The organism is Buttiauxella sp. AC038, from assembly GCF_979253565.1.
Genome location: NZ_CEEDCQ010000001.1, coordinates 1,211,104 through 1,266,322 on the forward strand (window position 1 = coordinate 1,211,104; position 55,219 = coordinate 1,266,322).

62 protein-coding genes and 5 pseudogenes (2 of these 67 running past the window's edge) are annotated in these 55,219 nt (G+C 50.2%); 59 read left to right on the forward strand and 8 right to left on the reverse strand.

The window, feature by feature from the left end:
• The 5 genes in view from AC0IXI_RS05740 to AC0IXI_RS05760 are tightly spaced (each overlapping or abutting the next) and all read left to right on the forward strand, a layout consistent with a single transcriptional unit that may run on beyond the window.
• On the forward strand, positions 1–19 hold the end of the coding sequence (locus AC0IXI_RS05740) for a DUF977 family protein (RefSeq protein ID WP_471682051.1). Its footprint begins 401 nt before the window's first position; only the last 19 of its 420 coding nucleotides appear in the window; its start codon lies beyond the left edge, outside the window; the stop codon is at positions 17–19.
• The gene (locus tag AC0IXI_RS05745; RefSeq protein WP_471682052.1) at positions 16–576 is read left to right on the forward strand and encodes a hypothetical protein; all 561 of its coding nucleotides are present in this window, start codon (positions 16–18) and stop codon (positions 574–576) included. Before AC0IXI_RS05740 ends, AC0IXI_RS05745 begins: the two co-directional genes overlap by 4 nt.
• Positions 569–1,201 (forward strand): hypothetical protein, encoded by a 633-nt coding sequence (locus AC0IXI_RS05750; RefSeq protein ID WP_424222446.1) that lies wholly within the window; start codon positions 569–571, stop codon positions 1,199–1,201. The genes AC0IXI_RS05745 and AC0IXI_RS05750 overlap by 8 nt, the downstream gene beginning before the upstream one ends.
• Positions 1,191–1,412, forward strand: coding sequence for a hypothetical protein (locus tag AC0IXI_RS05755; RefSeq protein ID WP_471682053.1), 222 nt, complete (start codon positions 1,191–1,193; stop codon positions 1,410–1,412). The genes AC0IXI_RS05750 and AC0IXI_RS05755 overlap by 11 nt, the downstream gene beginning before the upstream one ends.
• On the forward strand, positions 1,405–1,902 hold the full coding sequence (locus AC0IXI_RS05760) for a class I SAM-dependent methyltransferase (protein WP_471682054.1): 498 nt from the start codon (positions 1,405–1,407) through the stop codon (positions 1,900–1,902). Before AC0IXI_RS05755 ends, AC0IXI_RS05760 begins: the two co-directional genes overlap by 8 nt.
• Positions 1,903–1,963: 61 nt before the next feature.
• Here AC0IXI_RS05760 and AC0IXI_RS05765 read toward each other — a convergent pair whose 3' ends face one another.
• Entirely contained in the window at positions 1,964–2,485 is a 522-nt protein-coding gene (locus tag AC0IXI_RS05765) for a hypothetical protein (protein WP_471682055.1), read from the reverse strand.
• Between the two features lie 132 nt (positions 2,486–2,617).
• On the opposite strand from AC0IXI_RS05765, the gene AC0IXI_RS05770 reads away from it, so the two are divergent.
• The 37 genes and pseudogenes from AC0IXI_RS05770 to AC0IXI_RS05950 form a co-directional block, all read left to right on the forward strand.
• A complete protein-coding gene (locus AC0IXI_RS05770; protein ID WP_471682056.1) occupies positions 2,618–2,866 on the forward strand; it encodes a DNA polymerase III subunit theta in 249 nt (82 codons plus the stop codon).
• Positions 2,863–3,219: a hypothetical protein gene (locus tag AC0IXI_RS05775; RefSeq protein ID WP_471682057.1), complete on the forward strand. Its 357-nt coding sequence runs from the start codon at positions 2,863–2,865 to the stop codon at positions 3,217–3,219. Before AC0IXI_RS05770 ends, AC0IXI_RS05775 begins: the two co-directional genes overlap by 4 nt.
• Before the next feature lie 605 nt (positions 3,220–3,824).
• Complete coding sequence (locus AC0IXI_RS05780) at positions 3,825–4,019, forward strand: hypothetical protein (RefSeq protein WP_232905076.1); 195 nt, start codon at positions 3,825–3,827, stop codon at positions 4,017–4,019.
• Between the two features lie 152 nt (positions 4,020–4,171).
• A complete protein-coding gene (locus tag AC0IXI_RS05785; protein ID WP_471682058.1) occupies positions 4,172–4,627 on the forward strand; it encodes a YbcN family protein in 456 nt (151 codons plus the stop codon).
• A 7-nt stretch (positions 4,628–4,634) separates the two neighbouring features.
• Positions 4,635–5,191 (forward strand): annotated as a pseudogene (locus AC0IXI_RS05790) (recombination protein NinG).
• Entirely contained in the window at positions 5,188–5,766 is a 579-nt protein-coding gene (locus tag AC0IXI_RS05795; RefSeq protein WP_471682059.1) for a DUF1133 family protein, read from the forward strand. Before AC0IXI_RS05790 ends, AC0IXI_RS05795 begins: the two are co-directional and overlap by 4 nt.
• Positions 5,767–6,292: 526 nt before the next feature.
• A complete protein-coding gene (locus AC0IXI_RS05800) occupies positions 6,293–6,670 on the forward strand; it encodes a hypothetical protein (protein ID WP_471682060.1) in 378 nt (125 codons plus the stop codon).
• Positions 6,671–6,754: 84 nt separating this feature from the next.
• Positions 6,755–7,150 carry a putative holin gene (locus tag AC0IXI_RS05805; RefSeq protein ID WP_471682061.1) on the forward strand — a complete coding sequence of 132 codons (396 nt, stop codon included), beginning with the start codon at positions 6,755–6,757 and terminating at the stop codon, positions 7,148–7,150.
• Positions 7,147–7,422, forward strand: a complete 276-nt coding sequence (locus AC0IXI_RS05810) for a phage holin family protein (RefSeq protein WP_151994660.1) — start codon at positions 7,147–7,149, stop codon at positions 7,420–7,422. The genes AC0IXI_RS05805 and AC0IXI_RS05810 overlap by 4 nt, the downstream gene beginning before the upstream one ends.
• Before the next feature lie 2 nt (positions 7,423–7,424).
• Complete coding sequence (locus AC0IXI_RS05815; RefSeq protein WP_471682062.1) at positions 7,425–7,904, forward strand: TIGR02594 family protein; 480 nt, start codon at positions 7,425–7,427, stop codon at positions 7,902–7,904.
• A gap of 210 nt (positions 7,905–8,114) precedes the next feature.
• The gene (lysC, locus tag AC0IXI_RS05820; RefSeq protein ID WP_471682063.1) at positions 8,115–8,438 is read left to right on the forward strand and encodes an Rz1-like lysis system protein LysC; all 324 of its coding nucleotides are present in this window, start codon (positions 8,115–8,117) and stop codon (positions 8,436–8,438) included.
• 142 nt (positions 8,439–8,580) lie between these two features.
• Positions 8,581–8,901: a GrlR family regulatory protein gene (locus AC0IXI_RS05825; protein WP_471682064.1), complete on the forward strand. Its 321-nt coding sequence runs from the start codon at positions 8,581–8,583 to the stop codon at positions 8,899–8,901.
• Positions 8,902–9,000: 99 nt separating this feature from the next.
• Positions 9,001–9,600, forward strand: a complete 600-nt coding sequence (locus AC0IXI_RS05830; RefSeq protein WP_232905066.1) for a hypothetical protein — start codon at positions 9,001–9,003, stop codon at positions 9,598–9,600.
• Positions 9,601–9,602: 2 nt separating this feature from the next.
• The gene (locus AC0IXI_RS05835; protein WP_471682065.1) at positions 9,603–9,818 is read left to right on the forward strand and encodes a hypothetical protein; all 216 of its coding nucleotides are present in this window, start codon (positions 9,603–9,605) and stop codon (positions 9,816–9,818) included.
• Positions 9,766–11,226: a phage terminase large subunit gene (locus AC0IXI_RS05840; protein ID WP_232905064.1), complete on the forward strand. Its 1,461-nt coding sequence runs from the start codon at positions 9,766–9,768 to the stop codon at positions 11,224–11,226. Before AC0IXI_RS05835 ends, AC0IXI_RS05840 begins: the two co-directional genes overlap by 53 nt.
• Positions 11,226–12,665, forward strand: coding sequence for a DUF4055 domain-containing protein (locus tag AC0IXI_RS05845; protein WP_471682066.1), 1,440 nt, complete (start codon positions 11,226–11,228; stop codon positions 12,663–12,665). The genes AC0IXI_RS05840 and AC0IXI_RS05845 overlap by 1 nt, the downstream gene beginning before the upstream one ends.
• Positions 12,662–13,678, forward strand: coding sequence for a minor capsid protein (locus tag AC0IXI_RS05850; protein ID WP_471682067.1), 1,017 nt, complete (start codon positions 12,662–12,664; stop codon positions 13,676–13,678). The genes AC0IXI_RS05845 and AC0IXI_RS05850 overlap by 4 nt, the downstream gene beginning before the upstream one ends.
• A 12-nt stretch (positions 13,679–13,690) precedes the next feature.
• Positions 13,691–14,392, forward strand: a complete 702-nt coding sequence (locus AC0IXI_RS05855) for a hypothetical protein (protein WP_471682068.1) — start codon at positions 13,691–13,693, stop codon at positions 14,390–14,392.
• A gap of 3 nt (positions 14,393–14,395) precedes the next feature.
• Positions 14,396–15,388, forward strand: coding sequence for a major capsid protein (locus tag AC0IXI_RS05860; protein WP_471682069.1), 993 nt, complete (start codon positions 14,396–14,398; stop codon positions 15,386–15,388).
• A 53-nt stretch (positions 15,389–15,441) separates the two neighbouring features.
• A complete protein-coding gene (locus AC0IXI_RS05865; protein WP_471682070.1) occupies positions 15,442–15,804 on the forward strand; it encodes a hypothetical protein in 363 nt (120 codons plus the stop codon).
• An 18-nt stretch (positions 15,805–15,822) separates the two neighbouring features.
• On the forward strand, positions 15,823–16,314 hold the full coding sequence (locus AC0IXI_RS05870; protein WP_471682071.1) for a DnaT-like ssDNA-binding protein: 492 nt from the start codon (positions 15,823–15,825) through the stop codon (positions 16,312–16,314).
• Positions 16,311–16,697, forward strand: coding sequence for a hypothetical protein (locus AC0IXI_RS05875; protein ID WP_232905057.1), 387 nt, complete (start codon positions 16,311–16,313; stop codon positions 16,695–16,697). The genes AC0IXI_RS05870 and AC0IXI_RS05875 overlap by 4 nt, the downstream gene beginning before the upstream one ends.
• Positions 16,697–17,104 carry a hypothetical protein gene (locus AC0IXI_RS05880; RefSeq protein WP_471682072.1) on the forward strand — a complete coding sequence of 136 codons (408 nt, stop codon included), beginning with the start codon at positions 16,697–16,699 and terminating at the stop codon, positions 17,102–17,104. Before AC0IXI_RS05875 ends, AC0IXI_RS05880 begins: the two co-directional genes overlap by 1 nt.
• Positions 17,105–17,109: 5 nt before the next feature.
• Complete coding sequence (locus AC0IXI_RS05885) at positions 17,110–17,529, forward strand: phage tail terminator-like protein (RefSeq protein ID WP_471682073.1); 420 nt, start codon at positions 17,110–17,112, stop codon at positions 17,527–17,529.
• Between the two features lie 2 nt (positions 17,530–17,531).
• Positions 17,532–18,764 (forward strand): phage tail tube protein, encoded by a 1,233-nt coding sequence (locus AC0IXI_RS05890; RefSeq protein ID WP_471682074.1) that lies wholly within the window; start codon positions 17,532–17,534, stop codon positions 18,762–18,764.
• A gap of 44 nt (positions 18,765–18,808) precedes the next feature.
• Positions 18,809–19,192 (forward strand): hypothetical protein, encoded by a 384-nt coding sequence (locus tag AC0IXI_RS05895; RefSeq protein WP_232905053.1) that lies wholly within the window; start codon positions 18,809–18,811, stop codon positions 19,190–19,192.
• An 80-nt stretch (positions 19,193–19,272) separates the two neighbouring features.
• Entirely contained in the window at positions 19,273–19,500 is a 228-nt protein-coding gene (locus AC0IXI_RS05900) for a phage tail assembly chaperone (protein WP_471683204.1), read from the forward strand.
• Positions 19,490–22,039 carry a tape measure protein gene (locus tag AC0IXI_RS05905; RefSeq protein WP_471682075.1) on the forward strand — a complete coding sequence of 850 codons (2,550 nt, stop codon included), beginning with the start codon at positions 19,490–19,492 and terminating at the stop codon, positions 22,037–22,039. The genes AC0IXI_RS05900 and AC0IXI_RS05905 overlap by 11 nt, the downstream gene beginning before the upstream one ends.
• Before the next feature lie 66 nt (positions 22,040–22,105).
• Positions 22,106–22,702, forward strand: a complete 597-nt coding sequence (locus AC0IXI_RS05910) for a hypothetical protein (RefSeq protein ID WP_471682076.1) — start codon at positions 22,106–22,108, stop codon at positions 22,700–22,702.
• A gap of 114 nt (positions 22,703–22,816) precedes the next feature.
• Positions 22,817–23,410 (forward strand): hypothetical protein, encoded by a 594-nt coding sequence (locus AC0IXI_RS05915; RefSeq protein WP_471682077.1) that lies wholly within the window; start codon positions 22,817–22,819, stop codon positions 23,408–23,410.
• Positions 23,410–23,994: a hypothetical protein gene (locus AC0IXI_RS05920; protein WP_471682078.1), complete on the forward strand. Its 585-nt coding sequence runs from the start codon at positions 23,410–23,412 to the stop codon at positions 23,992–23,994. Before AC0IXI_RS05915 ends, AC0IXI_RS05920 begins: the two co-directional genes overlap by 1 nt.
• 5 nt (positions 23,995–23,999) lie before the next feature.
• Positions 24,000–24,410, forward strand: coding sequence for a DUF6950 family protein (locus AC0IXI_RS05925; protein ID WP_471682079.1), 411 nt, complete (start codon positions 24,000–24,002; stop codon positions 24,408–24,410).
• Complete coding sequence (locus tag AC0IXI_RS05930) at positions 24,395–27,103, forward strand: phage tail tip fiber protein (RefSeq protein ID WP_471682080.1); 2,709 nt, start codon at positions 24,395–24,397, stop codon at positions 27,101–27,103. Before AC0IXI_RS05925 ends, AC0IXI_RS05930 begins: the two co-directional genes overlap by 16 nt.
• Complete coding sequence (locus AC0IXI_RS05935; RefSeq protein ID WP_471682081.1) at positions 27,103–27,405, forward strand: hypothetical protein; 303 nt, start codon at positions 27,103–27,105, stop codon at positions 27,403–27,405. The genes AC0IXI_RS05930 and AC0IXI_RS05935 overlap by 1 nt, the downstream gene beginning before the upstream one ends.
• Positions 27,405–28,085 (forward strand): hypothetical protein, encoded by a 681-nt coding sequence (locus AC0IXI_RS05940; protein WP_471682082.1) that lies wholly within the window; start codon positions 27,405–27,407, stop codon positions 28,083–28,085. The genes AC0IXI_RS05935 and AC0IXI_RS05940 overlap by 1 nt, the downstream gene beginning before the upstream one ends.
• A gap of 95 nt (positions 28,086–28,180) precedes the next feature.
• The gene (locus AC0IXI_RS05945; RefSeq protein ID WP_471682083.1) at positions 28,181–29,437 is read left to right on the forward strand and encodes a phage tail fiber protein; all 1,257 of its coding nucleotides are present in this window, start codon (positions 28,181–28,183) and stop codon (positions 29,435–29,437) included.
• A gap of 128 nt (positions 29,438–29,565) precedes the next feature.
• Positions 29,566–29,643 (forward strand): annotated as a pseudogene (locus AC0IXI_RS05950) (DNA polymerase V subunit UmuD); the annotation flags it as partial.
• Here the strand turns inward: AC0IXI_RS05950 and AC0IXI_RS05955 are convergent.
• Together AC0IXI_RS05955 and AC0IXI_RS05960 are read right to left on the reverse strand one after the other, a co-directional pair.
• Positions 29,629–29,769, reverse strand: a pseudogene (locus AC0IXI_RS05955) (IS3 family transposase); the annotation flags it as partial. The pseudogenes AC0IXI_RS05950 and AC0IXI_RS05955 sit on opposite strands and share 15 nt — an antisense overlap.
• A gap of 169 nt (positions 29,770–29,938) precedes the next feature.
• Complete coding sequence (locus AC0IXI_RS05960; protein ID WP_471682084.1) at positions 29,939–30,406, reverse strand: hypothetical protein; 468 nt, start codon at positions 30,404–30,406, stop codon at positions 29,939–29,941.
• Between the two features lie 377 nt (positions 30,407–30,783).
• On the opposite strand from AC0IXI_RS05960, the gene lepA reads away from it, so the two are divergent.
• The 7 genes from lepA (at position 30,784) to acpS (ending at position 37,261) form a co-directional block, all read left to right on the forward strand.
• Positions 30,784–32,583, forward strand: coding sequence for a translation elongation factor 4 (gene lepA, locus AC0IXI_RS05965; protein WP_064513124.1), 1,800 nt, complete (start codon positions 30,784–30,786; stop codon positions 32,581–32,583).
• 14 nt (positions 32,584–32,597) lie between these two features.
• Entirely contained in the window at positions 32,598–33,572 is a 975-nt protein-coding gene (gene lepB, locus AC0IXI_RS05970) for a signal peptidase I (RefSeq protein ID WP_424221414.1), read from the forward strand.
• Between the two features lie 170 nt (positions 33,573–33,742).
• Positions 33,743–34,423: a ribonuclease III gene (rnc, locus tag AC0IXI_RS05975; RefSeq protein ID WP_064513123.1), complete on the forward strand. Its 681-nt coding sequence runs from the start codon at positions 33,743–33,745 to the stop codon at positions 34,421–34,423.
• Positions 34,423–35,331 carry a GTPase Era gene (gene era / locus AC0IXI_RS05980; protein WP_064513120.1) on the forward strand — a complete coding sequence of 303 codons (909 nt, stop codon included), beginning with the start codon at positions 34,423–34,425 and terminating at the stop codon, positions 35,329–35,331. The genes rnc and era overlap by 1 nt, the downstream gene beginning before the upstream one ends.
• Before the next feature lie 4 nt (positions 35,332–35,335).
• Positions 35,336–36,073, forward strand: a complete 738-nt coding sequence (recO, locus tag AC0IXI_RS05985) for a DNA repair protein RecO (RefSeq protein ID WP_413498764.1) — start codon at positions 35,336–35,338, stop codon at positions 36,071–36,073.
• 76 nt (positions 36,074–36,149) lie between these two features.
• Positions 36,150–36,881: a pyridoxine 5'-phosphate synthase gene (pdxJ, locus tag AC0IXI_RS05990; RefSeq protein ID WP_134184895.1), complete on the forward strand. Its 732-nt coding sequence runs from the start codon at positions 36,150–36,152 to the stop codon at positions 36,879–36,881.
• On the forward strand, positions 36,881–37,261 hold the full coding sequence (gene acpS, locus AC0IXI_RS05995) for a holo-ACP synthase (RefSeq protein WP_471682085.1): 381 nt from the start codon (positions 36,881–36,883) through the stop codon (positions 37,259–37,261). The genes pdxJ and acpS overlap by 1 nt, the downstream gene beginning before the upstream one ends.
• Here the strand turns inward: acpS and AC0IXI_RS06000 are convergent.
• Both AC0IXI_RS06000 and AC0IXI_RS06005 read right to left on the reverse strand, forming a co-directional pair.
• Positions 37,258–37,518: a YfhL family 4Fe-4S dicluster ferredoxin gene (locus AC0IXI_RS06000; RefSeq protein WP_471682086.1), complete on the reverse strand. Its 261-nt coding sequence runs from the start codon at positions 37,516–37,518 to the stop codon at positions 37,258–37,260. The genes acpS and AC0IXI_RS06000 overlap by 4 nt on opposite strands.
• A gap of 55 nt (positions 37,519–37,573) precedes the next feature.
• Positions 37,574–38,422, reverse strand: a complete 849-nt coding sequence (locus AC0IXI_RS06005; RefSeq protein WP_134184901.1) for a MurR/RpiR family transcriptional regulator — start codon at positions 38,420–38,422, stop codon at positions 37,574–37,576.
• Positions 38,423–38,548: 126 nt separating this feature from the next.
• On the opposite strand from AC0IXI_RS06005, the gene murQ reads away from it, so the two are divergent.
• The 4 genes and pseudogenes from murQ to tadA all read left to right on the forward strand — a co-directional run bounded on the left by murQ (position 38,549) and on the right by tadA (position 42,022).
• Positions 38,549–39,439, forward strand: coding sequence for an N-acetylmuramic acid 6-phosphate etherase (murQ, locus tag AC0IXI_RS06010; protein ID WP_413498768.1), 891 nt, complete (start codon positions 38,549–38,551; stop codon positions 39,437–39,439).
• A 12-nt stretch (positions 39,440–39,451) separates the two neighbouring features.
• Positions 39,452–40,819, forward strand: a complete 1,368-nt coding sequence (locus AC0IXI_RS06015) for a PTS transporter subunit EIIC (RefSeq protein WP_134184903.1) — start codon at positions 39,452–39,454, stop codon at positions 40,817–40,819.
• Positions 40,820–40,822: 3 nt separating this feature from the next.
• Positions 40,823–41,461 (forward strand): phosphatidylglycerophosphatase C, encoded by a 639-nt coding sequence (gene yfhb / locus AC0IXI_RS06020; RefSeq protein ID WP_064513110.1) that lies wholly within the window; start codon positions 40,823–40,825, stop codon positions 41,459–41,461.
• A 58-nt stretch (positions 41,462–41,519) separates the two neighbouring features.
• A pseudogene (tadA, locus tag AC0IXI_RS06025) lies at positions 41,520–42,022 on the forward strand (tRNA adenosine(34) deaminase TadA).
• On the opposite strand, the pseudogene mltF reads toward tadA, so the two are convergent.
• A pseudogene (mltF, locus tag AC0IXI_RS06030) lies at positions 41,988–43,463 on the reverse strand (membrane-bound lytic murein transglycosylase MltF); the annotation flags it as partial. The pseudogenes tadA and mltF overlap by 35 nt on opposite strands.
• Positions 43,464–43,733: 270 nt before the next feature.
• Between mltF and purL the strand changes: the two are divergent.
• From purL to glnB, 5 genes are all read left to right on the forward strand, one after another.
• On the forward strand, positions 43,734–47,621 hold the full coding sequence (gene purL, locus AC0IXI_RS06035) for a phosphoribosylformylglycinamidine synthase (protein ID WP_471682087.1): 3,888 nt from the start codon (positions 43,734–43,736) through the stop codon (positions 47,619–47,621).
• Between the two features lie 587 nt (positions 47,622–48,208).
• Positions 48,209–49,591, forward strand: coding sequence for a sensor histidine kinase (locus AC0IXI_RS06040; RefSeq protein ID WP_471683205.1), 1,383 nt, complete (start codon positions 48,209–48,211; stop codon positions 49,589–49,591).
• A 3-nt stretch (positions 49,592–49,594) separates the two neighbouring features.
• Positions 49,595–50,314, forward strand: coding sequence for a two-component system QseEF-associated lipoprotein QseG (gene qseG / locus AC0IXI_RS06045; protein ID WP_064513102.1), 720 nt, complete (start codon positions 49,595–49,597; stop codon positions 50,312–50,314).
• The gene (gene glrR, locus AC0IXI_RS06050; RefSeq protein ID WP_064513100.1) at positions 50,311–51,648 is read left to right on the forward strand and encodes a two-component system response regulator GlrR; all 1,338 of its coding nucleotides are present in this window, start codon (positions 50,311–50,313) and stop codon (positions 51,646–51,648) included. The genes qseG and glrR overlap by 4 nt, the downstream gene beginning before the upstream one ends.
• A gap of 72 nt (positions 51,649–51,720) precedes the next feature.
• Positions 51,721–52,059, forward strand: a complete 339-nt coding sequence (glnB, locus tag AC0IXI_RS06055) for a nitrogen regulatory protein P-II (RefSeq protein ID WP_002438074.1) — start codon at positions 51,721–51,723, stop codon at positions 52,057–52,059.
• Between the two features lie 174 nt (positions 52,060–52,233).
• On the opposite strand, the gene hmpA is transcribed toward glnB, so the two are convergent.
• A complete protein-coding gene (hmpA, locus tag AC0IXI_RS06060; protein WP_471682088.1) occupies positions 52,234–53,424 on the reverse strand; it encodes an NO-inducible flavohemoprotein in 1,191 nt (396 codons plus the stop codon).
• A 391-nt stretch (positions 53,425–53,815) separates the two neighbouring features.
• Between hmpA and glyA the strand changes: the two genes are divergently transcribed.
• The gene (gene glyA / locus AC0IXI_RS06065; RefSeq protein WP_413498758.1) at positions 53,816–55,069 is read left to right on the forward strand and encodes a serine hydroxymethyltransferase; all 1,254 of its coding nucleotides are present in this window, start codon (positions 53,816–53,818) and stop codon (positions 55,067–55,069) included.
• Positions 55,070–55,126: 57 nt separating this feature from the next.
• On the opposite strand, the gene AC0IXI_RS06070 is transcribed toward glyA, so the two are convergent.
• Positions 55,127–55,219 carry the 3' portion of a hypothetical protein gene (locus AC0IXI_RS06070; RefSeq protein WP_166671971.1) on the reverse strand. The gene runs 81 nt beyond the window's last position, so the window shows 93 of its 174 coding nt (coding positions 82–174); its start codon lies beyond the right edge, outside the window; it ends in the stop codon at positions 55,127–55,129.

Below are 55,219 nucleotides of genomic sequence, written 5' to 3' on the forward strand. Positions count from 1 at the left end.
CAGTGGAGCACGCGCATGAATACCAAAACTCAGGAATTAGTCACAGCTGGTTATGCACTGGCGAAAGGGCTTGATGCCGAATCGGCAAAGCTGGTGAAAGAGCTGGCTACCGAACTGGCTGTGCAGCGTGTGCGGGCCGACGAGCTAAACAAGCGGTCGGTTAACCTGGCGGTTGAGAATGCATCGCTGAAGTCGAACCTGATGTTCTGGGATGCTGATAATCCTGAATTGCCATATGACAGCCCGGAGGAAATCGCCAGCGAGTGCGAGCTTAATTACAACGAGGAGTTAGTTGTCCAGGTGGCGGCCAAACTCCCTAATCGAACCTATCGGGTCTGCGAAAGCTGGGAGATCGATTGCAAGCTAGAGCTTGTTGAAGGAACGGAACTGCAAACCCCTGCCACCGACGTAGCCATTGCAAACATTCGAGCCAGCGAAGCTAAGGAAATATACGAGAGTATTCTCGATAATCCGGCAGTGACTGATATGGGTTCATTGGTCGACTGGATTGAGTCATACGCAAATAACTCAATTTCTCACGCCGCGCAACTGCGCAGGGAGGCTGACAATGCGTGAACGTGGAATGATTTTCAACGCTGAGATGGTGCGAGCGATTCTCAACGGCAGTAAGACGCAGACCAGGCGAGTTTTTAAAAAACAACCTGATGAAGATGGGGTGTCATGCCAGGAGGGTAGTTGGTTCGATTCTTCAGAAACACGCCATGATAATCCTTTTGGCAAAGTTGGTGACCGCATCTGGGTTCGTGAAACTTACCGGGTAATGGGCTGTGCGACCGATGTCGCCCGCCTGATGTACAAGGCAAGCGAGCGCAACAGCTTTACTGAATCAACCCGTACTGTGCCGGTAGGAACATGTACCAAACAACCATCGCAAAACTGGACGCCGTCAATTCACATGCCACGCTGGGCAAGCCGAATATTGCTGGAAATTACCAATGTGCGCGTTGAGCGGCTGAACGCTATCAGTGAAGAGGATGCCAAAGCGGAGGGCGTAACCCCAGCAGGCACCTTGCTTCCTGAACACCCCGGCACTTACTTAACCCCAAACGGAGATTTTGCTACTGCGGAAGTGGCTTTTCAGCGTCTATGGGAATCCATCTATGGGGAAGAAGGCTGGCAGTCTAACCCATGGGTATGGGTAATTGAGTTCAAGCGCGTGGAGGTTGGCAATGAGCAATAAACCAAAAATAACGTTGATGATTAACTGGCTAGATAATTGCCCCAAGTGCGGGCATGCAGAGGCGGCGGTTACAACTCAGGGCTATGGCGGCGGGACTCTATGGAGTGGTGACCAGGCTACGTGCATGAAGTGCGGTCATTGCGGAGAAATTGATGCTGATGGCGAGAATGCTTGGGTTGAGTGGGATGAATTGGAGGTGACCCATGACTAACCAAGCATACGAAGCCACGCCTTCAATTCTGGATATGTGCTGCGGCTCCCGCATGTTCTGGCTTGATAAGCATGATGACAGGGCTGTGTTCACCGACATTCGTAGCGAAGAACATACGCTTTGCGACGGTCGCCGCCTGGTCATTCGTCCTGACCTGATTGCCGACTTCCGCGCGCTACCGTTCGCCAACGATTCTTTCCCGGTCGTTGTGTTCGACCCACCACACCTTGAGCGTGTTGGGGATAGCGCATGGATTGGCAAGAAGTACGGAAAATTGAACAAAGAAACATGGCGCGATGATTTACGTGCAGGGTTCGCTGAGGCGTTCAGAGTGTTGTGGCCACGCGGTGTGCTCATCTTCAAATGGAACGAAACCCAGATACCGGTGAGCCATATTTTGGCCCTTACACTAGAGAAACCAATAATCGGGCAGCGCACTGGTAAGAACGACAAAACTCATTGGATTATTTTCATTAAGAATGATAGCTAATCGAGGTATGCGCGTGAAGAAATCACGCGCAGTTACTACATTGATATATAAGAAGAAAAATTTATTTAATAGAGCAGTGATGAAAAAGCGCTATTTTTATTTTCCCCGCAGCTTTTGCTGCATTTTCTACTATCTCTGTTGGGTCATAGGATAGTTTTTCACGTACATTTTTGTTTTCTTGCAAAAGAAACTCAGCTCTGACTTCCAATAAATCATCGAATTGCTTTTCTAATTTCGCGTCATCAAACATTGATATCAAAGCTTTATACTTTGCTAATTGGTGCCTGTGTAGGCCGCTATAATCAACATCCTCCATTTCAACCCCCATTTCTTTTGCATATAGGCGTTGAATATAATCAATTTCCTCATCTATAAATTTAAGCAGATCACTCAAAGCAAAATCCGTGAATAGTTTGATTTGGTTGCGATTTCGCTCTAAATCAAGTGCGTTTTTATGCTGCCAGCGTTGAGTGAAGTACGCTGTAAACAACCCAATTATTGCACCTATAAGTATGCCAATAAGCCCGAACGCAGAAGCACTTAAGCCCGTTTGGTTCATTTTTTCACAGTAAACTGTAAGCATCGATATCTCCTGAAGTTGAGTTAGTCATATGATATCCAGCTTTTTATTTGTCTGACATAAAGAAATACTATTCTAAAAGGTTTCCTTCCTTAAGTTCTTAGGCTCACGAACTTTTGCAATAATGAGGGCTCCATGATTAATTACAACATTGCAGCAAAGAGCGAAGACGAGCGCGAAAAAGTAAACGTAGACTTGGCAGCGGCTGGCGTTGCTTACAAAGAACGCATGAATCAGCCGGTTGTAGCGGAGATGGTAGCGCGAGGCCAGCCTGAGCACCTCAAGGAGTACTTTATTGAGCGATTGGCGCACTTTCGTGATATATCGAGGCAGCTTCCTAATGGTAACGCGCCTGTTTATCAGAAAGCGGAGGAAGCTAAGTGATAGAGACTCTTACTCTTTTGGCTGAAGGCGTAATGAAATGGGTAAGCTTTGACTATGCGAGACGCTTAAAGGCCATCGATGCCCTCACTCCAGCCCTTTCAGCAACTATCGCTTACACAAGCAAGCTAAAGCGCAAGGAACCTCATGATCGGGACGTTGAGGATAGGCTTTTCGAGGCGTGGTATCTGGCTTCATCTGGTGTATCACCGTATGACAAACCATTGGCAAAACGATGTCTCGATAAATCTGAGCATTGGTTAAACTCGGCTCTATATGACGAAGATAAAGTTGGTGAGTTAAATATTTCATTATTAGCGATGAGGGCAGAGCTAGAAAAAATGAAGCATCAGTAAATTTGAAAATTAAACTACTCAATGGACCTCGCTGCGGCGGGGTTTTTTATTCCTGCAATTCACGCAATCATGATCGATTTTACCGATCGATAGCATCACATTGATCAATGAAACTGATTAATCAATAAGCACAGAACAGTAACAAGTTATCAACCTGCAATCTTCGCTGGTGGGTGTTTAGATTTCGTTTAAGTCGACACTTGCCAGTGTCATTGCGTGACATAAAGTGACGAAACGCAGGCATTCAATCAGTTAACCTCGACATATTTGCCGCTCGGCATTCGTTAACACTAACGATCAAATTTTGATCTAATGTAGCCAAAAAGATTATTCAAATCAGCCAGATAAATAACCTTGCATAGATACATGGTTTTTGTGCATACTTGGAAAAAGAAAATAATACTGTTTATACATACAGTTATTATGTGCTGTTTGTTTGTGTTGTGGTAGCAAAAACTACTGAATGCACTTTTTATGGCTTTTTGTTTCCGCGCAGGTTATTAGGAAAAAAGTCGACTTTGCTACAGTGGTTACGCATAGCCGAGATGGCTTTGCAAAGTGGGATTCTGGGTCCCGAAAATTAGTCAGTACCCGAGGGGGTTGATGTGAGTATTGAGGTCGCTGAGGTGATTAATATCGTCAGTCAGGGGGGTAAATTTGTGATTACCTGTGAAGATGGTGAAATTACTGGCCTCGAAAGAGTCAGGGATGATCAGTACGTCATGTCCCTTGCGGAACTGCTAGACCTGCAACGAGAAGCTAGTTTCAACGTTGACGAAAAAGATAGGCTACTGTCATAATTGTTTCGCCGCCTGAACAGCGGCAACGGAGCAGCAAAGCGCCACGGAGTGAACACCATGGCGCAAAAATACTACTATTCTGAACTCTCTCGCCTGACGTTATCCGACGCCAGCGATTCTTTGTATTCTGCGTTCGCCCCTGGGGGTGACGCGTGAACTTTCCAAAAGATGGCATTCGCCTTCACCAGACGAACTTCGATGCTATCGGGCAACAGCTACAACCGCTATTAGCTGGTGGTGATTGCTATCGCCTGATAATCAAACCTTGGCGTGATAAGCGCAGCCTGCCGCAGAACGCTTTAAGCCATATGTGGTACGGAGAAATCAGTGAATATCTGATTCGTTCCGGCCGCACCGAAGCAACTCCCGAGTGGGTGAAGCGCAACCTCAAGAAAACCTATCTCGGCAGCGTGGAAATAACCTATACCGATTTCATCACTGGCGAGAAAGCCACAACGTGGGAACCGCGGCACACTTCTGATCTGGATGCAGCGGAAATGCATCACTTCCTGGGCCAGGTCGAGATGTGGTGCGCGCAGTTCGGCCTGTTCCTCACTATTCCGCACGGCTGCGAGTATCAGCAGCTGCGCGACCAGCAGAATCAGTGAGGTGAGCATGGCTAAGCAACCTCGCCGCAAGTGCAAAGTCTGCCGTGAGTGGTTCCATCCGATTTATTCAAACGTCTGGTGGTGCTGTCCTGAGCATGGTGCGCAGTACGCGCTTGCGCTGCGCAGTAACGAAAAAAGAAAGCCGAGAAAGAGCGACAGGCCAAGCGTCGCCAGGCAGTCAAGCCGCTGAGTTACTTCATAGGTCGGGCGCAACAGGCCTTTAATGACTTCATCCGGTATCGCGACAGATTTAAGCCGTGCATCAGCTGCGGTCGCCACCATGACGGCCAATACCATGCAGGCCACTACCGCACGACAGGCGCGAACCCGGAGCTACGGTTTCACGAAGACAACTGCCATAAGCAATGCGCTCCCTGCAATAACCATCTATCCGGAAACCTTGCCGCGTACAGGCCAAAGCTCATTCTCAAAATCGGTCAGGCTCGATTCGATGCACTGATGGGACCGCACGAACTGCCAAAGTGGCGACGCGATGACTACATCGAGATTCGCAATATCTACCGGGCAAAGCTCAAAGAACTCAAACAGCAGGAGGCAGCGTGATTAATCCATCAGAAGTTGGCAAGCCAGGTGAGATAGCGCGCTTGCGTACGTTAGAAAGTATCTGGATACAGGGCAAACTAAGAATGTGGGGTCGTTGGTCATTCATTGGTGTTGGTAGTGGAGGAAACATGTTTAACCAACTCCTTGCTACTAAGACGTTAACCAAAACAGCTATCAACGAAGCGCTACGCCGTATGAAGAAATCAGGCATCACCAAATCGGAACTGGAAGCCTTCTTAAAAGATATGCTTAACGGGAAGCACAAAAGCAATCTGGCGTTCTGTAGTGATGAGGAAGCCCTGAAGATTGATGGAGTGGTTTGCGCTGTACTCAAGTCAAAAGGGCACGGTGCGCTTGTCGCTTTGCTATATGACCGTTATCAACGCCGGATGAGTAAAAAGGCCATGGCGCGAGAACTTCACCACCGGAATCCTGAGTGGTGCCTTAGAACTTGTGAAACCCGTATTGATACCTGGTTAAATTTGGCAGAATCGATGCTATATACGCCAATGTGTGATGTATTCGATACAAATAGCGACAGATTTACCTTGCAACGTTGCGCGGAAACTGCTTAAATTGTGCTAAGCTCGGGACGTAAAAACGAACTGAGCACACTCTGTCAGCGAAGACGCTATAAGCCGAGCGACAAGGTCAATTAATGAACCCGCCTAGTGCGGGTTTTTGCATAAGTGAATATCTTTTTGATACGTTAATTTGGATCATCTAAGAGCACTTTTCGTATCATAATGATATGAATATCAGTTGATATATGACGTATACATGCGTATTATGCCGCCCCATTCGGAGAGCACTTCGAAAACCAATTTGAAGAAAAAAAGTAGCGCAGAACTCTTGTGTCACACCACAGATTTATGTAGGTTGGATTCGTAGAGCAAACATAAGCCCTGCTAAGGATGTTTAATTTGAATAAGATTCAGCCAGCTGTCGTTTACACGATGACTTTTTTTATAGTCCCTGTATGGGGAATTTGGCTGCTTTCGCTCGTTAAATAATCAAACAGACGTTTCCGTTCTGTTTTCTAAAGATTTTCTAAGACTTATCCAGTTACAATGTACCCGGTTCTAACGATCTGCGCAGACGTTGGGTTACATTAACTGGCATAAGGTAATAGATATCGACGATACTCCACCATCCGTTTCCAAAAATCTTGTCTGGGCTCTGACCTTTATGGTCGGGCTGACCATTTCGATAGTTGGCTTTTTCGGTAGTCGCTTAGTAAATCAAGTCGATGACATGGATAAAGCACTCCAGACATCAAGAGAAGTACAGGCATCCCAAGTTGAAATCAATAAAGGTCTCCAGCGTGACATTGATAACAACGGAAAGGAAATTGAAAAGCTGAAAAGCGAAGTAGATCGCTTGAAGGAAACCAACGCTGTATTAAAGGCGAAAGCGGGAATCCCTCTGACGCAAAATCATAAGCCACCTAAGGGTGGCTTTTTAGTTTGTAGACATTGAAAACAAACAAAATTTAGCCCTGGCATTAGCCGGGGCTTTTTTATTCCCCTCATCTGAGAGGATACACAGCAAAGAGGGGGATTAATGTCCGCAGAACCTATCTCCGGCACTGCTACAGCTCATGCTGTGGTGACTACTGTCACGTTTGCCGGTTTGTGGGCTAACACTGATGCCGGGGTAATACTTGGTGCTTTCGCTGGCGCCACGCTTTATGTGCTGACTTCCAGAAACCTGCACTGGTGGGAAAAGTTGCTTTATGGCTTGGCTTCATTCTTGGCAGGTCTGATTGGCGCGAAGTACATGACCGCCATACTCAACGCCACACTGAATACCACACTGGGAAAGATTGCCCCAGGAACTGAGGTAATCCCTGTTCCTGAGTCCATCGGCGCGATGGTAGCTGCTGCGGTCATTATCACTTTTGTCCTCATGTACAAATCACGGCTGGAGAAGCAAGCGACCGCCGGGGAGGGAAAATGATAGTTGATGCGTCTTTCATCTGGCTTCAGGCAAATGCTGTCATCAGTCTGGCGACGGCAATCATTATTGCGACATACCAGCGCACTGACTCTCGTCACAAGCTGCATTACTCGATTATTGCCTGGCTGGCGATGGTCGCCCTCATCTCAATACCAATTCGCGTATGGGTAGGTAACTACACAATTGTGGACCGCTCCGAAGTCATTGTGAATTTCATACTCCTGCTGGTGATGTTGAACTCGCGGGGGAACATTACTGGAAAAAGGAGTTAGAAATGGAAGAACCACGCTGGCTGGTGGAAGCTCGAAAGTATTTAGGTCAGTTAGAAATCAAAGGCCCACGTCATAACCCTCTCATCCTTCAGTTCTGGAAAGACATCAAACGCAGTGGAATCAAAGATGATGAAACGCCATGGTGTGCAGCCTTTGTCGGTTCCATGCTCGAGCGAGTCGGAATCAAATCCACCCGCTTTGAGTCTGCGAAGTCATATCTCAACTGGGGTGCTGAGCTATGCGAACCAGCCTTCGGTTGTGTTGTGGTATTCAGTCGCGACGGCGGCGGCCATGTTGGATTTGTCGTTGGGCAGCGTGAAAACGGCGACCTGATGGTACTTGGTGGCAATCAGTCTGATGCTATTAATATCCGCGCCTTCCAGCGTTCGCGTGTATCAGGTTATCGCTGGCCTGTGAATGAGGCGAAAGATATGCGTCCACTGCCGGTAATGAACGGGAGCCTTTCGGAGAGCGAGGCATGATTGAATATTTCCTTCTTTCGTTTAAAACGCACTGGCGCTGGTGGTTATCAATTGCCGCTCTGGTGGTGATTGCTTGGCTCTGGAATGAAAACACCCGCATCGATGCCAGCCTTACCACGCTAGAGGGTGCGAACAACAGTAACCGCGCTGTCATGGATAACATGCTCCGCACTGTCGCTATCACTAACATTGTTCTGGGAGTCAATCAGCATGCTAAGAACCAGATTGCTCTGGAGTCACAGAAAGCCTCGAGTGACATCAAAACTGCGATGGCGGGTGATGATTGTGCTGCTCGGGTTGTTCCCTCTGTTGCAGCTAACCGGCTGCGCCAATACGCGGACAGTTTACGTTCCGGTACCACAGCAACAAACCCCAGCCAGCCTGACCGCTGAAACACCACAACCGTTTATTGCCGATCCGCTGACCTACGGGGCCAGTCTGGAATTAAACGTCAGTCTGCTGTCTGCGCTGGGGCAGTGCAATCGCGATAAGACTGATATACGAACCATTGAACAATCACGAGCCTCGCAATAGCGGGGCCTATGATTATATTTGTGAGCAATATCAAAATTAATATGTTTATTGCTACGTTAGCTTGAATGCATAAAAGTTGATCCCCACTAAATGTATTGCGCTGGAATCATCCAGAGCCTTCGTTACCTAATAAGGGATTACCATGAAAGACGGCATTTATTTTGTTGTGTTTAAAAGTGGTCAGAATGAAGTAGGGAATGGCACGGTAGTTGTAAAGAACAATGCAGTAAATGGAGGTGATTTTGGGTTTACTTATCGCGGAAACGTAGATAATGGACGACTCAATTTGCACGTCTCTCAACATGATCCACGCGCTCAGAATGTTATTCCAGGTCTTAACGAATACTCGATGGATTTGGATGTAAGAGAAATTGCTGGTGGTTATAACTTGCATGGCAATATTGCGGGGGTTCCTAATGCCAGTCTCGCCGTGCATGCAAAATTCATCGGTGATTTGATTTAAGATCTTCAAACCATCTAAACCGCCTCCGGGCGGTTATTTGTCATCACAAGAGCCACTTCCGAGTGGCTTTTTTAATGGCTTTAACTAACGGGATTGACCATGACCAAACCAGACTGGGAGGCCATCGAGTCGGCATACCGGGCTGGCGTACTGTCGGTGCGAGAGATTGCCTCACACCATGGCCTAACACATACCTCTATCAATAAGCGCGCAAAGCGTGATGGGTGGGAGCGAGATTTAAAAGCAAAGGTAAAAGCCAAAGCGGATGCGCTGGTTTCCAAGCGTGAGGTTTCCAGGCAGGTTTCCACGGAAACCGCTTTAACTGAACGGCAACTTATCGAGGCCAGCGCCGAAGTTATTGCTAATGTCCGTATGCAGCATCGTGGTGATATCAAGCGCGCACGTGAACTGGCTAATGCTCTGTTAGATGAGCTGGCGGGGGAGTGTTCGGACGTTTCAGCGTTGAACGAGTTGGGCGAGATGCTTCGCCAGCCTGATGACAAAGGCATGGATAAGCTCAACGACTTGTACCAAAAGGTCATTAGCATGCCATCACGCGTTAAGGCTATGAAGGACCTGGGCGACACGCTTAAAACGCTGATTGGTCTCGAACGAGAAGCCTACGACATTACAGCTGGCAACGACAGCGACGACGACACGCCTGTTCAGTTCAACATAACCGTTTCCCCCGGACACTAACCATGCACAAACAAATACGCAGTGCTGCGGCAATGATGCCAACCGGCCATCACGTTACGCGCCTTGAAAAGCTTCTACTCAAAGAACTCAAACGCCTGCCACGCGAAACGCTTATGGCGATAGCGCTAGTCGAACCGGTCATTAAACAAGTAGGGGCTAAATACGGTGGATGTCAGCCTGCACCCCAAACAACACCAGGCGCTGATAACGCCAGCTAACGAAATACTCTACGGCGGAGCCGCTGGTGGCGGAAAAAGTCACCTCATGCGTATCGCGGCAATTCTGATGTGCGCGGCTGTGCCAAAGCTTCAGGTTTATATCTTTCGCCGCCATTACGCTGACCTCTACAAAAACCACATGGAAGGGCCCTCGTCGTTTCATGTGATGCTCCACGAACTGGTGAAGCGGGGGAAGGCGCGCATCATTGAATCCAAAAACCAGATTATTTTCTGGAATGGTTCAAAGATTCATCTGTGCCACCTGCAACACAAGAAAGACCTCCAGAAGTACCAGGGGGCCGAAATTCACGTCCTGCTGATGGATGAGCTCACACACTTCCATGAAGACGAATATCGATATCTGCGTAACCGTGTTCGCTGCACCATTGATATTCCGGATAGTGAGATTTTCCCTGGCTTCAACCTGCGCCAGAAGATACCGATGATCCTCTGTGGTTCGAACCCCGGCTCTGTTGGCCATGCGTGGGTGAAGCGCACCTTTGTTGATTACGGCGTTCCGCTGAAACCGGCTAAAACGAAATCATCTGATGGTGGGATGCTGCGCGTTTACGTTCCTGCGCGGCTGGACGACAACCCTACGCTGCTTCGACATGATCCCAATTATCTCGAGCGCCTTGATGGTCTGGGTGATCCGTCACTGGTTAAAGCCATGAAGGATGGCGACTGGAATATCGTTGCGGGCGGTGCTCTCGATGATGTCTGGCGCACCGAACACATTATTGTGCCGCGCTTTACTGTTCCGAAAGGTTGGTATCTCGACCGCTCCTTTGACTGGGGATCAACCCATCCTTTCAGCGTGGGCTGGTGGGCTGAGTCGAACGGTGAGGAGGTTACTTACATTGAGGATGTTCTTGAAGGCGATAAGTTCGTTCAGTACGAAACCGTGCGCTCGTTTGCGCCGGGAAGCATTATCCGGATAAACGAATGGTATGGCGCAAAAGAGATTGGCCTCAATGAGGGGCTCAAGCTTTCAGCCGATGAAATAGCGGTCGGGATTGTTGAACGCGAACGCCTGTGGCGATGGGACGTTAACGCCGGGCCAGCTGATAACCAGATACGGAACGTGATGCAAAAAGGCGTCCCAACGATTGCCAGCACCATGGGAGAGCAGGGTATCTGGTGGGAGAAGTCAGATAAATCGCCAGGCTCACGCACAATCGGGCTGGAGCTGGTCCGTCAGCGCCTGAAAAATGCGACTACTGGAGAAAAGCCTGGCCTGTTCTTTATGGAGCACTGCCGGGCCGCAATTTCCACACTCCCGATTTTACCCCGCGACGATAAGAACCCCGACGATGTGAACACGGCGGCACAGGATCACGTATATGACGATGTTCGTTATCGGGTTCTGAAAGCTGCGCGCCTGGCTAAATCACTTGAGGCACGATAATGAATCAAATGTATGAGCGTCCTGATTTCGTTCAGTATCGGGCTATCTGGAAGATGATCCGGGACGCGATTGAAGCCAATGTTAAAACGAAGACATATTTGCTTGACATGGTGCCTTCGGGCGATAGCGAGTACGACGAACGGCGCAATCGCGATTACCGTGAACGGGCTATTTACTACAACTTCACCGGGCGCACCCATGCCGGGTTAATCGGTCAGATGTTCTACCGTGACCCGCAGGTTGATGCGCCAGAGTTGCTCAAAAGTGTCATTGCTGATATCGATGGCTCGGGCATTGCGATTGAACAGCAGGCGAAAGAAACCGCAGGTGTGTGTGCTGCCTGCGGGCGTTACGGTTTGTTGGTGGATTATCCACGTATTGAGGCCAGCGTGAGCCGTGCAGATATTGCTACCGGGCGCGTTAAGCCAACAGTTTTGCTATACCAACCAGAGCAAATCATTAACTGGCGTACCCAGCGAGTGGGTGGCAAACAGCGCCTGACGCTGGTGGTACTGTACGAGCAATACGAATCTGAAGATGATGGATTCGAGCAGGTTATGAAGGACCAGTGGCGAGTACTACGACTCACAGAAGCTGGTTACACCATGGCTGTCTGGCGATTTGGCGAGGATGAAAAAACGCTGAGCGCTATAGAGGATGGCGTTGTTATTCGCGACTCCACTGGTGCGCCCTGGCGGGAAATCCCTTTCATCATTGGCGGCTCGACTAACAATGACCCCGGCATTGATAATCCGCCGTTGCGCCCACTGGCAGAGCTGAATATTGGTCATTTGCGTAATTCAGCTGACCATGAAGAGGCGCTACATATGCTGGGCCAGCCAACGCCATGGGCGTCAGGCATAACGGTCGAACATAAGAAGCAGGTTATGGATGATAAGCCTGTGTTGTTTGGCTCCCGCACTTTCCTGATGTTGCCTGAAGGCGGTCAGGCCGGGTTGATAACGATGCCTGATTCGTCAGCGCTTGCGACAGCCATGGAATCGAAAGAGAAAAGGGCCGCTTCACTTGGTGCGAAGCTTATTGAATCCCAGAGCACCCAGCGCACAGCAACGGAAGCTAATCGCTCATCGATGGTGGAAGACTCGGTCCTGAGCACCATCGCCAAAAACGTCAGCCAGGCATATATGCAGGCATTGAAATGGTGCCAGGCATTTCTGGGTGAAACGGGCGCCGTAAACTTTGAACTATCCACCGATTACGACTTTAACAAGATGACCCCGCAGGAGCGGCAAATTCTTGTTGCTGAATGGCAGGCTGGTGGCATCACGGATGAAGAATATCGCTGGAACATTCGCCGCTCGGGCGTTGGCTATCTGGACGATAAGAAGTGGCAGAGATGGAAGGATGAACGTGACAACCAGGAAGATGGGCCGGACCTTGATCGGGGTGGCGAGAATCAGGCGGGGCAAGATGAATGATCAGCAACGACATCATCAAAGCCCAGGTGATGCTGGAGCGCTTGAAGAACGGCGAGATTAAGGACTTCCAGAAGGTACTGAAACAGCTTGACCGGGCGGTGCGTTCAATCCTCGCTGGATACACTAAGCTTCCCACTGACCTTGCCAGAATAAGGCGCGAACTTCGTGCAGCCCAGTCGGAGTTGTGGGGGCAATATCTGGATTCACTCTGGGATAACCTGGAATCTCTCTCAACCCATGAAGCGAATGTTGAAGCCGGGATACTGACGAGCCAGGCCATCTCGGTTGGCGTCAATATCGGCAAAATCAAAACGCCGGGACTGTGGTCGAAAACGCTCACCCGACCAATTACCGGAACGGGTGATTTGCTGGAGCCTTACGTCAAAGGCCTGGCAGAAACTGAAATACGCCGCATTGAACGTGAGGTGATGATTTCATGGGGGATGGGCCGAACGGTACAGGAAACACTGAAGGCAATTCGCGGTACCGCTGCGAATGATTTTCGCGATGGCGCACTGAACGCGACTCTCAATGACGCTAAAACCATTATCCAGACGGCTTACCAGCATGTCTCATCCGTCGCTTACCTCGAATCATCACTTTCAGCTGGTCTCGATGAGTATCAGCTGGTAGCAACACTTGATTCCCGGACATCGAAACTCTGCCGATCTCTTGACCTGACCATTCATAAAACAGGTGAGGGGCCGGTACCGCCATTTCACCCTCGCTGCCGCACTCGCATGGTGCCGTACTGGGGGAAAGAGGAAAAGCCTGGCACCCGCTCATCAGCGCTGGGTTACGTTCCTCAGGATGAATCGTTTTACGAATGGCTCTCGAAAATGCCGGACACCTACCAGAACGAATCACTTGGCCCGACCTGGGCGAAATTGTTCAGGGAAGGTGGCGTTACCCCCGAAGACTTCTCGAAGCGGGTCATTAATAACCTACAACCTCTCACACTCTCTGAGATGCGCAGTCGCTATCCAGAGATGTTCCAAAAAGCCAACCTCTAAAGGCAGTGCCTGATGAAACTTAAAAAGAAATACACCAAACAGGATGACATTCCTGAGCAATACCGCGCGCTCTATTCAGAGAAAGACGGCGAATGGGTTGTTGATATCGATGGTGAAGAAGACACCTCTTCATTGTTGCGAGCTAAACAGCATGAAAAAGACCAGCGCAAAAAAGCCGAGCAACAGACACGCGAACTGCAGGCGAAAATTGACGAAATGCAGGATCAGATGGAAGACCTGCAAGCCGGTGGCGAGTCTCAAAAGCTTCAGCGCCAGGTTGAAAAGCTGACGAAGCAACTCACTGAAGCAACGGAAAAATCTACTACTGGCGATGCTGCCTGGCGTGCGCGCTTTGAAAAACAGTTCCTTGAGACCACAGCTCAGAAACTGGCTGGCGAACTGTCTGATAGTCCTGACCTGATGCTGCCACATATTCGTGGCGGTCTCGCCATGGACTTCGAAGGTGATGAGCCAGTTGTTCGCGTGAAGGGCAGTGATGGCAGTTTCAGTGATGTATCGCTCGATGACTTCAAAAAAGGGTTCAACGACAACCCATCATTCGCGCCGTTGCTTCGTGGCAGCAGCGCATCGGGCGGCGGTGCCGACCCACAAAAAGGTGGAAGCGGCGGTAATTCGCTGAAGAAACCAGATTTCCTGACCGCATCAACTAAAGAGATTGCGGCGTGGGCAGCGGCTAACCAACCACAGGAGTAATTCATGCGCGCTGATTTAAAGGTATTCCATAACACTATCTATACCGTGATGACTGAGACACAGGATCAGGCCATCCAGAAGTTCAACCAGGCGACAAGTGGCGGGCTGGTGCTGACCTCATCCACCATCAACAAGGGTGATTTTGATGGCGAAGTATCATGGGCCAAAATTGCTAACCTGGTTCGTCGCCGCAACGCCTACGCAGACTCTGCGCTGACACCAGTCCAGTTAGCTCAGTTGGTCAGCTATTCCGTTAAGGTTGCCGCTGGTACGCCACCTGTAGTTATTGACCCTGGCATGCTCAAATGGATTAAAGCCTCCCAGGCTGAGGCAGGCGCTGTAATCGGTAAGCAGCTGGCTGAAGATAACCTCGCTGATATGCTAAATACTGGCATTGCGGCCTATGTGGCAGCTGTGGGACAGAACACCAAAATGATGTTGGATGTTTCGGCGCTGACAAGCGGTCATAAATACATGACCCTACAGAACCTAAACTCTGGTGCGGCGTTGTTCGGCGACCGTTCGCAGGATATCCGCTGCTGGTTAATGCATTCAAAATCTTTGTATGACATCTACGCCACAGCGCTGGATAACACCAATCAGCTGTTCTCTTTCGGTACCGTAAAAGTTATGTCTGATGGCTTCGGTCGACCGCTGGTTATCACTGACTCCCCGAACTTGATGGTTGCAGCAGGCTCTGACCCTACCACTGACCCAGCTAAATATTTCACGCTGGGTCTGAATAACGGGGCCGTCATTGTTGAGCAGAACAACGATGAGTTCACCGATAACACGGAAACCAAAAACGGTAATGAGAACATTCAGGCAACGTATCAGGCTGAATGGACTTACAACCTCGGCATCCGTGGCCACACCTGGGACATCACCAGTGGTGGCAAGTCTCCTACCACGGCGGCGCTGGCTACCGGCACCAACTGGGATAAAACCTGCACCTACGATAAAGACGGTCCAGGTATCCTGATTAAGTCGCTGTAATTAACAGGGGAGGCTCGAGCCTCCCTTAGTTTTTCTAACCATGGAGGCATTCAATGTCTGTTAAGAAAACGCTGGTTTGGGTTCCCTCGCATTTTGTGAAGCAGGAGCTACAAGAGCTGGCTGAGAATCACGCAGGAATGACCTTCCGCAATGCTTTATTTGCGGGTGAGGGGACTGAGACTGATGTGAAAAATGTCGCCGGTATTATCCCAAAAGGATATGAACATTATCCCGTTCATCCTGATCAGGATGAGATTATGCGGATGATTAATGGCGAACCTCAGTCAGTGGCTGAAGCAGGTTCAGGTGACAGTGTGGCAAAAGAAATTGAGCCGTCGATTATCGCTGAGAAGCCAGAGCCAGAGCCAGAGCCAGAGCTGCCAGCAGGCGTGACAAAGCGCACTCGCGTCAATTAACCGTAACGGAGTCGAACGATGGCATTAATCATTGAGACCGGCTCCGGTGTTCCCGGCGCGGACAGCTACGCGAGTGTGTCAGAGTTAAAAGCTTATGCGGACGCGCGCGGTGAATCCTTACCTGTTGGTGACCCGTCTATCGAAGTGCTGCTCAATCAGGCCATGGATTGCCTGCAATACAGCTATGAGTATCGGGGAGCAAGAACATTCCCTGATGCACTATTGCAGTGGCCGCGCTCGGGGATAAAGGGGATTGATGAAAATCAGATCCCTCCTGAGGTTAAATTCGCGCAGATGAAACTGGCCTGCATTGCTTTCACTGAGGACATTTCCAGCTCAACCGCGACCGCGCAAACAACGCGTGAAAAGGTGGATGTGATTGAAATTGAATACTCAGACCAGGGCAGCAGCGGCATGTTTGTCTCGCCAATGGTGGATAACATGTTGCGCCGGTTTGTTTATGACAGCAGTGTCGGGCTATTGCAGCAGGCGCGAGTGGAACGGGCATGAACTACATCCGATTGCAGGGACGGGTTAATGCCATTATCCGCAAGGCAGCCAATGATCTGAAACTCACCTTTCGCCGCAAAACACCTTCAAGCGACCCCCTGGCTGAGACACCTGAAACCATTATCACCCAGGAGCTTTACGCCGTTTTCCTTGGCGCTGGATATAAAGGGCTGGTGGAATCCATTTTGCAGGCTGTCGGGCAGACCGCGACGGAAAAGAGTGACGCGAAGTTGCTTATTTCTCCTGTAGGCGTTCAGTGGGACCTGAAATCAGGTGACGAAGTGCAGGTTGATGGTAAATGGCTGGGTTTGGGTGATGTCGATCGTGTTCGGCCTGACCTGAAAACCACAGTACTTATCAAAGCCAATATCCGGAGCATGTAATGTCCTTTGCTGATGAACTTTTAGCGGCGCAAACGCGCATTGAAAACGCTCTCGAACGCACGCGCGTTTTACTCATTCAGAGGTTGTATCGGGATATTATTTTCGACACGCCGGTATTGGATGGCACCCTGCGTGGCAGTTGGCGAACAAGCACGGATAGCCCGTCTGAAGACCTGTCTCCCGTTACCGACCCTGCTGGCGTGGGCACCACTCGCGCAATGGAAGTTGTGGTGAATGGTTCTACATGGGGCGTCGATGTATGTCTGGTGAATAATATTCCTTATGCCTATCGCATTGAGTTTCTCGGCTGGTCAGCAGTCAAAGCGCCTCAAGGCATGGTTCGTCGCAACGTTCTGCGTGTACAGGATATTTTGCAATCCGTTCAACGGCAGGTTAACCGGAGATAACACTCATGGGCGACCCGGTAGAGAATATCCAGGCCGCATTAATCAAATCATACCAGGCAACAGGCCTAACTTCAGACGACCTCACTGGCTGGCCTAATCGCAAGTTCTCACCCCCCGATGCGCAATTCCATGCTTATTTCTCCATTGATTTTGGTGACATCGGCGTGCGTTCGTTCGGGGTTGGTGGAACGGATGGCACTGAAGGGTTTGCGCAGGTATTGCTCTGTTATCCGCTGGGTTCTGGAACGGTTCAGACAACCAGAGATATCGCTACATTGCGCCAGGCATATCGCGCTGGCACACGTCTGGAGTCGGGTGGTACCTGGCTTACTATCCGGTCCTGCTCACCATCTCCCGGCGTACCTGACGGCGAGTACTACGTGGTGCCAGTGACCATTCGTTGGTTTTCACGCTTTGAGAGGTAATTATGTCCAGTGGTGCTATGCACGCGCTGTATCTCGTTCCTGAAACGAACTATGGGGAAATTCCGGCGACCCCAGCCTTTGATCTGGTTCGCCAGACAGGGGTGACCATTGGCTTGTCAAAGGACACGCTGCAATCGGCAGAATTACGCCCTGATCGCCAAATCACATCTATCCGTCACGGAACGCGCCGAATTGGCGGTGATATTAACTTCGAGCTCTCCTACGGTTCGCAGGATGCGTTACTCGAGGCGGTATTGTGCGGCACCTGGACCGGGAATGTCCTGAAGGCTGGCGTAGCGCGCAAATCATTTACTGCCTTGCGTCATTTTTCTGACTTAACTGACGTGCCGTACTGGACCTATCTCGGCGTGGAGATGAATACACTCCAGCTGACGATGGGCGCCAATGCCATTGTTAAAGGCACTTTTGGCACTATCGGACAGGATCAGCCGTTATCGACTGCGGCAGAACCAACCGGTGCAACCCTGGGTGTGGCCACTGAAGCGCAGGTGATGGACTCATTTACCGGGGCGATGAGTATTGCTGGCAAACAGCTGGCGCTCACCACGGAAATCACTCTGAGCCTTACTAATGGAATGGATACACGTTTTGTCATTGGCTCAGATAAAACGCTGCGACCGACACTGAAGCGCTCAACGTTGACAGGACAAGTGACGGCATATTTTGAGTCTGGCGAGCTGGTAAATGAGTTTATCCGTGAAGGAGATGTTTCCCTGACGTTTACGGTGTCCGATCCGGAGGGAAATCAATATCAGTTCAGTCTGCCGAAGATTAAGTTCACTGGTGGTCAGCCTGATGTTACCGGCGAGGATGATATTATGCTGACCATGCCGTTTACAGCGCAGTATGACAAAACGCTGGATTCTCAAATTTCTATTACTCGCATCCCTAAAGCCCCTGAACTGACGGGCTACAGCTTTGCTCTGGATGGCTCCAGTAGCGGCGCCACCGTAACCGGCACAGCGCCAACGCAGACAGTAACCGTTGCCGATAAATCCACTACACCTACCACAGCGCTAACTATTTCCGCTAAGCCTTCAGGTGCGTCTCTTGGGGCTCCTGCCATTAAGACTGCTCCGGCAGCTGCGACCGCCACAGCAACTATTTCAGGTGGGAAACTGGTCGTCACCAATAAGGCCGCAGGGACAACCACTATTGTTCTGACTGATGGCGCAGGCCACGACACAACCCTCAACTACACCATCACTGCATAACCCAATGGCGATCACTTGATCGCCTTTACTTACAGGAGTTTGCTATGTCACAAGCTATGTCTTCATTCTTTACCCGCGAAAATGCTGAGCGCGGCATCAAAGTCCCTCTGGCCCTCCCGAACGGAGAGAAAACCGAACATTATCTGATGATTCGTGGTGTTGATTCCGTCGAGTTTCAGCGCGCCGATCAAGAAATGCGCCGCCAGGTCCGCGAAACGCTGTTACTGCCAGAGAAAGAACAGCAGCCAGCACAGGAAAAGCTGGTTCGCGAATTGCAGGCATCGTTGGTTATTAGCTGGAGCTTCGAGGAGCCGTGCACTATTGAGTCGGTCAGTAACTTCTTTTACGAAGCACCGCACATTGGTAGTGCAGTTGACAGGGCTGCAAGCAACCGAAAGCTGTTCATGACCGGGACAGCGGGCGATTAATCGAATTCGCCACGGCGGAGTTTAAGCTTTGCCGCAAGCCTAAAGGCTCCACCACAACCTACCGCGAACACTACGAACACATCTGGAAATCTACGGGGCGAAAGCCAAAGTCGCTGGATTTCCCTCCTTGTCCTGATTCGTTGCTCTATCTCTGGAATGCCTGGCTTCGCCTGGTCAATGATAGCTGGCTGACATACCAGGAGATTAAAGCGTACTGCGAATTGACGGGGCTGGTATTCACCCCGGGTGAAGTAGAACAAATCCGCACGCTCGACCGCCTTTACTGGAGAACCCTGAATGACAACTGAAACCGCGCGCCTTCTGGTCGTGGCATCGTCTACTGGTCTGGATAAGCTAAAAACAGAGTTGTCTGGCGTGCAGAAAGGCGGATCTTCAGCAGAGAAAGCCACGAATGGGCTGCTGAGCGTCATCAAGGGTTTTGCAGCGCCTGTACTGGCTGCGGTATCAGCAACAGCCGCTTTGAATGAAGTGATTAATGTTACCCGTGAGTTTGAAAGTCTGCGGGCCTCACTGGAGGTGGCCACAGGTTCGGCACAGAATGCCAGCCAGGCCTTTGGGCTCATTCAGCAGTTTGCAGCAACTACGCCGTATTCGTTGCAGGAGTCGACGCAGGCGTTCATCAATCTGGTTAACCTTGGCCTTGACCCCTCTGAAGAGGCGATGCGCTCCTACGGCAATACAGCATCTTCTCTGGGTAAATCCCTGGATGACATGGTTCAGGCAGTGGCTGATGCGGCAACAGGGGAGTTTGAACGTCTAAAAGAGTTTGGTATCAAAACCAAAAGCAATGGCGATACCATTTCTTTCACCTTCCGTGGTGTGACAGAAACGGTAAAAAACAGCTCTGCTGAAATCCAGCGATACCTTCAGGACCTGGGCAATAACGATTTTGCCGGCGCAATGGATAAGCAATCGCAGACCCTGAATGGCGTGATTTCCAACCTCGGGGATAACTGGAATCAGCTGGTAATGAGTTTCAGCCAGTCCGGTCCCGGCGATATCGTTAAGGAGACTCTTCAGGCTATCAGCGACGGGGTGCAGGACGTCAATAGCGCCTTCACCAATGGAAACGTTGATACTGTTTTGCATAGCTGGGAAGGTTCATTAAACGGAATTGAGCAGCAACTGGATGACATCTTTGGCGCGGGTACGATTGAGAAGTGGGCCGAGGAAGGTGTGCAACTTGTGGCTACCATGGTTCGCAACCAGGTGGAAAACCTCTTGCTACTGCCCGCCACAATTGAGGATTTCATTGCTGAGGCAAAGGCCGACTTAATTTACTTCGGTCAGTTGGGTGAATATTACGGGCTTGAGTTCTATCACTCGATTGCTGACCGGGTAAATCTTCTGATCTCTATACTGGCTGAGTTCGGTAACCAGGTTAAAAATGCAGCCAGCTTAAAGGGCTTTGATGCCGGTGCAATTGCCAGCATTTTTGACGAGCAAACGACTGCAATACAGAAGAACTCAAAAGCGCGTGAAGAGAACCTGCAGAAGAATAAAGACCAGCATGAATACAATAAAACGCTGGCGGTGCTGACATATCAAACTCGTAAAAATGATATTGATAGTGCGTTGGATAATAATCCGTTATTAAAACCTGACACAGGAACAGTCAAGCTTGATGATTTTGAAAAAGGTGGTGATAAAAACCAGGTTAATGGTGGTGGTTCAAGTAAGAAAAAGAAAGCGGGTGGCCTGACCGCTGATTCCTGGGAGAACTATTACCAGAACATATTGCAGGCGGGATCTGATACTTTCGACCAGCTCGGACTCAAAGAGCAGGAGGAAATCGACAAGGTTGGCAAATACCTGAAAGCGGGTGTTGCTTCGACAGAAGAAGCGCAGAAAGCCATCACGATGATCCACGAGAACTACGCTAAAAAGCGTGAGGATATCGCGGAGAAATACGACCCGATGCGCGCAGCCACTGACAAGCTGCGCGATGGTATGGCTGAAATAAAAGCGCTTGAGGAATCCGGGGAGCTGGAACACAAGGCAGTGCTGGGTGCTCGCTCGAAACTTGATGAAGATTACTTTAAATCCCGCGTTGAGATAGCGAAGGATAATGCCGTTTCCTACGCTGATGCTATGCGTGGAGAGTATGACCCTGTTCAGGCTGCTCAGAATGAGTACGATACTCAACTTGCGCAGCTTCAGGCTTATCATGAGGCTGGATTCGCAATAGAGCAGGATTTTGCTGATAAGCGGCATGCGCTTTATACCACGTTGCTTCAGAAGCAGTCGGAATCACAAAATAAAGAAGTCCTAAGTTACTCCCAGAGTGCGTCCACAATAGCGGGTTCAATGGCAGATACGTTGGCTGCAATTGGCGAGCGGGGCAGTGGTGCATATAAAGTAATGTTTGCTGCATCAAAGGCTTTTGGAATCGCGCAAGCAACCCTTAATCTTTCAACCGCTATATCTCAGGTCATGGCTGACCCCACGGCCACGAATCCGATGTTGAAATTTGCCAACATGGCAGCAGTTGCAGCAGCTGGCGCGTCGCTGATTTCTCAGGTATCAGCTGTCGGGATGGCTCACGATGGTATTGATAACATCCCCAAAGAAGGTACGTGGCTGCTGGATAAAGGCGAGCGAGTGGTTGACCGCCGCACTAATGCCGATTTAAAAGATTTTCTGGCAAATGGCAGTGGTGGTAATCAGCCTGCTCAGATAATCCAACACTTCACGATCAGTGGTAGTGGCGACAAGCAGCTTGAGTCGATGCTCCAACAGGCTGCGCAACAAGGGGCTAAGGAGGGTTATCAAATGGTTATCCAGGATTTCGCAACCAATGGGCAAGCTCGAAAAATGGTGCGATAGATCATTCCATACACATTTCCCATGAATTAGTATCGCTAAGTTATGATGATAACTATGGAATAAATAATGACCAAAATTATAGTCCCCTGTGTAGCGGCATTACTATTATCGGGTTGTGCGGGAATGTATCAACGAGCTCCTGAGTTGAATTCTATGTCTGGAATTACTTATGGAAAACTTGGTGAAAACGAGATTATTAAAAGTTACAAGATTGTAAAAAATTCAACGCCAAAAGAAAATAACTCCTTACAAAGATGTGTTTTAAAAAACGTTTCAAATAATGAGGTTGTCTTAAATGACGCTTCAAATAGTTTTGTCGGTGCTTATACAGGGCAATATTACAACATCACAAAAAGCAAAACCGTAGCCGGTGGTGAGATTGTGAAGGCCAATTCAGAGAATGAGACAATTTCAGTTGGAATTGTTAAATATAATACCAATGTAGTAACTCGCGCGGTGAGATTTTTGCTAGATGCACGAGTTGTCGATGGCAAGGTCAGCTATGAGTTTGACAAAATTGAACAGGCTCAGTTAGATACGGGAGCGATTCAAAACAATGGATTCTATCCTGTAGGATCCTGGAATATGGCAGGGTCAGTAGAGGTAATTAACTCTCTTAGTGATGTAGCTAGTAATATAGATTCTTGCTTAATGTCAGATTAATTTTGGAAGTCATTGAGGCGGCATGATCGTTTTAGGATTGTCGGCTTTAAATGAAACGTTTGTTAGTCTTCAATAGAGCCTCGGCATAGTCCGGGGCTTTTTTACAGGTGAATTATGGCAACAGTACAATGGCCTGCGGTACTGCGGCCCTCCTCAATGAATCTTACCCTCCGCTCCAAAACAGCCAGCTTCGAAAGCCCTTTCAACGGTACAACGCAAATAGTCACTTATCCTGGTACGCGCTGGGCTATGGACATGCGCTTCGAAAATCTGCCACCTGATGAAATCCGTGAGATGAGCGTGTTTCTCGCACAGATGGATGGCCCTGGTGGCCGCGTGGTGCTGGGAGATATGAGCCAGCCGCAATCTGCACCGAATGGTAATCCAGTTACTGGTATCGACACGGGGAATCTTGTTGCGGTCAACTCAACTGGCTGGGTTGCTAGTTCACTGGTTCTGAAGCGCGGTCAGTATGTTTCGATAAGTAATCAGCTTCGCCTGGTAACAGCTGATGTGACTTCGGATGGCAACGGTGCGGCACAAATCTCCCTGGCTCCCATGCTACGTAGCAAGCCGCAAGTTGGTACTCATATTGAAGTTCAGAACCCAACAGGCGTTTTCCGTCTTGATAAAGATGAGAACGGAGGTTCTCGTGATCCGGGATTAACCGGCAGTTTTACCATTAATCTTGTGGAGGCATTTTTCTGATGCTCTATTCTCCATTTTCTGACGCGATGGTTCAGGCGCTTGAATGTGAATCAGTAATTATCTGTATGGCCTGTGAGATAGATTTCGAGTCCGGTACCACTCGGGTTCATTCTGGGGCTGGAGAGCTGGTTCTGAGCGGCTATGTTTATCTGGGGGTGGGTTCTCTGGGTAAATGCGGCTCAGTAAGTGAAGCCAGTGATATCAGCCCTTCGCAGATGAACCTCTCATTATCAGGGCTGGATACTGCGTTGTTAACGCAAACGCTCAATGAACCATGCGTGGATCGTCCAGTTCGCACCTATCTTGTAGCAATTGCTGATGATGGCAATCCACTGGCCATTGATTTATTACATGAAGGATTTATCTCCAGTTCGTCGGCAGTAGCCGGTAAGACCTGCGGAATCAGTTACACCGTCTCCAATATCTTTGAAAAGTGGCAAGAAGGCCGTTCAGACAGATTTACTGACGAAAGCCAGCGCGCACTTTACCAGGATGATCGTTTCTTCCGTTATGTCGCCCAAATGTCTGAACGCTCCATCTACTGGGGCAGCAAAAAAGACGCACCTCCATTCAACTACGCGTAAACCAAATGAAAAAACAACACTGGCAACAGGCTCTGGTGACAACCATGCAGAGCCTCGAAGGCGAGCGCTTCAAATGGGGCGTAAACGACTGCTGCACGCTAGTTGCTGACGCTATGGATGCTCAATATGGGTCCAGTTTGCGGCAGCAACTCGACTATAGAGGTGAGCGCGGTGCAACTGAGTTTATTCAACAACGAGGCGGAGATATTGCCGCTTGCCTAAGCCATTACCTGATCGAAAAAAATCCAGCTTTTGTACAACGCGGAGACGCAGTGACATTCGAAGGTGAAAACGGAATGACAGCGGGTATTTATTGGGTTGTTGGAGTATGGGCGACCTCTCCTGAGGGGGCTCGTCTGTTTTCCGATGTCAAAATAACGGGTGCATGGGGAGGTCCACGATGCCACCAGCAATAATTCCTGCAGCAATTGCTATTGCTGCATCAGCAGCTGCTGCGGCTGGATATGTGGCTCTTGCAGTTGCGCTGACCATCGCGTCTGTTGTTGCTTCGATGGCGTTGAAACCCAAAACCCCGGGCTATGGGGCGTTTCGGGATGCCGCAGAGCGTAAACAGGTTTTAAGGGCAAGTGCTGCCAGCAGAAACATCGTCTATGGACGAACAGTATCGTCAGGCGTCCTTATTTTTGCTGAAGAGCAAGCGGGTGATCAGGTTAAAGGCGAGTGGATGCATATGGTTCTGGCGTTGGCTGGTCATCCTTTGCATGCGGTGACAAAAGTTATGCTCGCAGACGACGCGGTTGGCAACTATGGAAACCTGGTAACTTATGAAATTCACAACAGCCGCACAGACGCTGATCCATTCCTGAAAGAAAACTGCCCATCATGGAAAGACGACATGATCGGGCGAGGCATTTCGTTTTGCCGTATTTCGCTTAAATTTGACGCTGAAAAATTCCCTTCTGGCCTGCCGAACATTAAGTTCCACAAAGAAGGTAAGGAGGTCTTTGACCCACGAGATAGCCAGGTAAAGTTTACTGATAACGCCGCCCTGGTGATTCTTGATTATTATCGAACTGTCCTTAATGTTCCTGATTCCGCAATTGATATGGAGCAGTACAAGGTTGCAGCCAATATCTGTGATGAGCCCGTTAAGAACGTTGATAATAGCTATTCGAATCGATACACCATTAATGGTGAATTCGATCTGGAAGAGCAGCCAGCCAAAGTACTGGAGGATATGTGTCAGGCATGCGGTGGTGAGCTGAGCTATATCGGCGGCCGCCACGGGCTGCTGGTAGGTGCTTATTATGGACCGGCCACAATGACGCTGGATGAGTCGTGTATTGCTGGTGATATTAAGATCGTCCCAGAGACGTCTCACAAGGAAAAGGTTAATACTATCAATGGTACTTATATTGATGTGGACCAGGGGTTTGTAGAAACTGACTTTCCTGAGGTTACTTATGACGCATGGGTAACAAAGGATGGAAAGAAGCTAAAGCAGGACTTTAAATTCCGCTTTGTGAACAATCCATATACTGCGCAACGGCTGGCTCACATTGTTGTGAACCGTAAGCGACTGGGGCGCACAATGGAGGTGCCAGTCAATTTCCGGGGGTATAAATTCAGGCCTGGTCGATATGCAAAAGTAAGTATCGCATCCCTGGGAATAAACAATGTGGAGTTCCGAGTAGTTAAGTGGGATTTCGACCCTCAAAGCGGCATCACACTCACACTCCGTGAAGAAACTCAGGATATGTATGGTGATGCGGTCGGCGTGGTCGTTGAGTCGCCACCCCTGACCGGGCTTCAGCCAGGCGGCGTTGCCCAGCCGCAAAACCTGCATTATGACGTTGAAGAGATAGGGCAGGTAATCCAGGGCAATCTTGTCTGGACCAACATTGGTAGTATTGCCTACAACCGGGTGATTATTCGCCAAAATGGTCAGATAGTCTTTTCTGTGCAAACACCTGGCAATTCATGCCGATTGTCTGGTTTGTTGCGCGGTTCTTATACGGCGCATGTTATCGCAGTAAGTTACCTTGGCGCTTACTCACCAGAGGCTTATCTCGAGTTCTCCATTCAAGCCCCACCGCCACCTTCAAGCGTTGAAATTCAGAATGGCTTTTTTGCCATCACGCTGCTTCCTAAATTACCCGCGGTTATAAACGTTAGTACACAATACGATTTCTGGACCTCGGGAGAAACAAGGCTGACCGACGCCAGTACTACAACGGTTGAAGCTCATGCAAGTCGAGCGGGAATGGGACAGTCATGGACGAGTCAGGGGCTTAAAAATGATCATCATTATTGGTGGTATGTACGCACAATCAATGCTTTTGGATCCTCTGATTTTCTTGAGGTTGATGGGCACTGTATTGCTGATACCGCTGGGCTTATGGATGTTATTGCTAATAACTTCCTGACCGCCGAAGATGGTGAACGACTCTCCAGCCAGATTGATACCAACATTGAAGGCTTGTTGCAGAACGCGCTGAACGACAACTCTTCGGTAGACCACCAGTTCAAAATGAACGGAGAAATCCGCGCGGATGTTCTGACGGTGAAAACCACCGTTGCCGACCTCGATAAAGCGTTCGCGGAGCAGACAACTCTGGTATCGGCTCAGTTCCAGACGGTCGGGAATCAGCTAATAACCAATACCGCCGCGCTCGAGCAGAAAATGACATCTGTGTTCAGCAGTTCTGGCGGGTCTGCAATATACAGCATGAAAGCTGGCGTTAACCTGAATGGCAATTACTACGACGCCGGGATGACTATCGCTGTATTAGCGCCATCCGGTCAGCAGGTTACCACGCGTATCGGTTTTAATGCCAATCAGCTTGTGGTGATGAGTGGTAGCGGTGGCACGGCATATTCGCCTTTCGCCATTTACAACGGCCAGGTGTTTATCAGCGATGCCTTTATCCGGGATGGCACAATTACCAACGCCAAGATAGGTGATTACATTCAGTCCAATGACTATGTTGCGGGTAGCTCTGGCTGGCGGCTGGATAAAGTGGGCACTTTCGAGAACTATGGCAGTGATGGTGCAGGGGCAAGAAAATCGACAAATGTTACCGACAGCGTAAGGGATGCGAATGGCGTGTTGCGCTGCCAATGGGGAAAACTGACGGGGGTATTCTAATGGCATGGGGCCTTCAGACATGGGATGCGAACGGCAAACCGAACAATTACGGGGTTAAGCCGGTCTCTGTGGTTGGGAGTATACCGCTCGCGATGGGCCAGAACACCGGCAGTTGGTCTTATACAGTGCCAGCAGGGATGAAGGTGGGCTTCGCCGTATCGCTCGATGAGGGTGGAAGTACTGTCGGGCGCAGGATTGCTGCTTCGGGGAATACGATAACGATCACTGCCGCCTCTAATACCGGAGTGGGGAACTACCCGGCATCAAAGTGTGAGTTGATTGTTTTCATGGAGAAGGCGTGATGGATGATTTCGGCGCAATGTTCCTTATGGAAAACGGTCAGCCGTTTGTCACCCCTCAGTCGACGCCATTTTGCCTGTACGGTAAATATGAGTTTAATTCGGTGGCAAACGGCACCGCTCAACACGTAGAGCGGAATATTGCTATAGACGCCAATTACCCGGTCATGGTGTTCGTTAAAACGACGAATACTGCACAACCGACACCTGTGATTGCATACCGTATTGGGGGGAATATCTATATTGCAGGTGATAATCCATATGGGCAGTCATTCACACTGACAGCATATGTTTTTGCGGTATTCCCGCAGACGTTGCCGCCATGGGGTTTCGCAATCTGGGATGCGACCGGGAAACTCGTGCTCACGAACGAGTCACGTGTGTTAACTGATCTACAAACCGTCGGCACGCCGGGAGATAATGGCGGGATTAATATCGACCAGACGCTGCAGGGGTCATATGCTGTAGCGCCTTGTATATTAGGCTCGTCAACATGGCAGGTCACTAATAGCTCTGCAGGTCAGCCAATAATCATAAATATCACCGCTTATGCGGGGGCGAGATTTGATGGAACAAACACACGTATTAATGCCGCAGGGAACCGAATCGGGCAAGGAAGTCCTGTATATGGTACCAATACAGGAATGGCAATAACGGCAATAAATACTGCGGCGTATGATTAATTAATTGTTTTAAGTTATTGGGCAGCACCCGACGCACAACGAATACCAACCCTGCTACGGCGGGGTTTTTTATTGCCAGAATTCAGGAGAGAACCATGCCAGCAGGCACTATCACCCTAACCAATAATTCTACCGCTGTTACCGGCACCGGTACCGCGTTCCCGACTGAGCTCAAAGCTAATGATTTCCTTGTCGCCATAGTGGGCGGCACAACCTATACGCTTGGCGTGAAGTCTGTCGAATCGGCTACAGCACTGACACTGACCACTGCCTACGGCGGCCCGACAACGGGCGGCCTTGCCTGGACACCGATACCAAATGGCACGCTGGTCGGGATTACTGCACAGATTGCCGCAGATACAGCGCGCGCCATACGTGGGCTGAATTACGACAAACAGAACTGGCAGCAGGTCTACAGTGTCAGTGGGAATATCACTGTCACACTACCGGATGGTTCAAGTTATACCGGACCATCATGGAATGGCATTGCGTCGGCACTTTCAGGAAAAGCAGATAAGTCCAGTCTGGGCTCATCTGCAACAAAAGACGCGGGAACAAATAGCGGTAATGTCATGCCTGTTGGTGCCTTTGGGTTGGGCGCACAGGTTAACATCTTGCCGTCATGGGCTTCACCACAAAATGAAACGCAGTTTATACGCGTCCCGCAAGAGGGTTCTCCTTTCGGCAACGTCGATGGTGCAGGTATTTCATTTTCACTTGGCATCTATGGGGCTCAGATTGTCTTACCAATCGTAGGCGAAAGAATTCAGATGAGGAGTTGGCTGCCCTCAGGGTTTTCGAATGGCGTTGAATTCTGGAGTACAGGGAATACTACAGTAGATGCATCGGGCTTCTTAAAGCGGTCCTCTCCAGTCGTGAAGGTTTTTTCAGATGGCGCGTATGAAACGAATGGTGAATCCGAAGGAGTAATCGTTACCCGACAGTCCTGTGGTGAGTATCTGATTCAAGGCTGTGTAGGGCTAAACAGTGATGCCGGTTGGGGAGGGATTGATGGCGGTTTTGAAATCCCACTAGACCGCAATAAACAGCCACGAATTTGGCTTGATTATGAAGTCGATGCTGATGGTTCAATCCTTGTTAAAACCTATCATCGGACGTATCACGATGCACCTGTGTTCGCCCGGAATAAGATTGATGGCTTTGCTGATGGTGACCCGATTGATATTCCATCGGACCAGTTCGTTTCTGTGCGTGTTGAAATGCCACAAGGCAGCATTTTCAACCAGAAACAGGCAGCGGCTCAGAAGGCGATGGAAGAGGCTGAGCGCGCAGCGACGGAACAGCAAGAGGGACGGGCTGACTCAAATCCAGAAAATTTACACAACGCGTAATCCCTTCATCAGTAAAGCCCTTTAACCCGTTAGCTCAAAACTCAACGAGCCCGCATTGCCGGTTCGCTTGATCAGATTTAATGATAGATATACTGTATGAATACGCAGTAATTAATGATGACTATCATATGAACCTTATCAAACCTGTCCTCCTGCGAGAGATTGTCACCGTTCCGCTATTCAGTGACCTTGTGCAGTGCGGCTTCATCCAGGTTGAGCTCGCGTGCTGCAGCGGCAACACCAATGCGCTCAGCCAGTTTAAGGGCTTCCTGACGGAGTTCAGGTGAGTGCTGCATGCGGATCTTTTTGATGCTTGATGCTGGTTTTGTCATGTGAGTCACCTCTGGTTAAGAGTTTACTTACTTAGTCTCGTGTCCACTATTCGCGGGTAGGATCATTAAGATAACAACCAGTATTACAAAACAGCCAATTCAATCGCAGGATGACATTATGAAAAAGCCACTTTGCTGGTGGCGATTTCCATAATTAATTATTCTGCCTTCAGGAGCGTAATGGACTAAAAGTCTTTTCGTCACATGCAGAGGTCAGCTCTACGTTTTGACGAGGTATCTTAAACATGTACACACGCATCCCGGTTTTCAAAACCATCTTTTCGAAACGAATCGACCCCTTCGGGCCCACATATAGCAACGACCCGTTTTCCGTTGGAGTCATTAACCCGCTAGCCACAGGCACAACTTTCGGTGATCTGAATTCGATTTTCACAAACATGCCGTGATCGTAAATGTCGATTATGGCCAATGAGTGTTCCCCATCAACCTTCAGCATTGCCTTGCAGTTTTGAAATGTACCGCGAGTTTTAGTATCCGGATCAAAAACGTATTTGGATTCTACGGGTTTTACAACCGGCTTTTCTTCGGTTGTGTTGTTCAGCACAGAGGTAGCTGGTGTTTCAGCGCAGCCGGACAACGCTGAAACGATCAGAAGCGGTAATAACATTCCTTTCATTTGTATCTCCTTTTTAGTCCTGAAATAATATCGACATATAAGGAGATGACTTGAGTTTTTTTTGAGTTAACTCACAAGTTGCGGTTATCGCGCCTGCTGACAGGCAAATTGTTAAATATTATCGCCAGGAAACTCTAGTTTTATCGCCTCCACCAGCTCATGTTTTTCCTCATCGTGTAACAAAGACCAGACTGATCCTACCCTCTGCACATATACACTTTAGTTCGAATGGAAAGTATAGAACCCATATGCTGACGAGTAAGCCACTACAGTGTAAGATGCAGGCCAGTCGTTGATGGGGTAGTTACCGTGGAGTGTCCACCGCTGTGTCCATCAAAAAGAATTAATCCGCATAGCGAGCATAAAAAACTATATTTATGAAGAACATAAGAAACTTTTCTATTATTGCCCACATCGACCACGGCAAATCGACGCTGTCTGACCGTATTATCCAAATTTGCGGCGGCTTGTCCGACCGTGAAATGGAAGCCCAGGTTCTTGACTCCATGGATCTGGAGCGTGAACGTGGTATTACCATCAAAGCGCAAAGCGTTACGCTGGATTACAAAGCATCTGATGGTGAAACTTATCACCTGAATTTCATCGACACCCCAGGCCACGTTGACTTCTCTTATGAAGTTTCCCGCTCTCTTGCAGCGTGTGAAGGTGCGTTGCTGGTGGTAGATGCCGGGCAGGGTGTAGAAGCTCAGACTCTGGCAAACTGCTACACCGCGATGGAAATGGATCTGGAAGTGGTTCCAGTTCTGAACAAAATTGACCTGCCAGCAGCTGATCCTGAACGTGCTGCGCAAGAAATTGAAGACATCGTTGGCATCGATGCCGCCGATGCTGTGCGTTGCTCGGCAAAAACTGGTTTTGGTGTGACTGATGTTCTTGAACGTTTGGTGCGTGATATCCCAGGCCCTGAAGGTGATCCGGAAGCGCCATTGCAGGCTCTGATCATTGACTCATGGTTCGATAACTATCTTGGCGTTGTTTCTCTGGTGCGTATCAAAAACGGTACCATGAGAAAAGGCGACAAAATCAAAGTAATGAGCACCGGCCAGGTTTATAACGCTGACCGTCTGGGCATTTTCACACCGAAACGTGTTGATCGAGATGTTCTGGGCTGTGGTGAAGTTGGCTGGTTGGTCTGTGCAATCAAAGATATTCTTGGTGCACCGGTCGGCGATACCCTGACCCTTTCGCGTAACCCGGCAGATAAAGCGCTGCCTGGTTTTAAAAAAGTGAAGCCGCAGGTTTATGCAGGTCTGTTCCCGGTTAGCTCTGACGATTACGAAAACTTCCGTGATGCGCTTGGTAAGCTTAGCCTGAACGATGCTTCCCTGTTCTATGAGCCAGAAAGCTCCACCGCATTGGGCTTTGGCTTCCGCTGTGGCTTCCTGGGTCTGTTGCACATGGAAATCATTCAGGAACGTCTGGAGCGCGAATACGATCTTGACCTGATTACCACAGCACCTACGGTAGTTTACGAAGTCGAAACCACGACCGGCGAAACTATCTATGTTGATAGCCCATCTAAGCTGCCAGCACTGAATAACATCGCAGAACTGCGTGAGCCAATTGCAGAATGTCATATGCTGATGCCACAGGAATATCTGGGCAGCGTTATCACTCTGTGTATCGAAAAACGCGGTGTGCAGACCAACATGGTTTACCACGGTAACCAGGTTGCATTGACTTATGAAATTCCAATGGCTGAAGTGGTTCTCGACTTCTTCGACCGTCTGAAATCAACATCCCGTGGCTATGCTTCATTGGATTACAACTTCAAACGCTTCCAGACTTCTGACATGGTGCGTGTAGATGTTCTGATTAACGGCGATCGTGTTGATGCCCTGGCATTGATCACGCACCGTGGTAACTCGCAGTTCCGTGGCCGTCAGTTGGTTGAGAAGATGCAAGAGCTGATCCCACGCCAGCAGTTTGATATTGCGATCCAGGCGGCTATCGGCGCACATATCATCGCGCGCTCTACTGTGAAACAGTTGCGTAAAAACGTATTGGCAAAATGCTACGGCGGTGACGTCAGCCGTAAGAAAAAGCTGTTGCAGAAACAGAAAGACGGTAAGAAGCGTATGAAGCAAGTCGGTAACGTCGAATTGCCTCAAGAAGCGTTCCTCGCCATTCTGCACGTCGGCAAAGACAGCAAATAAATTAAGGAGTTGGCATGGCGAATATGTTTGCGCTAATCCTCGTGATAGCGACGCTGGTAACGGGCCTTTTATGGTGTATTGATAAATTTATTTTTGCGCCAAAGCGTCATGAAAAACAGGCGGCAGCGCAAGCTGCCACTGGTGATGCACTTGATAGCAAAACGCTAAAAAAAGTCGCACCTAAGCCAGGTTGGTTAGAAACGGGGGCATCCGTATTCCCGGTGCTCGCTATTGTTTTGATCGTACGTTCATTTATTTATGAACCGTTCCAGATTCCATCAGGATCAATGATGCCAACGTTACTCATTGGCGACTTTATCCTGGTGGAGAAATTTGCTTACGGTATTAAAGATCCGATTTACCAGAAAACGCTCATTGAAACGGGTCACCCAAAACGCGGTGATATTGTGGTGTTCAAATATCCACAAGATCCACGTCTGGATTACATCAAGCGTGCTGTTGGCTTACCGGGCGATCGCGTTAGTTACGATCCAGTGGCAAAAGAAGTCACTATTCAGCCAAATTGCAGTTCGGGCCAGGCATGTGATAACGCTCTGCCAATTACCTACAGCAATGTAGAGCCAAGTGATTTTGTGCAGACTTTTGCGCGTCGTAATGGTGGTGAAGCTAATTCTGGTTTCTTCCAGTTGCCTCTGAACCAGACCAAAGAAGACGGGATTCGCCTGTCTGAGCGCAAAGAAACACTGGGTGATGTAACCCACCGCATTTTGACTGTGCCAATCGCTCAAGACCAACTGGGTATGTATTACCAGCAACCGGGCCAGCAACTTGCTACGTGGATTGTGCCACCGGGCCATTATTTCATGATGGGTGATAACCGCGATAACAGCGCTGATAGCCGTTATTGGGGCTTTGTTCCTGAGGCAAATCTGGTCGGTAAAGCAACCACTATCTGGATGAGTTTTGAGAAACAAGAGGGTGAATGGCCAACGGGTGTTCGTTTAAGTCGTATTGGCGGAATTCATTGATCAATTAAATCTATTCAGATAACGACTTTCTATGTCGTTATCTATAGAATATCCCCCCGTATTAAGGTTGGCTCCCATAAGGGAGCCACGGCAAACGAAACAGCGTTGGTTCTCTTTTTCAGGTCTGTTCCGTGTGCTGAATAATTGACGCATTCATTAATTGGTATCGCATGAACCCCATCGTAATTAATAGGCTGCAGCGTAAGCTGGGCTACACTTTTGTACATCAGGATCTGTTGCAGCAGGCATTAACGCATCGAAGTGCCAGCAGCAAGCACAATGAGCGTCTGGAATTTCTGGGTGACTCCATTCTTAGCTACGTTATTGCAAACGCGCTTTACCATCGTTTTCCTCGTGTAGACGAAGGTGATATGAGTCGTATGCGTGCAACGCTTGTGCGTGGAAATACTCTGGCAGAAATTGCCCGTGAATTTGAATTAGGCGAATGTCTGCGCCTTGGGCCGGGTGAGTTGAAAAGTGGTGGTTTCCGCCGCGAATCTATTCTGGCCGATACCGTCGAAGCCTTAATTGGTGGTGTTTTCCTCGACAGCGATATCCAGAATGTTGAGCGTTTAATTCTTTCCTGGTATCAATCTCGTCTGGATGAAATTAGCCCAGGCGATAAGCAAAAAGACCCTAAGACGCGTCTGCAAGAGTATTTGCAGGGTCGCCACTTGCCGCTACCATCTTATTTGGTGGTACAGGTTCGTGGTGAAGCGCACGATCAGGAATTTACCATTCACTGTCAGGTGAGTGGCCTGCCTGAACCGGTCGTTGGTACTGGTTCAAGCCGCCGTAAAGCGGAACAGGCTGCAGCTGAGCAGGCGCTTATCAAGCTGGAGCTGGAATAATGAGCGAAGAACAAACCTTTTGCGGATTCGTGGCCATCGTTGGTCGCCCGAATGTCGGCAAATCCACGCTGCTAAACCAGTTGCTTGGGCAAAAAATCTCTATCACTTCCCGTAAAGCGCAGACTACTCGTCACCGCATTATGGGTATCCATACTGAAGGCCCGTATCAGGCGATTTACGTCGATACCCCGGGGCTGCACATGGAAGAAAAGCGCGCCATCAACCGCCTGATGAACAAAGCTGCCAGCAGCTCCATCGGTGATGTTGAGCTGGTTATCTTCGTTGTCGAAGGCACGAAGTGGACCGCCGACGATGAGATGGTGCTCAACAAACTGCGTGATGCGCGCGCGCCGGTAATTCTTGCGGTGAACAAAGTCGATAACGTTCAGGACAAAGGCATTCTGTTGCCGCACCTGCAATTCCTCGGCAGCCAGATGAACTTCCTTGATATCGTGCCTATTTCTGCGGAACACGGTATGAACGTAGACACCATCGCAAGCATTGTTCGCAAGCGTCTACCAGAAGCAATTCATCACTTCCCGGAAGAATACATCACTGACCGTTCACAGCGTTTCATGGCGTCTGAGATCATCCGTGAAAAACTGATGCGTTTCCTGGGTGCGGAACTGCCATATTCCGTTACCGTTGAAATTGAACAGTTTGTAGAGAATGCTCGTGGTGGTTTCGACATCAATGGCCTGATTTTGGTTGAACGTGAAGGCCAGAAGAAGATGGTTATTGGCAATAAAGGCGCCAAAATCAAAACCATCGGTATCGAAGCGCGTAAAGACATGGAAGAGATGTTTGAAGCCAAAATTCACCTTGAACTGTGGGTTAAGGTGAAATCCGGTTGGGCAGACGACGAGCGCGCGCTGCGTAGCCTGGGTTATACCGACGATCTGAAATAAGAGAATGGAAGGCTGGCAACGGGCTTTTGTGCTGCATAGTCGCCCCTGGAGCGAAACCAGCCTTCTACTTGATCTTTTTTCTGAAGAGTCCGGGCGCGTTCGTTTAATTGCGAAAGGAGCTCGTTCTCGCCGCTCTAATCTCAAAGGGACTCTACAACCCTTTACCCCCTTGCTGGTTCGCTGGGGTGGACGTGGTGAAGTTAAAACACTCCGTAGCGCCGAAGCTGTCTCTCTTGCACTTCCCTTGAGTGGTATCACGCTTTACAGCGGCCTGTACGTCAACGAGCTGATTTCACGCGTGCTGGAAGACGAAACCCGTTTCTCCGAATTATTCTTCGATTATCTCCACTGTATTCAGGCTCTCGCTGGAACGAGTGGTTCACCCGAACCTGCTTTACGCCGTTTTGAATTGGCTCTGCTTGGGCATTTGGGGTATGGCGTGGATTTTCTGCATTGCGCAGGAAGCGGCGAAGAAGTTAGCGACACCATGACCTATCGATACCGTGAAGAAAAAGGGTTTATCGCAAGCCTTGTTGTCGATCATTACAGTTTCACCGGCCATGAATTAAGAGCGCTTGCTAACCGTGAGTTTCCTGACGTCGCCACGTTGCGCGCGGCTAAACGCTTTACGCGTATGGCATTAAAACCCTATCTTGGCGGCAAACCTCTCAAAAGCCGCGAATTGTTCCGCCAGTTTGTGCCCAAAATTCGACCACTCAAATCACCTCAAGAGCCGCAATAACGCAAGGCCGTAGCCACGCTTTCCTTACCCGGTGTAAACTGCCTGAACTTAAACCGTTCTGAACCCGAGGAAAGGCATGGCTGAATTACTGTTAGGCGTAAACATCGATCACATCGCAACGCTTCGTAACGCGCGTGGCACGGCATATCCTGATCCTGTACAGGCTGCATTTATCTGCGAGCAGGCTGGAGCAGACGGTATTACGGTTCACCTGCGAGAAGATCGCCGCCACATCACCGACCGTGACGTGCGCATCCTGCGTCAGACCCTCGACACTCGTATGAATCTGGAAATGGCTGTTACCGAAGAGATGATTGGTATCGCTTGCGAAACCAAACCGCATTTCTGCTGCCTGGTGCCGGAAAAACGCCAGGAAGTGACCACTGAAGGTGGCCTCGATGTGGCAGGCCAGCTGGATAAAATGCGTGATGCCTGCAAACGTCTGGCCGACGCCGGTATTCTGGTTTCCCTGTTCATTGATGCCGACCACGCACAAATTGATGCCGCGGTTGCCGTTGGTGCGCCCTATATCGAAATCCACACGGGCTGTTACGCTGATGCCAAAGATGAAGCGACTCAGGCAAAAGAGTTGGCTCGTATCGCCGAAGCAGCAACATACGCCGCAGGCAAAGGCCTGAAAGTGAATGCGGGACACGGTTTGACTTATCACAACGTGAAAGCCATTGCTCGCCTGCCAGAAATGCATGAGCTGAATATTGGTCACGCGATTATTGGCCGCGCAGTAATGAGTGGCCTGAAAGAGGCTGTGACAGAAATGAAACGCCTGATGCAGGAAGCGCGTAGCTAATGGCGATTCTTGGCCTTGGCACCGACATCGTAGAGATAGCGCGTATTGAAGGCGTTATCTCTCGTTCCGGCGACCGCCTGGCAAAGCGTGCGCTCAGCGCCAACGAATGGTTGCAATACCAGGCGCACCAGCAACCGGTGCGCTTTCTTGCAAAACGTTTTGCGGTAAAAGAAGCGGCGGCTAAAGCATTTGGTACCGGGATCCGCAACGGACTGGCATTTAACCAGTTCGAAGTGTTTAACGATCCTTTGGGTAAGCCGCAGCTACGTTTCTGGGAAGAGGCGGAACGAGTGGCGCAAAGAATGGGTGTGCGATCAGTACACGTTACTCTTGCCGATGAACGGCACTATGCGTGTGCGACGGTGATCATCGAGAATTAAAGTTTATCGGCGTGATGCAACTGAACAAATTTGTCCCACAGTTGCTCTTCGTTCTCAATATGCGTCGGATCGCTAATGATGGTATTCGGGATCGGGCAAACTTTCTGGCAGGTTGGCGTTTCGTAATGCCCAACGCACTCGGTGCAACGGTCGGTATTGATTTCGTAAATGCTGTCACCCATGGAAATTGCCTCGTTCGGGCACTCCGGCTCGCACATATCGCAGTTAATACATTTTTTAGTGATAAGTAGCGCCATGGGGAAATCTCGATAACATCAGAAACAGGGCGGGCATTATACGCCCAATCCCTGATCAAACCAGTTTTTTTACCAGTGCTTCACTGTGACGAATGCGCTTCGGTGCGTGCTCCAAGTCCCTCTGTACCAGTGCCATAAACAGTAAATCGGTTAACATCATTTGCGCGCTGGTGGAGGATATCGCCGAACTGCGTGTCGCCTGCTCTTCGGCGATGGTGTACAGGCACAGTGTCGCGCGTTGCTGTAAAGCATTTGGCGTAAAGCCCGTGATGGCGAGGATCTTCGCCCCAGTGCGCAGGGTTTCATCTGCCGCGAGGTTTATCTCACGCCGTTCACCAGAATAAGAAATCGCCAGTAATACATCGTCACTGCTTGAGGCTTGCGCCGTCGCAAGTAGCGCATGCATGTCTTGCTCAGCCACCGCGTTAATGCCGATTTTCATCAGCTTCCAGGCAAAATTCTTGGCAACCAGCCCGGATGCACCGATGCCAACTAGCAGAACGCGTCGCGCATTGCGCAGCATGTTCACGCTCGCCAGCAGCTTTTCTTCGCTGTTGACGTCAAGCGTTGCATGCATCGCCGCCATATTATCTTTGATCAGTTTCTCACCAACCAGGCGCAGCGGATCATCACCCAGAATAAGATTATGCACCGGGACTGATTGCGATTGCTGGCCGCTCGCGAGAGCTTCACTAATGGCGAGTTTCAGGGCCGGAAAGCCTTTGAACCCCAGTTTTTGGGAGAACTTCACCACGCTCGACTGGCTCACTCCGGCTTCTGCCGCCAGCTGTTGTGAACTTAAATGGCGGGCGTAGTCGGGTTTCTCCAGCAGAAAGTCGGCCAGTTTGCGGTCACTCTGTGCAAGCGTTGAGTAGCGGCTTCGAATACGCAGTAAACAGTTCATGTCCTCTCCAGTCTGCCGGGTCAATAATGTGAGCCGCTCCATAATAACGTAAATTACGCTCGCCTGAATGAATTTTATATTCCATCATATGGAAACTGTAAGGAATTAAATATTCAAAGGTGCATGATGAATCTCGGCTCACTCGTTTCTGAAACTCGTAATCCACAAACAATGGATCTCGATTGCCTCTCAACGCTCGCGATGGTCGAACGTTTTAACCAGCAGGATGCTCTGGTAGCCGGTGCGGTCGAAAAAACACTACCGGAAGTGGCCCTGGCGGTAGATGCTGCAGCCGAATCACTAAAAGCGGGTGGGCGTTTGATTTATATGGGTGCCGGAACCAGTGGGCGTCTTGGTGTGCTGGATGCTTCCGAATGCCCACCCACATTTGGTGTGCCACACGGTCTGGTGATTGGTTTAATTGCCGGAGGTCCTGGGGCATTGCTGAAAGCTGTCGAAGGTGCCGAAGACAACCAGCAGTTGGGTGAAGACGACCTGAAAGCATTAGACCTGACGGCAAACGATATGGTGGTTGGGCTTGCTGCGTCAGGTCGCACGCCATACGTCATTGGTGGCCTGCGTTATGCGCGTAACCTCGGTTGCCGTACTGCCGCTATTTCCTGTAATCCGGGTTCCGCTATTGCGCTGGAAGCTGAAATTGCCATTTCTCCGGTCGTAGGCCCGGAAGCGTTGACCGGTTCCACTCGTCTGAAATCTGGCACTGCACAGAAGCTGGTACTGAATATGATATCCACAGGCGCGATGGTCAAACTGGGCAAGGTCTACCAGAACCTGATGGTGGACATGAAAGCCACCAATATCAAGCTGGTAGACCGCGCCTGCCGTATTGTTGTTGAAGCGACCAGTGCCAGCCGTGAAGACGCAGAAAACGCCCTGAAACAAACGGATTATGAAGTTAAGCCCGCCATTCTCATGCTACTCACCGGTGTTGATGCTCAAACCGCGCAAGTGCGCCTGGCAGTTAGCCACGGTTACCTCCGCTCCGCCTTAAAATAAAGGTACTGAATCATGGATAAGACAGCGGCTCTGGCCAGTGAGATTTTGCTTGGCATCGGCGGGCAGGCAAACATCGCCCGTCTCGAAAACTGCATGACCCGCGTGCGGGTAGAAGTGAATGACGATGGACTGCTGGATATTGCTGGTCTGAAAAAACTGCCAGGTGTCAGCGGCTATGTGAAGCAGGGTGCGCAGCATCAACTGATTGTCGGGCCAGGGCGTGCCGCACAAGTGGTGGATGCCATGCGCGAGCTGCTGCAAAGCAATGGCCAGACTACCTCAAGTGAAGATGATATTGCGCAGAATAAGGCTCAGGCCAAAGCGCGTTACCAGGCGCCGATGAGCGAAGCGCTGCGTAAACTGGCAAACGTCTTTATTCCATTGATTCCGGCTTTTATTGCTTCCGGGCTGATTACGGGGATTATTAATATCCTCAAACGCCCGGATATTGTGGGTGACCTTGCAACCCAGTACCCGAACATTCTCGGCTTACTCGCCATCTTTGGTAGTGCGGTGTTTGCTATTATGAATATTCTGGTCGGCGTCAATGCCGCCAAAGTATTCGGCGGTTCGATGGCGATGGGTGGCGTGATGGCGGGGATACTTTCCAGCCCGCAACTCGCGCAAATCCACCTGTTTGGTGAAAACCTCCAGCCAGGTCGTGGCGGCGTTATCGCCGTGTTGCTGGTGGTGGCGTTGATGTGCTGGATTGAAAAACGTTTACGCAAGTTGTTGCCTGGTTCGATTGAGCTGATCCTCAATCCGCTTCTGACGACGCTCATTACTGCATCGATTGCGATTGTTGCTTTGCAGCCGTTAGGTGGCCTGATTTCTGACGCGATTGCTCACGGCGCAACAATGGCAATCGACAAAGGTGGCCTGGTGGTTGGTGCAGTGCTTTCCGGTGCATTCTTGCCGTTGGTGCTTTCCGGTTTGCATCAGGGGTTGGTGCCCATTCATGTCGAGCTAATCCAGACTCATGGCCAGAACGCATTGCTGCCCATTCTGGCCATGGCAGGAGTCGGGCAAGTGGGTGCAGCTATCGCGGTCTTCATGAAAACGCGCAATCAGCGCCTGAAAAAACTTATCAAAGGGGCGTTGCCGGTCGGGCTGTTGGGTATTGGCGAACCGCTCATTTTTGGTGTGACTTTACCGCTGGGCAAGCCGTTTATCGGCGCGTGTTTGGGTGGTGCGGTTGGCGGGGCGCTGATCAGTTACTGGAAAGTGGCGACGGTTATTACATTTGGCATTTCAGGTTTACCGCTGGCATTAACCATTGTTACCGGAAAAGTGATGCTCTATCTGTTAGGCTTTCTGATAGCGGTTATCGCAGGGTTCTTATTTACATGGTTTATGGGCTTTAACGATCCAGAGGAGTAACGTTTGACAACTCAGAGTGAGCGTCGGGTAGTATTTTTCGATTTAGATGGCACGCTGCATCAGCAGGATATGTTTGGCAGCTTCTTGCGCTACCTGCTGCGCCATCAACCACTCAATCTGTTACTTGTCATCCCGCTTTTGCCGGTGATCGGGGGCACGTTGCTGATTAAAGGGCGTGCCGCCCGCTGGCCGATGAGCCTGTTGCTGTGGGGCGCGACTTTCGGCCACAGTGAAAAGCGCCTCAAAGAGCTGGAAGCAAACTTCGTCACTTGGTTCCGTGGGCAAGTTACAGCTTTTCCGGTTGTGCAGCAGCGCCTTACCGATTATCTGACAAGTTCAGATGCTGATGTCTGGCTGATTACTGGCTCACCGCAACCGCTTGTTCAGCAGGTTTATTTCGATACACCGTGGTTGCCGAAAGTGAAGCTTATAGCCAGCCAAATCAAGCGTTCTCATGGTGGGTGGGTGCTTACATTGCGCTGCCTTGGGCATGAAAAAGTCTCACAGCTGGAACAGCAAATCGGCACACCTTTGCAACTCTACAGCGGTTACAGCGACAGCAACCAGGACAACCCTCTGCTCTATTTTTGCCAGCACCGCTGGCGGGTTACGCCACAGGGCCAGTTACAGCAGCTCGAATAATTCCGTCTGGCATAACGACTGTGTATAATGCGCGCCCGAATATAGGCCGGAGAATCCCTTGTCAGAAAGCGAATTGAATCACGAACACTGGATGCGCCATGCGTTGACGCTTGCTCGCCGTGCGTGGGAAGAAGGTGAAGTTCCGGTCGGTGCAGTGTTGGTCCATAACAACCAGGTGATTGGTGAAGGTTGGAACCGCTCTATCGGACGACACGATCCGACAGCACATGCTGAAATTATGGCGTTGCGTCAGGGCGGTTTGGTGCTGCAAAACTACCGTCTGCTGGAAACAACACTTTATGTCACCCTCGAACCGTGCGTTATGTGTGCAGGTGCGATGGTGCATGGACGTATCGGAAACCTGGTGTTTGGCGCGCGTGATGCTAAGACCGGGGCGATTGGATCTCTGATGGACGTGGTAGGGCATCCTGGTATGAATCACCAGGTTATGGTGACTGAGGGCGTACTGGCAGAAGAGTGCTCGGCAATGTTAAGTGCTTTTTTCGAGCCCGCCGTCTGGAGAAAAAGGCCCTAAAGGAAAAGGCCCGTAGCTCGGAGTAGCAAGTTCTACAGGGGCTACCGCCGGGTAAGCTTCGGCATATTTTTCTTCTTGTGCCACCTGCTTCTCTTTTTCAAGCAAATATCCCGCAAGACTAATGTGATACTTACGGATATTTTCTACATAGGCATACGCCTCATGGCCACGGGCGTAACCATAAGTAGTTTTGCTGTAATACTGTTTTTGACTCAGTAACGGTAGCCGAGTTTTGACATCCGCCCAACTGTCCGGGTTACCTTTCTGCTTCGCCGTAAGCTGACGGGCATCAAGCATGTGGGCATACCCCATGTTATATGCCGTCAGAGCAAACCAAATACGCTCTTCCTCTGGCACGCTATCAGGGACTTTTGACATCATATCTTTCAGATAACGACTCCCACCTTCAATGCTTTGCTCTGGGTCTAACCGGTCAGTAACACCGAGACTTTGCGCGGTATTTTTGGTCAGCATCATAAGCCCACGCACACCAGTTGGTGAGGTGGCCTGATCATCCCAGTGCGATTCCTGATACGAAATTGCCGCCAGCAAACGCCAGTCTATTTCAGTGGCATATTTTTCGAATAACGGCTGAAGCGTTGGTAGCACGGTATCAACCGCTTTTAGGAAGGTACGTGTATCTACGTAGTCAAAATCCCCAACGTGACCGAGATATTTCTCTTCAAGACGTGCAAAGGTGCCATCGCTATTAAGGCGGTTATAGAAATCGAGTAGAGCCGCGGAAAGGCTATCATCATTATCTAACATGCTAAACCAAGTGACCGGCTGCTCGTCGGTCACATCCAGAGCGACAGCAAGCTGTGGATGGACGCGTTGGAAGGTGCTGATGGCAACAGAGTCTGCAATGGTAAAGGCAATCTCTCCATCAACCACTTTTTGCATCAGTTCAGTGCTGCTGTGTTGATCATCAACTCGCCAGCTTAAATCCGGGAATTTTTCTGCTTTCAGCTTGTTCAAAGCATTCAGTGAGGTTACGCCTGGCGACAGTACAAGCTGGTTATCTTTGACACCTGCCAGCGTTTTGGGGCGTGGGCTCCCGATGCGATAAACCATCTGCTGGGAAACTGAATAGTATGCCGGGCCGGCCTGGTAACGCTGACCGCGTTGCGCGTTATAGACCAGTCCTGCCGCAATCACATCGGCATCGTTATTATCAATGTCATCAAACAGTTCCTGGATATTCGGACGAACAGTGACTTCCAGCTTCACGCCAAGATAGTCAGCAAACTGCTGAGCCAACTCGTAATCAAGGCCTATTTTTTTGCCTTGATAAAGGGTGTAGGTCAGCGGTGACTCAATAGTACTGACGCGCAAAACCCCCCGCGATTGAATAGCGGCGATACGGTTTTCGGTTTGTCCGAACCAGGGTATGGAGGGCCAGAGCGCCACTGCCAGCAACACGGTTACGGCACCGATGAGCAGATAATTAATCTTAAATCTTTTCAAATAGTTAATCTTCTGCGGTGCGTCGAGTCTTCGCTAACAACAGGCTTCAAAAGTTGAGGTTATACAAAAAGGTGTGGCGCATTTTGCTTAACAAAACGCCACCGCGCAACTTATTCAACATTTCTGGCTGAATTTTAAGCAATGAAAAGTAATCCACTTATTTATACGCAAACGGTTTCGTCACGGCGATGGATTATCTATAATGGCGCCCGTTTTCCCCTTGCGCCCACTGAAGCGTCCCCCTGGCGTTTCGAAGACGAGAGATCTTTGATGATGGAAATTCTGCGTGGTTCGCCCGCTTTATCGGCATTTCGTATTAACAAATTACTGGCCCGCTTCAATGACGCCAACCTTCCGGTCAGCGACATTTATGCCGAGTATGTTCACTTTGCCGATCTCGACGCGCAGCTCGACTCTGATGAGCACGCCCGTCTGCAACGGTTGTTGAAATATGGTCCAACCCTTGCCGACCACGCCCCGACAGGCCACCTGATTCTGGTTACGCCGCGTCCTGGTACCATCTCACCCTGGTCCTCTAAAGCGACTGATATTGCCCATAATTGCGACCTGGCGAAAGTTAAGCGCCTGGAACGTGGCGTGGCATATTACGTCACTGCAAGCCAACTGACCGACGCACAGCGCCAGGACGTTGCCACATTGCTGCATGACCGCATGATGGAAAGCGTATTTGGTTCGCTTGATGATGCACAGCAGTTGTTCTCTCATCACACGCCTGCGCCGGTGCAAAGTGTTGACCTGCTCACACAAGGTCGCGAAGCACTGGTTGAAGCCAACATCCGTTTAGGGCTGGCTTTAGCAGAAGATGAAATCGACTACTTGCAGGATGCATTCACCAAACTGGGGCGCAACCCGAACGACATCGAGCTGTATATGTTCGCGCAGGCTAACTCCGAACATTGCCGCCACAAAATTTTCAACGCCGACTGGATTATCGACGGCGTAGAGCAGCCTAAATCGCTGTTCAAAATGATTAAAAACACCTTCGAGAAAACGCCTGACTACGTGTTATCTGCCTATAAAGATAACGCCGCAGTGATGGAAGGCTCACAGGTAGGGCGCTTCTTTGCCGACCACGAAGCGGGCCGTTACGACTATCACCAGGAAGATGCGCACATCCTGATGAAAGTTGAAACCCACAACCACCCAACAGCCATTTCCCCATGGCCGGGTGCTGCGACCGGTTCCGGTGGCGAAATCCGTGATGAAGGTGCGACGGGCCGTGGTGCTAAACCGAAAGCGGGCCTGGTTGGTTTCTCCGTTTCAAACTTGCGTATTCCTGGTTTTGAACAGCCGTGGGAAGAAGATTTTGGCAAGCCGGACCGTATTGTTACCGCGCTGGACATCATGACTGACGGCCCTCTGGGTGGTGCGGCGTTTAACAACGAATTCGGTCGCCCGGCTCTGACTGGCTACTTCCGTACTTACGAAGAGAAAGTAAACAGCCATAACGGCGAAGAATTACGCGGTTACCACAAGCCAATCATGCTGGCGGGTGGCATCGGTAACATTCGTGCTGACCACGTTCAGAAAGGCGTAATTACCGTAGGCGCGAAACTTATCGTGCTCGGTGGCCCATCAATGAACATTGGTCTGGGTGGCGGTGCTGCATCCTCTATGGCATCCGGTCAGTCCGATGCGGATCTGGATTTTGCATCCGTACAGCGTGACAACCCAGAAATGGAACGCCGCTGCCAGGAAGTTATCGACCGCTGTTGGGAGTTGGGTGATGCCAACCCAATTCTGTTTATCCACGATGTGGGCGCGGGTGGTCTTTCCAACGCAATGCCTGAACTGGTGAGCGACGGTGGGCGCGGTGGTCGTTTTGAACTGCGTGATATTCTGAACGACGAGCCGGGTATGAGCCCGCTGGAAGTGTGGTGTAACGAATCCCAGGAGCGTTATGTTCTGGCGGTTGCTCCAGACCAGTTGCCGCTGTTTGACGAGCTGTGCCGCCGTGAACGTGCGCCATATGCCGTTATCGGCGAAGCCACCGAAGAAAAACACCTGACGCTTAACGACAACCATTTCGACAACCAGCCGATTGATATGCCGCTGGACGTGCTGCTCGGCAAAACGCCGAAAATGGAACGTAACGTTGAAACCCTGAAAGCGAAGGGCGATGCGCTGGATTGCCGCCATATCACGATTGCTGATGCGGTAAACCGTGTACTGCATTTGCCAACGGTTGCAGAAAAAACTTTCCTCGTGACTATCGGTGACCGTTCGGTGACCGGCATGGTTGCTCGCGACCAGATGGTTGGCCCGTGGCAGATCCCGGTTGCCAACTGTGCGGTCACCACGGCAAGCCTCGATAGCTACTACGGCGAAGCGATGTCTCTGGGTGAACGCGCACCTGTTGCGCTGCTCGATTTCGCAGCATCGGGCCGCCTGGCTGTGGGTGAAGCACTGACTAACATTGCAGCTACGCAAATCGGCGCGTTAAATCGTATTAAACTTTCTGCTAACTGGATGTCTGCTGCGGGTCACCCGGGTGAAGACGCTGGTCTTTATGAAGCGGTAAAAGCGGTGGGTGAAGAGCTTTGCCCAACGCTTGGCCTGACCATTCCGGTCGGCAAAGATTCAATGTCGATGAAAACCCGCTGGCAGGAGGGCACCGAGCAACGCGAGATGACCTCTCCGCTGTCGCTGGTTATCACCGCATTTGCCCGTGTTGAAGATGTCCGTCGCACCGTTACGCCACAGCTGCATACCGAAGATAACGCCTTGTTGCTTATCGATTTAGGCGTTGGCCACAACGCGCTGGGTGCCACTGCGCTGTCTCAGGTTTACCGCCAACTGGGCGACAAACCTGCTGACGTTCGCAGCGCTGAGCAGCTGAAAGGCTTCTTTAACGCGATTCAGGCGCTGGTGGTTGAGCAGAAACTGCTGGCTTACCACGACCGTTCTGACGGCGGCCTGTTAGTGACGCTGGCAGAGATGGCATTTGCTGGTCACTGTGGCGTGGAAGCGGATATCGCCACACTGGGTAGCGACCATCTGGCAGCCCTCTTTAATGAAGAATTAGGTGCAGTAATCCAGGTTAAAGCGGCAGATCGCGTAGCGGTTGAGAAAACACTGGCAGACCACGGCCTGGCAGATTGCGTTCATTTCCTCGGTAAAGCTGTTGTGGGTGACCGTTTCACGCTGACCGCTGATAAGCACGCGGTGTTTAGCGAAAGCCGCACCACGCTTCGTATGTGGTGGGCAGAAACCACATGGCAGATGCAGCGCCTGCGTGATAACCCAGAATGTGCCGATCAAGAGCATGAAGCGAAAGCCAATGACAACGATCCTGGCCTGAACGTTAAGCTCAGCTTCGACATCAAAGAAGATATCGCGGCACCGTTTATCGCTAAAGGTGCACGTCCAAAAGTTGCTGTACTGCGCGAGCAGGGTGTTAACTCTCACGTTGAAATGGCGGCAGCCTTCCACCGTGCGGGCTTTGATGCCATCGACGTGCATATGAGTGATTTGCTGGCGGGTCGCCGTGGTCTGGACGATTTCCAGGCGCTGGTGGCGTGTGGCGGCTTCTCTTATGGTGACGTGTTGGGTGCAGGTGAAGGCTGGGCGAAGTCCATTCTCTTTAACTCACGTGTCCGTGACGAGTTCGAAACCTTCTTCCACCGTCCGCAAACCCTGGCTCTGGGCGTGTGTAACGGTTGCCAGATGATGTCGAACTTGCGTGAACTGATTCCGGGCAGCGACCTGTGGCCACGCTTTGTGCGTAACCATTCAGACCGCTTTGAAGCGCGCTTCAGCCTGGTTGAAGTGACTTCAAGCCCGTCGCTGCTGCTGCAAGGCATGGTCGGTTCGCATATGCCAATCGCGGTTTCTCACGGCGAAGGGCATGTGGAAGTGCGCGATGCGGCACATCTTGCGGCGCTTGAAAGCAAAGGCCTGGTGGCGCTGCGCTTTATCGACAACTTCGGCAAGGTCACGCAGAACTACCCGGCAAACCCGAATGGTTCGCCAAATGGTATTACTGCGGTCACCAACGAAAGCGGGCGCGTCACCATTATGATGCCGCACCCGGAGCGTGTGTTCCGTACTGTTAGCAACTCCTGGCACCCAGCCGAGTGGGGCGAAGATAGCCCGTGGATGCGTATTTTCCGCAACGCGCGTAAGCAACTTGGTTAAGCTCTAATAGAATCCCTGCTACGGCAGGGATTTTTTTGTCACTAAAACCCGACATTCACTATTTTTACTGTCTCCAAATGGAGACGTTTAACTTGTTGATTTTAAAGGCGTGTGAGATGGGGTTCTTATGGTGTTGCTGAATAGCGACAGTGTGTGCAAAAAATAGCCTGCATCATTCATGTGTGTTATAGAAAATAAACATAATAGAAACATTGGTATATATAACTTGTAGCAACTGTGGCACATATAATGCATAATACTGCGCAGTGGCTCATTCACCTCCTTATGTCAGCCCCCGCAAGGGTTGTGCTACATAAACCATAGAATGATGCACTCAAGGTGCCTGCCGTCCGACTTTTGATTATTGCCAGTCTTGTACTGCTTTATCATGCTCCGGGCGAAACGTTGAGTAAGGCACCGCCTGATTCCAGAACAAAGGCAGAGATTATTCTCTGCCTTTGTTGTTTCTGCGTTCAAGACTTTAAACTCCCGCCAATCCCCGCTAGCATCAAATTATCCAGAATCCCAATGAGATAAGTCTATTGAACCAGTGGCATTTTTTCCCGCGATCCTTACGTCAGCTCGTCATGATGGCCTTTTTGCTGGTGCTGGTTCCGCTGTTGGTTCTGGCATGGCAAGCGTGGCAAAGCCTTAATGCGCTCAGCGATCAGGCTGCGTTAACAAATCGCACCACGCTGGCGGATGCTCGCCGCAGTGAAGCTATGACAAATGTTGCTCTGGAAATGGAACGTAGTTATCGCCAATATTGTGTGCTGGATGATGCAACGCTTGAGACTGTCTACCAGGGGCAGCGTAAGCGTTACACGCAAATGCTTGAAGCGCATGCCGGAGTTTTGCCTGATAACCATCTTTATAAAGACCTCAGCCAGTCGTTAACAGACCTTGCCAATATACAATGCAAAAATAGCGGCCCAGATACCGCTGCTGCTGCACACCTTGAAAACTTCGCGGCCAAAAATGCTGAAATGGTACAAGCGACGCGCGCGGTGGTGTTTTCCCGTGGACAGCAACTTCAACAAGAGATTGCCGAGCGCGGACAGTTTTTTGGCTGGCAGGCGCTGGTGTTATTCCTGTTGAGCTTTGCATTGGTCATTATCTTTACGCGCATGATTATCGGCCCGGTGAAAGGTATCGAGAAGATGATTAATTTACTCGGTGAAGGGCGTTCATTAGGTAATTCGGTGTTGTTTAAAGGGCCGAGTGAACTACGTTCTGTTGGGCAGCGAATTGTCTGGCTCAGTGAGCGCCTTTCCTGGCTTGAGTCCCAGCGCCACGAATTTTTGCGCCATATTTCCCATGAATTAAAAACACCGCTTGCCAGTATGCGTGAAGGTACCGAACTGCTTGCCGATCAGGTTGTTGGGCCACTGACCAACGATCAAAAAGAGGTGGTGGAAATTCTTGATAATAGTAGCCGCCACTTACAAAAATTGATTGAGCAGTTACTGGATTACAACCGTAAACTGGCCGATGTCCCACTCGAGATGGGTAAAGTTGAATTGGCACCGCTGGTGGATGTCATTATCGCCGCTCACAGTTTGCCTGCGCGGGCTAAAATGATGCGTACCGAGTGTGATATTAGCCCGGTTGCTTGCCTGGCTGAGCCGATGTTGTTGATGAGCGTGCTGGATAATCTCTATTCCAATGCGGTGCACTATGGGTCTGAATCCGGTACCATTTATCTACGAAGCTCGCAGGTGGGTCACTTGCTCTTTATTGATGTCTGTAACACAGGCGACCCCATTCCGTCCGCGGAGCGAGAGATGATCTTTGAACCTTTTTATCAGGGAAGCCATCAGCGTAAAGGTGCAGTTAAAGGTAGCGGCCTGGGATTGAGTATCGCCCAGGATTGTATCCGTCGTATGCATGGCGAATTGCACCTGATTGATGATGAAACGGCAGATGTCAGCTTCCGAATCGAGTTACCTGTCTTTCCCGAGAACAAATAAAAAATGAAAGCGACTATTTTTCACGTGTTGCGTAACGGCTTAATCCCATGCCTACGCAGCCCAGTTTCAATTCGCCCGCTGTCCGCATTACTTGTGCCATTACTACTGGCGAGCTGTGTTCAGAGTACTGTGCCAAAAGATGTTAAACATCCACAACTGGCAGAAGAGCCGGAACAGCAACTGGCCGATTACTTGTCTACGGATTGTGAGGATATCTGGCAAAATCAGAGCCACGACTCAATGAGTAACCCTCTGTATTGGCTTCGGGCGATGGACTGCGCAGAACGTTTAGCGCCGATTCAGGCGCGAGCTGAAGCACGCCGCTGGCCATCTGATAGTTGGCCCGACACGTTCAAAAGAGGGATTTTGTTGGCGAATGCCAAAATTAGCCCAACCGAGCGCCGCCGTTACATGGTTAAGCTGGATGCGATGACGACAGAAGTGCCTTCACAGGTGCGCTCGTTATTCCAGGTGTGGCGTGATGGGCAAGCGTCGTTACTGGCGCTGTCAGATGAACGTACCCGCTACAGCAAATTACAACAGTCGTCAGACAACGAGCTGGATACGTTGCGTGAACAACAGCAACGCCTCAGAGGCCAGCTAAGCCTGACGACTCGCAAACTAGAAAACCTGACGGACATCGAACGCCAGCTTTCCAGCCGCAAACCTGCCGGTGCCGAATTGCCGGACAATACCAAACCCGCGCAGGAGGCGAAACCATGACGCAACGTAAACCCGCCAGATTACTGCTGGTTGATGACGATCCGGGCCTGCTTAAACTTCTCGGTATGCGCCTGACCAGTGAAGGTTATACCGTTTCCACTGCGGAAAGTGGTGCTGAAGGGTTGCGTCTCCTGGGGCGAGAAAAAATCGACTTAGTGATTAGCGACCTGCGGATGGATGAGATGGATGGCATGGCGCTATTTGCCGAAATCCAGAAAGCACAACCGGGAATGCCGGTTATCATTCTTACCGCTCACGGTTCTATTCCTGATGCCGTGGCTGCAACACAGCAGGGCGTGTTTAGTTTCTTGACGAAACCGGTTGATAAAGATGCGCTCTACAAGGCGATTGACGATGCTCTCGAGCATACAGTCACTGCCGGTGATGATATGTGGCGCGACACTATTGTTACACGCAGCCCGACGATGCTGCGCTTGTTGGATCAGGCGCGCATGGTGGCCCAGTCGGATGTCAGCGTGCTGATTAACGGGCAAAGCGGAACCGGCAAAGAGATCCTTGCGCAGGCCATTCACAACGCCAGTCCGCGCAGCAAGAAGGCATTTATCGCTATTAACTGTGGAGCATTACCAGAACAGTTGCTGGAATCTGAACTGTTTGGCCATTCGCGTGGTGCCTTTACCGGTGCAGTCAGCAGCAGAGAAGGGCTGTTCCAGGCCGCAGAAGGTGGCACGTTATTCCTTGATGAAATTGGCGATATGCCGATTCCCTTGCAGGTCAAATTACTGCGTGTGTTGCAGGAGCGCAAAGTGCGCCCGTTGGGCAGCAACCGTGATCTCGATATTGATGTGCGCATTCTCTCTGCCACCCACCGCGACTTACCTAAAGCGATGGAGCGTGGCGAGTTCCGTGAAGACTTGTTCTACCGCCTGAATGTAGTGAGCCTGAAAATCCCTGCCCTGCAAGAACGCGCGGAAGATGTGCCTTTGCTGGCAAATCATTTATTGCGCCAGTCTGCCGATCGCCATAAGCCGTTTGTGCGCAGTTTTTCGACCGACGCCATGAAGCGCCTGATGGCGGCAAGTTGGCCTGGCAACGTGCGCCAGTTGGTTAACGTGATTGAACAGTGCGTAGCTTTGACATCCGCTCCCGTTATCAGCGAAGCGCTGGTTCAGCAGGCTCTGGAGGGCGAGAATACTGCGCTGCCTACTTTTGTTGAAGCACGTAACCAGTTCGAGCTGAACTATCTGCGAAAATTGCTGCAAATGACCAAAGGTAATGTTACCCAGGCCGCGCGCGTAGCGGGGCGTAACCGTACTGAATTCTACAAATTACTCTCAAGGCATGAACTCGATGCCAATGACTTTAAAGAGTAGTTTGTGGTAATTTGAAACCACGATTACTGTAACCAGGCAGCACACTTGAGTTGTGCGGGAACCGGAAATACCATGAAAAAAATTGATGCGATTATTAAACCGTTCAAACTGGATGACGTGCGCGAAGCGCTGGCAGAAGTTGGCATCACCGGCATGACGGTAACTGAAGTTAAAGGTTTTGGTCGTCAGAAAGGGCACACCGAGCTGTACCGTGGTGCCGAGTACATGGTGGATTTCCTGCCAAAAGTAAAAATTGAAATTGTCGTCACAGACGACATCGTTGATACCTGTGTGGACACCATTATTCGCACTGCGCAAACTGGTAAAATCGGCGATGGTAAAATCTTTGTCTTTGATGTGGCACGTGTGGTGCGTATCCGTACTGGCGAAGAAGACGACGCCGCGATTTAACTGGCCTTTATGGCGGGAGTTAAATTGATATTACTCGCCATTTTCAATACTCAAAATAATTCGAGTCGCAGGAAGGCGGCCAGGCCGCAAGTCCCCAGGAGCATAGATAACTATGTGACTGGGGCGAACGGGTGCAGCCAACGCACCTGCAACTCGAAGTATGAAGAGTAAAAATCACATCACTTTATGCGGGCCAAAACACTCATAATTAATTCGGTCCTGCCCTATGCCTAGCTTCACCAACTGCTCCGCCGCAAAACGCATAAAACTCACCGGGCCGCACAGATAAAACTGCATATCTGGTGCACTGATTTTGCTTTCCAGGGTCAGTAAATCCATCAAACCTTCGCTATCAAATTTTGCCTGTGCACGGCAACGTTCGGATGGCGTGCGATACCATACGTGGCGCTCAAAGCCTGGCAACTGTTCACCCAGATGATTCACTTCATCCGCAAATGCATGTACGTCACCATGTTCAGCCGCATGGAACCAGTTCACCTGCGCGCTATGGTCATTTTTCGCCAGTGTATCGAGCATTGCCAGCATCGGCGTTTGGCCAACACCTGCAGAAATCAACGTAACTGGCGTTTGCCCGTTCACGTCCATAAAGAAATCACCCGCCGGAGCCGCCAGATGCAGTTCATCACCCACCTGCGCGTGGTTGTGTAACCAACTTGAAACCTGTCCCAAATCTTCGCGTTTCACCGCAATGCGATAGCTTTTGCCATCTGGCTTGCGGGTCAATGAATATTGGCGAATCTCCTGATGCGGGAAACCTTCAGGTTTCAGCCATACGCCAAGATACTGGCCTGGTTGATAATCCGCGACTGGTTTACCATCCAGCGGTTCAAATTCAAAGCTGGTGATAAGTGAGCTCTGCGGCTCTTTTGCCACAATGCGGAAGGCGCGAGTGCCTTCCCAACCGCCATTTTTCGCCGCGTTTTGCTGGTAGATTTCCGCTTCACGATTGATAAACACGCCTGCCAGCACGCCATACGCTTTGCCCCACGCATCCAATACTTCCTGGCCCGGGCTGAACATTTCATCCAGCGTTGCTAACAGGTGACCGCCGACGATGTCGTACTGTTCCGGTTTGATCTGGAAGCTGGTGTGTTTCTGCGCGATTTTTTCTACCGCTGGCAGTAACACCGCCAGATTTTCAATATTAGCCGCGTATGCACAGATGGCATTGAACAGCGCTTCACGCTGATCGCCATTGCGCTGGTTGCTCATATTGAAGATTTCTTTCAGCTCAGGATTATGGCTGAACATGCGATCGTAAAAGTGAGCGGTAAGTTTTGGGCCGGTTGCGGCAAGCAGGGGAATGGTGGATTTCACAACAGCGATGGTTTGTGCGTCAAGCATGGTATGGCTCCTTTTATACCCGTCATATTTCAAGCCGCAGGGGTGATAGATGCAACTCGAATTATTTAGGGTTTTCTAATTGATGTATTTTAAATGCATCTTATAAAATTATCGGATTAAAAAAAGCACTACATTGTAAATGGATACTTACTGAGTCGATTCGGCTCACAGAACGTGAAATTTCTGCATGTTGATGATGAATTAATATCCGCAGAAATAGCTTGCCACTTTTGGCTTCAAACCCTTGCAGGACGCCGAGCCAATCGTTTGCGTAAAAACCTCTGTCAAGACCTATCACCTGATACCAATTCGGTTTACACTGTTGCCCGTTGTTTGAGAGAGCCCTCAAAGCTGTTCGAATTTTTACTGTTAGCTGAGTCTGGAGATGCGAATGTTAAAACGTGAAATGAACATTGCCGATTACGATGCCGATTTATGGCAGGCCATGGAGCAAGAAAAAGTACGTCAGGAAGAGCACATTGAACTGATCGCCTCCGAAAACTACACCAGCCCGCGCGTGATGCAGGCTCAGGGTTCTCAGTTAACTAACAAATACGCTGAAGGTTACCCAGGCAAACGTTACTACGGCGGCTGCGAATACGTTGATGTCGTTGAACAACTGGCTATCGACCGTGCAAAAGAGCTGTTCGGCGCTGATTACGCTAACGTGCAACCGCACTCCGGTTCACAAGCTAACTTCGCGGTATACACCACTTTGCTGGAACCAGGCGACACCGTTCTGGGTATGAACCTGGCACATGGCGGCCACCTGACTCACGGCTCCCCGGTAAACTTCTCCGGCAAGCTGTACAACATCGTTCCTTATGGTATCGATGAAACCGGTCATATCGACTACGCAGACCTGGAAAAACAAGCTAAAGCCCATAAGCCGAAAATGATCATCGGTGGCTTCTCTGCTTATTCAGGCGTGGTTGACTGGGCAAAAATGCGTGAAATCGCAGACATGGTTGATGCGAAACTGTTCGTGGACATGGCACACGTTGCTGGCCTGATTGCTGCGGGCGTTTACCCGAACCCGGTTCCACATGCACACGTTGTGACAACCACTACGCACAAAACTTTGGCAGGCCCACGCGGTGGTTTAATCCTCGCGAACGGCGGCAGCGAAGAGCTGTATAAGAAACTGAACTCCGCTGTCTTCCCAGGCGCGCAGGGCGGCCCACTGATGCACGTCATCGCGGGTAAAGCTGTTGCACTGAAAGAAGCAATGGAACCTGAGTTCAAAACTTACCAGCAGCAAGTTGCTAAGAATGCAAAAGCAATGGTTTCTGTGTTCCTGGACCGTGGTTACAAAGTGGTTTCTGGCGGTACTGACAACCACCTGTTCTTGCTGGATCTGGTTGATAAAAACCTGACCGGTAAAGAAGCTGATGCTGCATTGGGTCGCGCGAATATCACCGTGAACAAAAACAGCGTGCCAAACGATCCGAAGAGCCCATTTGTGACTTCTGGTATCCGTATCGGTACTCCAGCGGTGACTCGCCGTGGCTTCAATGAAGCAGACGTTCGCGAACTGGCTGGCTGGATGTGTGATGTGTTAGATAGCATCAACGACGAAGCGGTTATCGAACGCACCAAGCAAAAAGTTCTGGATATCTGCGCCCGCTTGCCGGTTTACGCATAATTTCCGCTACGTAAGTCACTAAAGCCCACGTTATGTGGGCTTTGTTGTTTTTGATGGCTAATGTTGATCGCGCGTGATTAAACTGCAGTTCTTCGCAGTGGCTACGGTATCGCTGCTCTGAGTTGCCTGAATACAGGCATCCATTGGCGA

What these genes read in the sequence shown, in the direction of transcription:
- AC0IXI_RS05875 (WP_232905057.1), top strand. Translation starts at nt 16,311, where the DNA reads ATGAACTACATCCGATTGCAGGGACGGGTTAATGCCATTATCCGCAAG.
- AC0IXI_RS06040 (WP_471683205.1), top strand. Translation starts at nt 48,209, where the DNA reads ATGATGGCCTTTTTGCTGGTGCTGGTTCCGCTGTTGGTTCTGGCATGG.
- glnB (WP_002438074.1), top strand. Translation starts at nt 51,721, where the DNA reads ATGAAAAAAATTGATGCGATTATTAAACCGTTCAAACTGGATGACGTG.
- recO (WP_413498764.1), top strand. Translation starts at nt 35,336, where the DNA reads ATGGAAGGCTGGCAACGGGCTTTTGTGCTGCATAGTCGCCCCTGGAGC.
- AC0IXI_RS05915 (WP_471682077.1), top strand. Translation starts at nt 22,817, where the DNA reads ATGGCAACAGTACAATGGCCTGCGGTACTGCGGCCCTCCTCAATGAAT.
- AC0IXI_RS05850 (WP_471682067.1), top strand. Translation starts at nt 12,662, where the DNA reads ATGATCAGCAACGACATCATCAAAGCCCAGGTGATGCTGGAGCGCTTG.
- AC0IXI_RS05935 (WP_471682081.1), top strand. Translation starts at nt 27,103, where the DNA reads ATGGCATGGGGCCTTCAGACATGGGATGCGAACGGCAAACCGAACAAT.
- AC0IXI_RS05805 (WP_471682061.1), top strand. Translation starts at nt 6,755, where the DNA reads ATGTCCGCAGAACCTATCTCCGGCACTGCTACAGCTCATGCTGTGGTG.
- AC0IXI_RS05865 (WP_471682070.1), top strand. Translation starts at nt 15,442, where the DNA reads ATGTCTGTTAAGAAAACGCTGGTTTGGGTTCCCTCGCATTTTGTGAAG.
- AC0IXI_RS05880 (WP_471682072.1), top strand. Translation starts at nt 16,697, where the DNA reads ATGTCCTTTGCTGATGAACTTTTAGCGGCGCAAACGCGCATTGAAAAC.
- AC0IXI_RS05760 (WP_471682054.1), top strand. Translation starts at nt 1,405, where the DNA reads ATGACTAACCAAGCATACGAAGCCACGCCTTCAATTCTGGATATGTGC.
- AC0IXI_RS05930 (WP_471682080.1), top strand. Translation starts at nt 24,395, where the DNA reads ATGCCACCAGCAATAATTCCTGCAGCAATTGCTATTGCTGCATCAGCA.
- AC0IXI_RS05845 (WP_471682066.1), top strand. Translation starts at nt 11,226, where the DNA reads ATGAATCAAATGTATGAGCGTCCTGATTTCGTTCAGTATCGGGCTATC.
- AC0IXI_RS05810 (WP_151994660.1), top strand. Translation starts at nt 7,147, where the DNA reads ATGATAGTTGATGCGTCTTTCATCTGGCTTCAGGCAAATGCTGTCATC.
- lysC (WP_471682063.1), top strand. Translation starts at nt 8,115, where the DNA reads ATGCTAAGAACCAGATTGCTCTGGAGTCACAGAAAGCCTCGAGTGACA.
- AC0IXI_RS05890 (WP_471682074.1), top strand. Translation starts at nt 17,532, where the DNA reads ATGTCCAGTGGTGCTATGCACGCGCTGTATCTCGTTCCTGAAACGAAC.
- glrR (WP_064513100.1), top strand. Translation starts at nt 50,311, where the DNA reads ATGACGCAACGTAAACCCGCCAGATTACTGCTGGTTGATGACGATCCG.
- hmpA (WP_471682088.1), bottom strand. Translation starts at nt 53,424, where the DNA reads ATGCTTGACGCACAAACCATCGCTGTTGTGAAATCCACCATTCCCCTG.
- AC0IXI_RS05940 (WP_471682082.1), top strand. Translation starts at nt 27,405, where the DNA reads ATGGATGATTTCGGCGCAATGTTCCTTATGGAAAACGGTCAGCCGTTT.
- AC0IXI_RS05860 (WP_471682069.1), top strand. Translation starts at nt 14,396, where the DNA reads ATGCGCGCTGATTTAAAGGTATTCCATAACACTATCTATACCGTGATG.
- AC0IXI_RS05895 (WP_232905053.1), top strand. Translation starts at nt 18,809, where the DNA reads ATGTCACAAGCTATGTCTTCATTCTTTACCCGCGAAAATGCTGAGCGC.
- pdxJ (WP_134184895.1), top strand. Translation starts at nt 36,150, where the DNA reads ATGGCTGAATTACTGTTAGGCGTAAACATCGATCACATCGCAACGCTT.
- acpS (WP_471682085.1), top strand. Translation starts at nt 36,881, where the DNA reads ATGGCGATTCTTGGCCTTGGCACCGACATCGTAGAGATAGCGCGTATT.
- AC0IXI_RS05885 (WP_471682073.1), top strand. Translation starts at nt 17,110, where the DNA reads ATGGGCGACCCGGTAGAGAATATCCAGGCCGCATTAATCAAATCATAC.
- lepA (WP_064513124.1), top strand. Translation starts at nt 30,784, where the DNA reads ATGAAGAACATAAGAAACTTTTCTATTATTGCCCACATCGACCACGGC.
- AC0IXI_RS05855 (WP_471682068.1), top strand. Translation starts at nt 13,691, where the DNA reads ATGAAACTTAAAAAGAAATACACCAAACAGGATGACATTCCTGAGCAA.
- AC0IXI_RS05910 (WP_471682076.1), top strand. Translation starts at nt 22,106, where the DNA reads ATGACCAAAATTATAGTCCCCTGTGTAGCGGCATTACTATTATCGGGT.
- AC0IXI_RS06015 (WP_134184903.1), top strand. Translation starts at nt 39,452, where the DNA reads ATGGATAAGACAGCGGCTCTGGCCAGTGAGATTTTGCTTGGCATCGGC.
- AC0IXI_RS05835 (WP_471682065.1), top strand. Translation starts at nt 9,603, where the DNA reads ATGCACAAACAAATACGCAGTGCTGCGGCAATGATGCCAACCGGCCAT.
- AC0IXI_RS05925 (WP_471682079.1), top strand. Translation starts at nt 24,000, where the DNA reads ATGAAAAAACAACACTGGCAACAGGCTCTGGTGACAACCATGCAGAGC.
- AC0IXI_RS05830 (WP_232905066.1), top strand. Translation starts at nt 9,001, where the DNA reads ATGACCAAACCAGACTGGGAGGCCATCGAGTCGGCATACCGGGCTGGC.
- purL (WP_471682087.1), top strand. Translation starts at nt 43,734, where the DNA reads ATGATGGAAATTCTGCGTGGTTCGCCCGCTTTATCGGCATTTCGTATT.
- AC0IXI_RS05815 (WP_471682062.1), top strand. Translation starts at nt 7,425, where the DNA reads ATGGAAGAACCACGCTGGCTGGTGGAAGCTCGAAAGTATTTAGGTCAG.
- AC0IXI_RS06000 (WP_471682086.1), bottom strand. Translation starts at nt 37,518, where the DNA reads ATGGCGCTACTTATCACTAAAAAATGTATTAACTGCGATATGTGCGAG.
- AC0IXI_RS06005 (WP_134184901.1), bottom strand. Translation starts at nt 38,422, where the DNA reads ATGAACTGTTTACTGCGTATTCGAAGCCGCTACTCAACGCTTGCACAG.
- lepB (WP_424221414.1), top strand. Translation starts at nt 32,598, where the DNA reads ATGGCGAATATGTTTGCGCTAATCCTCGTGATAGCGACGCTGGTAACG.
- AC0IXI_RS05755 (WP_471682053.1), top strand. Translation starts at nt 1,191, where the DNA reads ATGAGCAATAAACCAAAAATAACGTTGATGATTAACTGGCTAGATAAT.
- AC0IXI_RS05960 (WP_471682084.1), bottom strand. Translation starts at nt 30,406, where the DNA reads ATGAAAGGAATGTTATTACCGCTTCTGATCGTTTCAGCGTTGTCCGGC.
- AC0IXI_RS05870 (WP_471682071.1), top strand. Translation starts at nt 15,823, where the DNA reads ATGGCATTAATCATTGAGACCGGCTCCGGTGTTCCCGGCGCGGACAGC.
- AC0IXI_RS05745 (WP_471682052.1), top strand. Translation starts at nt 16, where the DNA reads ATGAATACCAAAACTCAGGAATTAGTCACAGCTGGTTATGCACTGGCG.
- AC0IXI_RS05945 (WP_471682083.1), top strand. Translation starts at nt 28,181, where the DNA reads ATGCCAGCAGGCACTATCACCCTAACCAATAATTCTACCGCTGTTACC.
- qseG (WP_064513102.1), top strand. Translation starts at nt 49,595, where the DNA reads ATGAAAGCGACTATTTTTCACGTGTTGCGTAACGGCTTAATCCCATGC.
- AC0IXI_RS05770 (WP_471682056.1), top strand. Translation starts at nt 2,618, where the DNA reads ATGATTAATTACAACATTGCAGCAAAGAGCGAAGACGAGCGCGAAAAA.
- murQ (WP_413498768.1), top strand. Translation starts at nt 38,549, where the DNA reads ATGAATCTCGGCTCACTCGTTTCTGAAACTCGTAATCCACAAACAATG.
- AC0IXI_RS05825 (WP_471682064.1), top strand. Translation starts at nt 8,581, where the DNA reads ATGAAAGACGGCATTTATTTTGTTGTGTTTAAAAGTGGTCAGAATGAA.
- AC0IXI_RS05750 (WP_424222446.1), top strand. Translation starts at nt 569, where the DNA reads ATGCGTGAACGTGGAATGATTTTCAACGCTGAGATGGTGCGAGCGATT.
- AC0IXI_RS05765 (WP_471682055.1), bottom strand. Translation starts at nt 2,485, where the DNA reads ATGCTTACAGTTTACTGTGAAAAAATGAACCAAACGGGCTTAAGTGCT.
- AC0IXI_RS05905 (WP_471682075.1), top strand. Translation starts at nt 19,490, where the DNA reads ATGACAACTGAAACCGCGCGCCTTCTGGTCGTGGCATCGTCTACTGGT.
- rnc (WP_064513123.1), top strand. Translation starts at nt 33,743, where the DNA reads ATGAACCCCATCGTAATTAATAGGCTGCAGCGTAAGCTGGGCTACACT.
- glyA (WP_413498758.1), top strand. Translation starts at nt 53,816, where the DNA reads ATGTTAAAACGTGAAATGAACATTGCCGATTACGATGCCGATTTATGG.
- AC0IXI_RS05920 (WP_471682078.1), top strand. Translation starts at nt 23,410, where the DNA reads ATGCTCTATTCTCCATTTTCTGACGCGATGGTTCAGGCGCTTGAATGT.
- era (WP_064513120.1), top strand. Translation starts at nt 34,423, where the DNA reads ATGAGCGAAGAACAAACCTTTTGCGGATTCGTGGCCATCGTTGGTCGC.